Source organism: Psychrobacter sp. H7-1 (assembly GCF_904846585.1).
GTDB lineage: Bacteria > Pseudomonadota > Gammaproteobacteria > Pseudomonadales > Moraxellaceae > Psychrobacter > Psychrobacter raelei.
The window spans coordinates 1-51,317 of the sequence record NZ_CAJHBH010000019.1 but is presented as its reverse complement, the minus strand read 5'-3'; the positions used below and the strand labels follow the sequence as shown (position 1 = coordinate 51,317).

At 42.8% G+C, this 51,317-nt stretch carries 55 protein-coding genes; 46 read left to right on the top strand and 9 right to left on the bottom strand.

Translation table 11 applies throughout. The annotated features are described in order from the left end of the window. Positions 1 to 412: 412 nt before the first annotated feature. The 5 genes from JMX92_RS07455 to JMX92_RS07435 all read right to left on the bottom strand — a co-directional run bounded on the left by JMX92_RS07455 (position 413) and on the right by JMX92_RS07435 (position 4,774). Positions 413 to 1,111 (bottom strand): MAE_28990/MAE_18760 family HEPN-like nuclease, encoded by a 699-nt coding sequence (locus JMX92_RS07455; protein WP_201544887.1) that lies wholly within the window; start codon positions 1,109 to 1,111, stop codon positions 413 to 415. After that, on the bottom strand, positions 1,101 to 2,270 hold the full coding sequence (locus tag JMX92_RS07450; protein ID WP_201544885.1) for a DUF262 domain-containing protein: 1,170 nt from the start codon (positions 2,268 to 2,270) through the stop codon (positions 1,101 to 1,103). The genes JMX92_RS07455 and JMX92_RS07450 overlap by 11 nt, the downstream gene beginning before the upstream one ends. Beyond that, positions 2,267 to 3,559, bottom strand: coding sequence for a DNA methyltransferase (locus JMX92_RS07445; protein WP_201544883.1), 1,293 nt, complete (start codon positions 3,557 to 3,559; stop codon positions 2,267 to 2,269). The genes JMX92_RS07450 and JMX92_RS07445 overlap by 4 nt, the downstream gene beginning before the upstream one ends. Before the next feature lie 300 nt (positions 3,560 to 3,859). Further along, the gene (locus JMX92_RS07440; protein WP_201544881.1) at positions 3,860 to 4,063 is read right to left on the bottom strand and encodes a hypothetical protein; all 204 of its coding nucleotides are present in this window, start codon (positions 4,061 to 4,063) and stop codon (positions 3,860 to 3,862) included. 60 nt (positions 4,064 to 4,123) lie between these two features. Next, positions 4,124 to 4,774, bottom strand: a complete 651-nt coding sequence (locus JMX92_RS07435) for a S24 family peptidase (protein WP_201544879.1) — start codon at positions 4,772 to 4,774, stop codon at positions 4,124 to 4,126. A 140-nt stretch (positions 4,775 to 4,914) separates the two neighbouring features. Between JMX92_RS07435 and JMX92_RS07430 the strand changes: the two genes are divergently transcribed. The 10 genes from JMX92_RS07430 to JMX92_RS07385 all read left to right on the top strand — a co-directional run bounded on the left by JMX92_RS07430 (position 4,915) and on the right by JMX92_RS07385 (position 11,199). Then, positions 4,915 to 5,145, top strand: a complete 231-nt coding sequence (locus JMX92_RS07430) for a hypothetical protein (RefSeq protein WP_201544877.1) — start codon at positions 4,915 to 4,917, stop codon at positions 5,143 to 5,145. A 2-nt stretch (positions 5,146 to 5,147) separates the two neighbouring features. After that, positions 5,148 to 5,507, top strand: a complete 360-nt coding sequence (locus JMX92_RS07425) for a CII family transcriptional regulator (RefSeq protein WP_201544875.1) — start codon at positions 5,148 to 5,150, stop codon at positions 5,505 to 5,507. 157 nt (positions 5,508 to 5,664) lie between these two features. After that, entirely contained in the window at positions 5,665 to 6,339 is a 675-nt protein-coding gene (locus tag JMX92_RS07420; protein ID WP_201544868.1) for a phage antirepressor KilAC domain-containing protein, read from the top strand. Beyond that, positions 6,339 to 7,295, top strand: a complete 957-nt coding sequence (locus JMX92_RS07415; RefSeq protein ID WP_201544866.1) for a hypothetical protein — start codon at positions 6,339 to 6,341, stop codon at positions 7,293 to 7,295. Before JMX92_RS07420 ends, JMX92_RS07415 begins: the two co-directional genes overlap by 1 nt. Positions 7,296 to 7,895: 600 nt before the next feature. Further along, a complete protein-coding gene (locus JMX92_RS07410; protein WP_201544864.1) occupies positions 7,896 to 8,354 on the top strand; it encodes a hypothetical protein in 459 nt (152 codons plus the stop codon). Then, entirely contained in the window at positions 8,345 to 8,608 is a 264-nt protein-coding gene (locus JMX92_RS07405; protein WP_201544862.1) for a hypothetical protein, read from the top strand. The genes JMX92_RS07410 and JMX92_RS07405 overlap by 10 nt, the downstream gene beginning before the upstream one ends. Positions 8,609 to 8,846: 238 nt before the next feature. Beyond that, complete coding sequence (locus JMX92_RS07400; RefSeq protein WP_201544860.1) at positions 8,847 to 9,293, top strand: VRR-NUC domain-containing protein; 447 nt, start codon at positions 8,847 to 8,849, stop codon at positions 9,291 to 9,293. 9 nt (positions 9,294 to 9,302) lie between these two features. After that, the gene (locus JMX92_RS07395) at positions 9,303 to 9,524 is read left to right on the top strand and encodes a hypothetical protein (protein WP_201544858.1); all 222 of its coding nucleotides are present in this window, start codon (positions 9,303 to 9,305) and stop codon (positions 9,522 to 9,524) included. A gap of 119 nt (positions 9,525 to 9,643) precedes the next feature. Next, a complete protein-coding gene (locus JMX92_RS07390; RefSeq protein WP_201544856.1) occupies positions 9,644 to 10,333 on the top strand; it encodes a helix-turn-helix transcriptional regulator in 690 nt (229 codons plus the stop codon). Then, entirely contained in the window at positions 10,333 to 11,199 is an 867-nt protein-coding gene (locus tag JMX92_RS07385; RefSeq protein WP_201544854.1) for a hypothetical protein, read from the top strand. The genes JMX92_RS07390 and JMX92_RS07385 overlap by 1 nt, the downstream gene beginning before the upstream one ends. Positions 11,200 to 11,344: 145 nt before the next feature. Here JMX92_RS07385 and JMX92_RS07380 read toward each other — a convergent pair whose 3' ends face one another. After that, on the bottom strand, positions 11,345 to 11,788 hold the full coding sequence (locus tag JMX92_RS07380) for a PaaI family thioesterase (protein WP_201544852.1): 444 nt from the start codon (positions 11,786 to 11,788) through the stop codon (positions 11,345 to 11,347). A gap of 237 nt (positions 11,789 to 12,025) precedes the next feature. Further along, a complete protein-coding gene (locus JMX92_RS07375) occupies positions 12,026 to 12,907 on the bottom strand; it encodes a LysR family transcriptional regulator (RefSeq protein WP_201544850.1) in 882 nt (293 codons plus the stop codon). Between the two features lie 135 nt (positions 12,908 to 13,042). Between JMX92_RS07375 and JMX92_RS07370 the strand changes: the two genes are divergently transcribed. The 14 genes from JMX92_RS07370 (at position 13,043) to JMX92_RS07295 (ending at position 30,117) form a co-directional block, all read left to right on the top strand. Next, positions 13,043 to 13,534, top strand: a complete 492-nt coding sequence (locus JMX92_RS07370; protein ID WP_201544848.1) for a CidA/LrgA family protein — start codon at positions 13,043 to 13,045, stop codon at positions 13,532 to 13,534. 9 nt (positions 13,535 to 13,543) lie between these two features. Beyond that, positions 13,544 to 14,242, top strand: a complete 699-nt coding sequence (locus JMX92_RS07365) for an LrgB family protein (protein WP_201544846.1) — start codon at positions 13,544 to 13,546, stop codon at positions 14,240 to 14,242. Positions 14,243 to 14,417: 175 nt separating this feature from the next. Further along, positions 14,418 to 17,339, top strand: a complete 2,922-nt coding sequence (locus tag JMX92_RS07360; protein WP_201544844.1) for a phage tail tip lysozyme — start codon at positions 14,418 to 14,420, stop codon at positions 17,337 to 17,339. Positions 17,340 to 17,659: 320 nt separating this feature from the next. Next, the gene (locus JMX92_RS07355) at positions 17,660 to 18,592 is read left to right on the top strand and encodes a hypothetical protein (RefSeq protein ID WP_201544842.1); all 933 of its coding nucleotides are present in this window, start codon (positions 17,660 to 17,662) and stop codon (positions 18,590 to 18,592) included. A gap of 101 nt (positions 18,593 to 18,693) precedes the next feature. Further along, a complete protein-coding gene (locus tag JMX92_RS07350; protein ID WP_227675312.1) occupies positions 18,694 to 19,617 on the top strand; it encodes a hypothetical protein in 924 nt (307 codons plus the stop codon). Continuing rightward, complete coding sequence (locus JMX92_RS07345) at positions 19,610 to 20,134, top strand: hypothetical protein (protein ID WP_201544838.1); 525 nt, start codon at positions 19,610 to 19,612, stop codon at positions 20,132 to 20,134. The genes JMX92_RS07350 and JMX92_RS07345 overlap by 8 nt, the downstream gene beginning before the upstream one ends. Positions 20,135 to 20,156: 22 nt before the next feature. Continuing rightward, positions 20,157 to 22,757, top strand: coding sequence for a Hint domain-containing homing endonuclease (locus JMX92_RS13520; protein WP_227675311.1), 2,601 nt, complete (start codon positions 20,157 to 20,159; stop codon positions 22,755 to 22,757). Positions 22,758 to 22,929: 172 nt separating this feature from the next. Beyond that, positions 22,930 to 24,201: a phage baseplate protein gene (locus JMX92_RS07325; RefSeq protein ID WP_227675310.1), complete on the top strand. Its 1,272-nt coding sequence runs from the start codon at positions 22,930 to 22,932 to the stop codon at positions 24,199 to 24,201. Between the two features lie 2 nt (positions 24,202 to 24,203). Beyond that, positions 24,204 to 24,494 carry a hypothetical protein gene (locus tag JMX92_RS07320; RefSeq protein ID WP_201544836.1) on the top strand — a complete coding sequence of 97 codons (291 nt, stop codon included), beginning with the start codon at positions 24,204 to 24,206 and terminating at the stop codon, positions 24,492 to 24,494. A gap of 90 nt (positions 24,495 to 24,584) precedes the next feature. Further along, positions 24,585 to 25,697, top strand: a complete 1,113-nt coding sequence (locus JMX92_RS07315; RefSeq protein WP_227675309.1) for a hypothetical protein — start codon at positions 24,585 to 24,587, stop codon at positions 25,695 to 25,697. A 107-nt stretch (positions 25,698 to 25,804) separates the two neighbouring features. Beyond that, the gene (locus JMX92_RS07310; protein WP_227675308.1) at positions 25,805 to 26,269 is read left to right on the top strand and encodes a hypothetical protein; all 465 of its coding nucleotides are present in this window, start codon (positions 25,805 to 25,807) and stop codon (positions 26,267 to 26,269) included. A gap of 195 nt (positions 26,270 to 26,464) precedes the next feature. Continuing rightward, on the top strand, positions 26,465 to 28,273 hold the full coding sequence (locus tag JMX92_RS07305) for a hypothetical protein (RefSeq protein ID WP_201544831.1): 1,809 nt from the start codon (positions 26,465 to 26,467) through the stop codon (positions 28,271 to 28,273). 101 nt (positions 28,274 to 28,374) lie between these two features. Then, a complete protein-coding gene (locus tag JMX92_RS07300; RefSeq protein ID WP_201544829.1) occupies positions 28,375 to 28,794 on the top strand; it encodes a hypothetical protein in 420 nt (139 codons plus the stop codon). Positions 28,795 to 28,851: 57 nt separating this feature from the next. Further along, complete coding sequence (locus JMX92_RS07295) at positions 28,852 to 30,117, top strand: hypothetical protein (RefSeq protein WP_201544827.1); 1,266 nt, start codon at positions 28,852 to 28,854, stop codon at positions 30,115 to 30,117. A 68-nt stretch (positions 30,118 to 30,185) separates the two neighbouring features. Here JMX92_RS07295 and JMX92_RS07290 read toward each other — a convergent pair whose 3' ends face one another. Further along, positions 30,186 to 31,304, bottom strand: coding sequence for an RNA-guided endonuclease InsQ/TnpB family protein (locus tag JMX92_RS07290; RefSeq protein WP_201544825.1), 1,119 nt, complete (start codon positions 31,302 to 31,304; stop codon positions 30,186 to 30,188). 105 nt (positions 31,305 to 31,409) lie between these two features. Here JMX92_RS07290 and JMX92_RS07285 point away from each other — a divergent pair, with 105 nt between their 5' ends. From JMX92_RS07285 to JMX92_RS07220, 14 genes are all read left to right on the top strand, one after another. Further along, positions 31,410 to 32,387, top strand: coding sequence for a hypothetical protein (locus JMX92_RS07285; protein ID WP_201544823.1), 978 nt, complete (start codon positions 31,410 to 31,412; stop codon positions 32,385 to 32,387). Then, positions 32,374 to 32,967 carry a hypothetical protein gene (locus JMX92_RS07280; RefSeq protein WP_201544822.1) on the top strand — a complete coding sequence of 198 codons (594 nt, stop codon included), beginning with the start codon at positions 32,374 to 32,376 and terminating at the stop codon, positions 32,965 to 32,967. Before JMX92_RS07285 ends, JMX92_RS07280 begins: the two co-directional genes overlap by 14 nt. 9 nt (positions 32,968 to 32,976) lie before the next feature. After that, positions 32,977 to 33,366: a hypothetical protein gene (locus tag JMX92_RS07275; RefSeq protein ID WP_201544821.1), complete on the top strand. Its 390-nt coding sequence runs from the start codon at positions 32,977 to 32,979 to the stop codon at positions 33,364 to 33,366. Positions 33,367 to 33,379: 13 nt separating this feature from the next. Further along, entirely contained in the window at positions 33,380 to 33,523 is a 144-nt protein-coding gene (locus JMX92_RS07270) for a hypothetical protein (protein ID WP_201544820.1), read from the top strand. 2 nt (positions 33,524 to 33,525) lie between these two features. After that, entirely contained in the window at positions 33,526 to 37,158 is a 3,633-nt protein-coding gene (locus JMX92_RS07265; protein WP_201544819.1) for a hypothetical protein, read from the top strand. Between the two features lie 9 nt (positions 37,159 to 37,167). After that, entirely contained in the window at positions 37,168 to 37,422 is a 255-nt protein-coding gene (locus JMX92_RS07260; RefSeq protein ID WP_201544818.1) for a hypothetical protein, read from the top strand. A gap of 99 nt (positions 37,423 to 37,521) precedes the next feature. Further along, a complete protein-coding gene (locus JMX92_RS07255; RefSeq protein ID WP_201544817.1) occupies positions 37,522 to 38,550 on the top strand; it encodes a BspA family leucine-rich repeat surface protein in 1,029 nt (342 codons plus the stop codon). Positions 38,551 to 38,620: 70 nt separating this feature from the next. Next, the gene (locus JMX92_RS07250; protein ID WP_201544816.1) at positions 38,621 to 39,994 is read left to right on the top strand and encodes a hypothetical protein; all 1,374 of its coding nucleotides are present in this window, start codon (positions 38,621 to 38,623) and stop codon (positions 39,992 to 39,994) included. Between the two features lie 40 nt (positions 39,995 to 40,034). Then, entirely contained in the window at positions 40,035 to 40,931 is an 897-nt protein-coding gene (locus tag JMX92_RS07245; RefSeq protein WP_201544815.1) for a hypothetical protein, read from the top strand. A gap of 83 nt (positions 40,932 to 41,014) precedes the next feature. Then, positions 41,015 to 41,554 carry a hypothetical protein gene (locus tag JMX92_RS07240; RefSeq protein ID WP_201544813.1) on the top strand — a complete coding sequence of 180 codons (540 nt, stop codon included), beginning with the start codon at positions 41,015 to 41,017 and terminating at the stop codon, positions 41,552 to 41,554. 9 nt (positions 41,555 to 41,563) lie between these two features. Continuing rightward, positions 41,564 to 42,004, top strand: a complete 441-nt coding sequence (locus tag JMX92_RS07235) for a hypothetical protein (protein ID WP_201544811.1) — start codon at positions 41,564 to 41,566, stop codon at positions 42,002 to 42,004. After that, entirely contained in the window at positions 42,001 to 42,330 is a 330-nt protein-coding gene (locus JMX92_RS07230) for a hypothetical protein (RefSeq protein ID WP_201544810.1), read from the top strand. The genes JMX92_RS07235 and JMX92_RS07230 overlap by 4 nt, the downstream gene beginning before the upstream one ends. Next, a complete protein-coding gene (locus JMX92_RS07225; RefSeq protein WP_201544809.1) occupies positions 42,314 to 43,786 on the top strand; it encodes a hypothetical protein in 1,473 nt (490 codons plus the stop codon). The genes JMX92_RS07230 and JMX92_RS07225 overlap by 17 nt, the downstream gene beginning before the upstream one ends. A gap of 1 nt (position 43,787) precedes the next feature. Beyond that, positions 43,788 to 44,423, top strand: a complete 636-nt coding sequence (locus tag JMX92_RS07220; RefSeq protein ID WP_201544808.1) for a hypothetical protein — start codon at positions 43,788 to 43,790, stop codon at positions 44,421 to 44,423. An 11-nt stretch (positions 44,424 to 44,434) separates the two neighbouring features. Here JMX92_RS07220 and JMX92_RS07215 read toward each other — a convergent pair whose 3' ends face one another. Next, positions 44,435 to 45,259 carry a sulfite exporter TauE/SafE family protein gene (locus tag JMX92_RS07215; RefSeq protein WP_201544807.1) on the bottom strand — a complete coding sequence of 275 codons (825 nt, stop codon included), beginning with the start codon at positions 45,257 to 45,259 and terminating at the stop codon, positions 44,435 to 44,437. Positions 45,260 to 45,521: 262 nt separating this feature from the next. Between JMX92_RS07215 and JMX92_RS07210 the strand changes: the two genes are divergently transcribed. The 8 genes from JMX92_RS07210 to JMX92_RS07175 all read left to right on the top strand — a co-directional run bounded on the left by JMX92_RS07210 (position 45,522) and on the right by JMX92_RS07175 (position 50,913). Continuing rightward, positions 45,522 to 46,142: a hypothetical protein gene (locus JMX92_RS07210; protein WP_007395053.1), complete on the top strand. Its 621-nt coding sequence runs from the start codon at positions 45,522 to 45,524 to the stop codon at positions 46,140 to 46,142. Positions 46,143 to 46,153: 11 nt separating this feature from the next. Then, positions 46,154 to 46,675 carry a hypothetical protein gene (locus JMX92_RS07205; protein WP_201544806.1) on the top strand — a complete coding sequence of 174 codons (522 nt, stop codon included), beginning with the start codon at positions 46,154 to 46,156 and terminating at the stop codon, positions 46,673 to 46,675. A gap of 77 nt (positions 46,676 to 46,752) precedes the next feature. Then, positions 46,753 to 47,574 (top strand): hypothetical protein, encoded by an 822-nt coding sequence (locus JMX92_RS07200; RefSeq protein WP_227675307.1) that lies wholly within the window; start codon positions 46,753 to 46,755, stop codon positions 47,572 to 47,574. Then, complete coding sequence (locus JMX92_RS07195; protein WP_201544803.1) at positions 47,571 to 48,242, top strand: hypothetical protein; 672 nt, start codon at positions 47,571 to 47,573, stop codon at positions 48,240 to 48,242. The genes JMX92_RS07200 and JMX92_RS07195 overlap by 4 nt, the downstream gene beginning before the upstream one ends. 11 nt (positions 48,243 to 48,253) lie before the next feature. Further along, complete coding sequence (locus JMX92_RS07190) at positions 48,254 to 48,955, top strand: hypothetical protein (RefSeq protein ID WP_227675306.1); 702 nt, start codon at positions 48,254 to 48,256, stop codon at positions 48,953 to 48,955. Beyond that, positions 48,936 to 49,328, top strand: coding sequence for a hypothetical protein (locus JMX92_RS07185; RefSeq protein ID WP_227675305.1), 393 nt, complete (start codon positions 48,936 to 48,938; stop codon positions 49,326 to 49,328). The genes JMX92_RS07190 and JMX92_RS07185 overlap by 20 nt, the downstream gene beginning before the upstream one ends. Next, entirely contained in the window at positions 49,325 to 50,179 is an 855-nt protein-coding gene (locus JMX92_RS07180) for a hypothetical protein (RefSeq protein ID WP_201544801.1), read from the top strand. Before JMX92_RS07185 ends, JMX92_RS07180 begins: the two co-directional genes overlap by 4 nt. Further along, positions 50,176 to 50,913: a hypothetical protein gene (locus JMX92_RS07175; RefSeq protein WP_201544799.1), complete on the top strand. Its 738-nt coding sequence runs from the start codon at positions 50,176 to 50,178 to the stop codon at positions 50,911 to 50,913. Before JMX92_RS07180 ends, JMX92_RS07175 begins: the two co-directional genes overlap by 4 nt. Positions 50,914 to 51,317 lie beyond the last annotated feature (404 nt).

The following is a 51,317-nucleotide window of genomic DNA, read 5'->3' as shown; positions in this document are numbered from 1 at the left end:
TTCATAGTACGATTGGTTATGTGTCGCCTTTTGAGTTTGAGAGACGATACTATGATAGTCTTAATGAGTCAAACAAAGCTGCCTGACTCAAGTAATCCACTCTCCGATATACTCGGGGCGGTTCAGTTTGGTCAGCACTACTTATCTCTATGCTTATGATGGCGCCAATAATGGAAGCAAATGCTCAGAACTATCCTTGCTCTCAAAGCATGGGTGGAGTTTCGCATTGTAAAGACGGTAAGTTTGTCTGCAAAAATGGCAAAATCAGTAAGTCTAAGAAAGTGTGTAAGATGTAAGGCAGTGGTTTAAGAGTGTTTTGATGCCTATCAGCTCGTTTGAGTTGATAGGTGTTTTTTTAGGGTAATAAAAAACCGCCACTTGGGCGGTTGGGTGTGAATGATGAGGCTGCTAACTATTGTTCATGAGGTTTTTTATATTTTTCATTAGAAAGATGCTCAATCACTTGTTGCTTAATTTTTTGTACTAATTGATTTACTTCTTTTTTTATTTCTTGATATTCATCATACGTCCAGCCAGATTTTTTAGAACCATGAGCAATATTATTTCTAAAATTTAATAGCTTTTCTACACATTCAATAGCCTTATCATCAATTATATTTTCGTCAAATCCTAGTCTGTAAATAATTTTATGAACAACTGTTTTGGAAAGATTGGATTCTGTGTCAATAATTTTATCTTGATTTATTTTAACTGGTGTAGTCATTATTTCTTCTAAATTTTCTAAAAACTCTATCCTTCTACCTAACTCGACAAAACCCTTAGGATGTTCTTTTTTGAATATTCGATGTTTTGGCTTATGTGTAGGGCTTTTATACTCTCGAAATTCATTATCAAGACTACACGCTTGGAGTTGATAGATAACATCTTTACAATATAGATTTTCTTGATTTATTGTTTTTACGTAAGTCTGGAAAATCAGTTTTACATGGCCTTCAAAATTAGCATAGAGTAATAGAATTAAAGCTTTAGATATTATCCTCTGCTTTTCTTCATCTTGCTCATTAGCTAGTTGATTCTCAAAAAAGACTAGGTCATTATCTCGCCAAGATTTATCAACTTCAAACTCAGCCAAAATTTCATTAAGATTCATTAAATCCCTCAATTTCTAGAAATTTATTTTTAACAAATTCAATTCTTCCATTGAGCAGATTTTTAGTATTTTTTCCACCACCTGTGGTTATTTCTATAAATTTTTGATCAGACTTGATTTCTTGAAGTTTATTTCTTATTAGCTCAATATGATCAGTGTTATCGGGATCTACTTTTTCTAAAATTGTTAGTAGAGCAATAGGAATTGCCTCATAGTGATATATACGAAAATTTTCAGCAATATATGAACTATTTTTATTTTTTGGTCCAAATGCTTTGCTGCCTAATGCTTTATCTAAAATACGGAACACTTTGTCAAAAATCCTAGATTCTTCATTGTAATCAAAGTCAACATGCTGTTCATATTTTGAATCTAAGGTGACTGCCTCCATATAACTATTTAAGAAAGAATCTATATCTTTTATATAGTGTTCTCTGTAATTTTTATTGGCAAAAAACCGCAATGCAAGTTCCTGAGGGTAGGCACTTTTTGATCTAGTTTCTGAAATATTATTAATTGTATTTTTAAAACAAGGGTTTTCAGCTATCTGTTTTAAAAAGTCAGCAAACTCATCACCTAATAAACGAATGTTACAGTTTCTGATCTCTTGTGGCTCTAACATCTCACCACCTGTATTTAGTCTTTTGAACATATGGTAGCGTAATAATTTATCACTTTCTTTACGGATAACTTGCATACGAATAAAGTTACGTTTTAAACGAATTTGGTAGGCAGTGGGCAAGTCATCATAAGTAAATCCATTAAGCAATGGCGCAATATCACAACCAACTAGCTTCAATGGTTTTTCGTCTTCTGATTCGTTTTCTGATTCGTCTTTAGTAATCTTTTTTAGCATTCCTCTAAAATTTAAGTAGCTTGAAATTCTTTGAAGACCATCAATAAGTTCATAACATCCATCTTCTACTTCGATAACAAAGATAGGTGGCACAGGCATTTCTAGAATAAGGGATTCGATAAAGCGTGATTGCTTTTCTTCAGACCAACGAAAAAGCCGTTGAAAGTCTGGTTTAATATTTAATTCATTATTTTGGTACATATCTGCCAGTTCATTGAACGATATATCAAGTTGACGGGTATGTGTCTTTTGTACTTGTTCTTCAATTTGTGTGATTGTCAGATTAATATTCACATTTGTCATGATAGATTTCCGTTGTATTTAAAGCTGAGATAGAATTCTTGTGGTTTTTTAGACTTTTTATATTTTGCAGATTTTGGATTAATATTATTAAAAGAGTTGCTCTTAAAAGCTATGCTATCTTCTTTGAAGAAATTTAGTTCTGATAACATTTCTTCAAAGAATAAAGGCAGATTATTATGTAACTCTTTATAAAAAGAGTCCTGTACAACAATATCAAATTGAGAGTTCGGCTTGCATACTCGAGCTAACTCTTCGAAAGACTGGTACATATCATTGAAATATTGAAGTAAAGTTGTGTGATAATAAGTAGCAGAGGCAACTGAGCTATGTTCTTTTACTCGAGAAAGAAATGTATTACACGCTCCACCCCATAGGTGATTAGGCATAATTTCGGCTTTCTGAACTGTCGGAGATCCAATCACATGTTGCCGAAACTGTTTGAAGTTACTATTATCTGCCAAACCTAAAACTGCTAATTCTGGACGCATTGCCACTGCATAATCAATACGTGTACAGTAAGGAGGAGATGTTAGGATGTAATCCACAGAGTTTTCTGCTAGAGGTATATTTTTAGAACTTGCTGTAACAAAATCAGTCAATTGATTTGGTAAGTCAAAGTGATCAATAGAAGTTATAACTGCTAGTTGTGACTCGATAATTTTGGTAAATGTGTCGATGATGTATTGTTTACTTACTTCAATTTTTTTTGTTTCAGCTTTTGCAACTTTAATCCATGTTGGATTAGATGAGGAAAAATAAGATTTCACAATAGATTTAACTAATTTGAATAAGGCAATATAAAAGAAACTAGCTAAGCTTGATAAATCAGTATCACTTACCTGCAAACTCTCTCTCTTTACTCCCTGGACCAATAGTTTGTATATTATTAATTCAAATTTTCTTAATAAAGCAACGCTTTTACTTACAAACCATAGGCTTAGTGGATCATTTTCAGTATTTATTTGTTTTTTTTGATACTTAAACTTTCTTATAATATCTTGAGAAAGAGCTTGGATAGATGGTGACATTTCACTGTGAATATTATTTGCTTTGGCAATTATTGTCATTACAGGATTAATATCGATACCTAAAGACTGACAGCCTAACGTTTTTGCAACAGTACAGGTTAATCCCGTACCTGACCATGGATCAAGGATAAAAGAGTCTTGGTTTTTAGCTCGCTGTAGGACCTCTTTTACAAACTCATGAGAATATCCTGCATAGTATGGATACAGTGTAAAATCATTTATTTTGTCTGATTTACTTAATTTAGGTGTAGGTAAACTCATATTTAATGCTTGTCTTGAAAATGATTGAAATATATTAATCTAAATAACACTGCTAGTCATTAAGACTTTCATCTTTTAAGTAGTTGGTCTTTAACTTGATGAGTTACTCAAATAATACCCAACAAACAATTCATCTCATCCTAAGTCCTCACAAATCCCCATACACCCCACAGTTGCGCTCAATAGCATCCATCGTCTCTTCAGTGCTGTGAGAGCCATTACGCCAAGCATTGACAGGGAAGCCCTAATTTAGCGACTTCCCCTCCCAATCCCCGACATCCTGCCAGCCAAGCTCACCTTCTACTCTTCATCCGTATTCTGATCTTTATTGAATTTTTTAATTGGGAAGTTGTCCATACTGTAAACAGGGATTGCAACTAGATTCCCGTAGTGCTTCGCCAACAACTTAACTTGCTCAATTGTCAAATTCATAGGCTCATTGTTATCTGCTGCTGCATTAATCTGAGCCATCAGCTTGTTAATAGGTAATTCGCTATTATCCATAATTTTTATCCTGCTCTATATTTTCGTAGACCTTTTATAGCCCGCTATGGCCTGTCTTTCTTATTTCAGTTTCTTCTTATGCTCAACAGCGACACCGCAAATTGTGAACGGAGTATGCCTGCTATCTATTATTGGAAAGTCCGGATTAAGTGGTACCAGCTCACAGTATTCCACACCGTCATCATCAAACCCACGTGGCCGCCATTTTTTAAAGGTTACGGCATTCTCGCCTGCCTTCTTAGCAACGACATAATTACCGGGTGAAGGCTGGGTGTCTGGATCGACCAAGATTAGATCACCTGGATTGAAGTCAGGCGTCATGCTTAAGCCTTCAATGATTACCCAGTGAACATGGGGTGGATAATCACCTATGATGATTTCAAAAGTATCAGCAATAGCATCATCGAAGTAATGGCAAAACTCGCCAGCTTGTACGTAATTAAGGACAGGTACGCGCCGTACATTATCCATTGGTAAAACTCTGAAGTTATCACCTTGGATTCTAGTGAGGTCTTTAAACCTAAGCTCAGCCTCTTCAATATCAAAATATTCCGCATATTTCTTAACAGTCTTACTGCTGGGGCTTTGGGTATCACCATTTATTATTCTGAAAGTCGTTGACTGTGGAATGCCAGACTTGTCCTGTAATTGGTAGGCGTTAATTCCATGTTTTTTTAATAAAAATTCTAAGTTACTAACTAAGTAAGACATACAACCAACCTATTAATATTAAAGTGCAAGCTTATTTTATGCAAAAACGCATATATATGTAAGTAGCTATGCAAATATGGGTTTACATTATGCAAATGTGCATTATAATAACGATGTTAATAAATTTAAGGATTCTAAAAATGACTCCAAAGCTAATTGAGAAAATCAATGCACTCATTGGTGCCGGAATGACTCAGGCAATGATTGAAGAGCAAACTGATATTCCACAGTATCGAGTCTCGCGACTAGGAAGTGGAGCAACTAAAAATCCAAGATGGACTGATGTTGAGAAAATCAATAGTCTTTACGACCATGTCATTACTCAAGGTCAACACTGGAATGACTTTAAACAACAAACCGAGGAGACTTAACCATGACTCAATTATCACAAGAACAAGTTGCATGGTCACGCAACATGCAAACGCAAGTCTTGCAAGCACTTGCAGGCACTTGCCAGCAAGATATAGCAGAAACAATGGGTATCGATAGTGGCACTATCACGCGCTTAAAAGATGTGCACCTAGTCAAGCTATGCAACCTATTAGCAGCACTTGGGCTAAAAATCGTGCCTATGGAGCTTAAGTGCTATAACCCCGAAATGGTCAAGATGCTTTACGCTCTTGCGCGGGATAACTTAATGAAGTCAGAAGAAGTGGATGATTTTTTTCATGATGATGCGCGAATTCAGATAGCGGAAGGGACCTATAGGCCGCGGGCAAGTGTGGGGGTTTAAATGTCAGGTTTAATAAAGGTCAGCAGACGATTAAAGCGGGCAATAAAAAACCCCAAGGCTGGAGGGCAATGGGGTTTGTAGCTTTCTTAGGAACCTAAACTACAAGAGGTATTAAAACATGAATTTAATGGTGATGCAACATAATCAAGGCCAAACGATGAGCAGCCGAGAAATTGCTCAGCTGTGTGAAAAACAGCATGGCCACGTTTGTAGAGATATCGAAAAACTTAATGAAACCTATGAATCATTAGGCCTATCCAAAGTTGGAGAGGGGTATTACACCCACCCAAACACGGGCAATCAGAAGCATAGAGAGTTTTTATTAAATCAAGAGCAATGCCTGGATCTCATAACTGGTTATCGTGCTGATCTACGCATTCGAGTAAATAGACGCTGGCAAGAACTTGAAAAGCAACTATCTAAGCCAGCCGTTCCTCAATCTTTGCCAGAAGCGCTACGCCTAGCAGCTGACCTGGCAGAAAAATTAGAAGAGCAGCAAGCGCAATTGGCTATAGCAACTCCTAAAGCGGCGGCGCTTGATCTTATTGGCGCAGCAGAGGGAAGTCTTGGTGTGCGTGAGACTGCAAAAATATTAGATATTGCCCAGAATAAATTTATTTCCTGGTGCGTAAATAACGGCTGGATGTATAGAGACTCTAAATACAAGCTACAGCCATACAGCGGTCGCATTCAACAAGGGTATATGGAACAGCGTCCAGTCACATTTAATGGCCGTGACGGGACTACCAGAGCGACAACACAGCCGATGTTCACACCAAAAGGGCTGGCAAGATTGGCACAGATATTCGCAATAGTACATGAGGTGGCGTAATGAGATACACATTGAGCATAAATGCAGTCAAATGCCATGAATGGGGCCTTAACTTAAACCAAGGTGCCTTATTTGATTTACTTAACCAAGCAAGCTCATGGGCCAAGCCCCATGTAATTAATGGCGAGTTTTATTATTGGGTATCTCGCAACATGGTGATTGATGAAATTCCCCTGGCATACAGTAAGCCAGATACTGTTTATCGAGCCCTAAAGCTGTTTGAGGAAAAAGGCCTGGTTGATTACATCAAAGAAGGAAAAAAAGACTTAGTTAAGTTAACTGAAAAGGGCAAGGAATGGAACTCTAAAACCACTTTTACACCTGATTCTAATTCGGATTTAAATCCGAAAAATAATCAAAACTCGGAAATAAATCCGAAAAACACCCAAAATTCGGATTCAAATCCGAGCAAATTCGGAAATGAATCCGAAAAAACCCCTAAAAACTCGGATTTGAATCCGACAAATAAGAATACTAATTATAAGAATACTAATAATCATATTAATAAAAAAAATACCAAAAAAACAAAATCGAAAACTCAGTCAGCGGTGGAGACTTACAAACCACAAAAACCAGATGAGGTATCAGATCAGGTTTGGAGTGATTTACTCAGTCACAGAAAAATTAAAAAAACGTCGAACACCCAAACAGCTTGGAATGTGATTTTCAGTCAACTGGAAAAAGCGAAACAAGCAACCGGTCATTCACTGGATCAGATAATCACTGAGTGGATAACACGGGATTGGAAAGGTTTTAAATCAGACTGGTACATCAACATTCAGAACAAGGCTCAGATCACGGGGAACAACCATGCAATCAATCAACCAGCTAACAACCCAGCTTCAGGCAACAACCAAGCCATCAGCCACTTTGACCAACTCCGAGCTGAAATCAGAGCCAAGTATGGCTCCAGCCAGCAGTCAAACGATATCAGAACCGTCAGTACGCTTACTTGAGTTGATCACTGACATGTTTGAAGACTGGAAGCGAGTATTTGGAGCCAAGCTACAAGAACGCCAGGTGTTGGACGTAAGAACTACTGAACTATGGGCAATTGCATTACAGGGATTAAGAATTACCCCAGCGGAATTCAACACAGCTTTAGCCAAGTCCTTAACCCTAAAATGGCCACCAACAGCCCCAGCTGATTTTTTAGAGTTAGCGAGAGCTGGCAAGCAAAGTGAATACCTAGACACACAAACTGCATTTGAGACAGCCTGTAGATGCGCAGGAATGCGCGGAGACGTCGAAAGAGACTGGAGGCACCCAACTGTACTAGAAACGGCAAATCGCATCGGGTGGGGCAAATTAGCGAGTGCTGGTAACGGATTTATTTAATACTTTGCCACGGTCTATGAGCGGGTTGTCAGCGAGCATCAAGCCGGTAATGATTTTGTTATCCCGCCAGCAAGAAGAATTGAGCATAAAAACATACCGGCATCGCCTGAATTTGTGGATGAGCTATTGCGTAAATATGGGTTCAAGAAAGGTGTGAAAGCCAAACAGTCAGAGCCTTGCAAACAGGTAACAGCTGAAATTTAAAACAAAGGGAATCCATGGCCAAGAATAAATCCAACAAAGATCAACGCCGTGCTAAGGCGTTAAGAGCAAAAAAAGCCAACAAGATACAACAAGCGCAGTCTAAGCCGCGCCAGTATCAAGGCTATATGAAAATGTTTTTGGACGGTGACAAGGTGGAGGACCTAATCAAGCGAGTGGTGCGTACTGAAGATTTCTTAACCCGGCCACATGATATTTTCAGACACGACCGGACTTACACTTTCACCATGAATGCAGTTAGCAAAGATGGTCAACGTGCACACGCTAAGGCTGAAGTTGAAGGCGAGCATGACCAAGCCGCACTAGTTGCTGCTATTGGTCAAGCGTTTAGGGACTTTTGCGATGAGCTCATGGAGCACGCGCCAGAGGTTGAGCTTGATTATCGTGAATGTCATGTGGTCATAAGGGCGCTTAAAACAAAGGTTAAGGCACAAGGTGGTTATCGGTGGGTGTAAGAGCTACCAAGCTTAAAACAAGTAAGGGCTATACGCTCACACGCTTAAGCAGAGCATATGATCCGGTCGCCAATCATTGGAATCAGTATAGCGCCAGGGTAAGAGTGGTTGAAGGTAATCCTTTTTTTGATCAAATAGTTCGATGGGATTTGAACGGCAATGCGATTAATCATGAGCTGGGCGATATTGTTTGGGGTGCAGATGGTACTGGGGATTATCAACTAAGACAAGGCGAGAATATTTTTAGATTTTAGTAAGGGCTTTTTATGTTAAACGAATTAATTTTGATGATGTTGTGGTGCTATCTTTTTCTTTCCCTGTTTAGCACGTATTTAATTGCTCGTGTTGTTTTTGGTGATGGCAGGCGGGTGTATAGGTTTCAGGTCCAGTGGTATCACAAGTGTGTTTTAGGGTATCTGATAGCCGTTCCAGTTATTTTTTTTACAGTGGCGTTCATCAGTTTGTTATGGGGCAAGTAAGGGTTAAAAGGGTATGGAGGGTAAACGAATAGGATTATCAGAAGATGAGGTACAAACAGTAGTAATGAATTGGTCAAAGCGCCAGAAGTTTAAAGGCCGGCCATTGTTTGATTATATTCATCATTCACCAAACGGTGGCAAGAGAGCGGCCAAGATAGGGTCTAGCGGTAAGAGGTATTCACCAGAGGCGGCTAAATTCAAGCGTATGGGTGTGAAAGCGGGCTACCCAGACTTGATTATTGATATTGCTAGAGGCGCTTATCACGGCCTGCGCATTGAGATTAAAAAAGATGGTAACAGCTATGCCACGCCAGCCCAAAAAGAACGAATCGAAATGTTGGTTAAAGAGGGATATTGCGCTGTTGTCGCTAAAGGGATTGATGAAGTTATAGAGACAATTAAGCAGTACATAGCATTAGGTGATTTTAACGGTTTAAGCCAATTAAGAAATCAAAAATAGAGGTGATATATGGCATTAGAACTAGATGGCTTTGACGTAGTGGTAACTATGTGTGACCGAACACAAGATGGGTATATTTCTGGAGAAGTGTATTACCTGGGGGAGTACATCACGATACCCGTGGTGCCTTGTGATAGAAATACCAATTCAGACGATGCCATGCTTGAGCAGCTATCGTATGTGTTAAACGAGCGTCAGCTTGAAAAAGAAATGGCCAGCCAGCCACTATAGTAGGCAAAAAAAGCGCTCATGCGGTTACATGAGCGCCAAAGGATGATAATTCCAGCCGTTATTCCATTAGGCAACATGATTATATCAATGACAGAAAAAACTGCAATGAGGGTATTCGCGTGGCAAAAAAACGGCTTGGGTTTACGGATAAACAGTTAAGGCAAATTAGAGTAACAATAGGCCGAAATTTGGCGGCGGCCAGAAAGAATGCCGGCATGACTCAAGCTGAGGTCATGCGTATTGTGTGGAATGTGGATAACAATAGAAACCGTATTAGTGAAATTGAGAACGGTAATAAGGATTTGACGCTGACGGATTTGCTGATATTTCAAAATCTTTATAACCAGTCGCTTGATTATATTTGCGGCCTATCGGTTGAGCCAGAGCTGGATATGCTGGCAAGCACGGTCAATCATGTGGTGACTCAATCGCGTGCAATGGTAGAGCATTTAACAGAACAGTTTGCCGAAACAATTACTGAACATATGAAGTCGATTTGCATTAATGATCAAGAAGCGCTACTCGCTGAGGCGAAACAGTTATGCAGACTGCTAAAAGAGCAAGAGGTTCAAAAAGACTCTCAAATTACTCAAAGCGCTAAAAGTCTTATATCAACAATACGCAAGATTGAATCTAAGCAAGCTCGCCAAATTATGGCCGTTGAGACACAAATGATGCAGATTAAGCAGCGACTAGACAAAGAAGATAAGCACATCCTGCTATCTGATCTTGATTGTGACTATCAGTACAGTCTACCCTTGCCGGAGCCTGCATATAACAATGAAGAAATGGTTAAAGGGGTTAGCTGATGGCAGTACCAAAGGAAGTGTGGGCGGCAGCTAAAGCCCTTTGGGAAAGCACCCCCAATATTACTTATCAAGAAGTTGTGGACCACTTACAAGAAGTGTATGGGGATAAGGCGCCGGCTTCTAAATCCGCCGTATATAACCGTGCCAAAAAATATGACTGGCAAAAGCTATCCATGCTTGAACTGAAAGAACGAGCGGAAAATGCGGAAAAAAAACAGAACAAAAGTGAACAGAACGGGGTTGAGAAAAAATTAGAGAACAAAGAAAACAATAAAGTCAAAAATGAGCATGAAACCCAAATTTACAGAACAATAATCGATAGCACAGACAGAACAAAACAGAAAATCGTTCTCTCAACTGAACAGCGTGCCAGCGTCATTATTAAACACAGAAATAGGCTGCATAATCTGGGTGCATTAGAAGATGCTATCACCATGCTATCACTTGACGTCGCAGAAAACGTACTAAATCCAACACCTATTGAGGTGGACCATGTTAGCACTGGTGACGACGATGATTATAAGTTCTATGATGAGGAAGAGGACCCTATTGCTAAAAAGTTAGGAGTAATAAAAAGTCTAAGTTTTGTATTGGGTAATTTAACCCAGGCGCAAAAGGTGATTGCTGAACAAGAAATGCCCATGTGTGGTATTAGTGCCGAGGACTTTAAGCAATCAGAACAAGAACGCCGTTTAGGGGCGCTTGAAGCGCTGGCAGGTATTGATGAAGAAGAGCGTGCGGCTCGTGAAAAGCTGCATAGAGAATTACAAGAGCGGATGCAGTCGCTTACCCAGCTTGAGCATGACCCTGATTTTTTTGGTAATGGTGATGCTGAAGATGTTGAGTTTGATGATTTGGAGGAGTGATATTTTAACTGGCTGTGCTGTTGAGATTGATTGTTAACGTAAACGAGGTTAAATCTTGCCTGGTATGTTAAGTAAAAGTCAGGGCATGGGGAACTAGACCAGGAAAGACGCCTGATCTAGCTCATTAGGATTTGAGCAAAGGACCTTAAGTTGATATCTTTTGCAGATTTTCAGACTTGTTCTTAGTTGGTGGTACCGAGTAGGTTCCCACAACATGGGCAACTAATTCGTCAGATCCATCTGAGTATAAAGAAACCTCACCTACGACTAGACTTCTTCCAACTTTTAGCAGTTTGCACTCGGCAATAATGCGTGATTTTGCAGTTGGTTTACGTAAAAAGTTGATAGTTAGACTCGTGGTTACTGCTAATGGTACTATGCCAATTCTACCTAAGATAGCCACATAAAGAGCCACATCAGCAATTCCCATCATTACAGGTCCCGATACAGTACCTCCAGGTCTCAAATCATCTAAACCAATATCATGGGATAAAATTGACCCACTGCTATTTACTGCCTCAATCTTGTATTTTGCTTGAGGGAACTCAGACTTCATAAACTCAGCTATCTCTTCCTTGGTTGCTGACATAGGGCTTCCTTTAATCTAACTGTTATTGGTACTTCTATTCTATCCTAACTTTCCACCTTACTACGATAAAAAGTTATAAATCCGTTTTAGTGCTTGACGGTTTGATGGGAAGTATAAGCTGTAAATACCCCATTCTTAACACAACATCATCGTAGAATAATTAAGCCACCTGTCTGTACTCAGCAGGTGTCAAATTATGACATGCTAGCGCAATCAATTGACTTGTGACCTAATTTCCTACCGAATAAGTTCATCTAGCCATGCTCGCATACTCGGTGTAAGCAAACGATGACGACGCCAAGCCATGACAAGCTCCCATTTTAACTGAGGCTGGGTGAGGGGCAAACAGACTAACTCTGTTAAATCCAGTTTTTGAGTATAATATTGAGGTAAAAGAGTTATGCCCATATCCTGTTTTACCATGTCAATAAGTAAGTGCCACTGATTAGTTTGGCAAATAATATTAGGTTCAAAGCCTAATGCTTGACAGTTTTCGATAATCATCGGGGTAAATGATGAATTAGAGGTAAATAAGATTAGAGGTGCATTTGATAGCGATTTAAGTGTTACCTTGGTTTTTTGTTTCCCCATACGTTTTTTATTTGCTACGACCATCACTGGATAGCTACATATCGACAAGTAGTCAAAATCATCGTCAATCGGCTTCATCAATGTTGCCACATCCAGCTGCCCCTCTAGAAGGGCCTTCTTAAGTGATTCAGCTCCATCTTCGATAAGTGAAATTTCTATACTAGGATGCATTTGGTAGAAGTTAAAAATAGCTTCACCTAATATTTCACTGCCTAACGGTGAAATCCCCAGACGCAACTTACCGCCTTTTAATTGTTGGTAATCTACTACTGTTTGTTCGAGATTATCTGCCTTTTGTAAGATATCAACTGCTTGAATATAAAGGTGCTCGCCAATTTCCGTTAAATTAACTAGCCGCTTTCTATGAGTTAACGGCTTATCAAATAGAGCTACACCTAAATATTCTTCAAGACTACTGATAGATTTGGTAACGGTGGGTTGGGTTAGATTGAGTTGAATACTCGCTTGAAGAAACCCACCTGTTTTTACAACTGTCACAAAGCAGAGTAATTGCTTCAAAGTTATCATAAATAATAGACCACATTTAGGAGAAAGAACGAAGTTTATTATATAAATTAGGAATAAAAATAAAAATATAATTCATAATTTATGGCTATAGTATTTTTATAATAAGTAGTCTTTAATCAACAAACAACAATTATTATGCGTACTCCTAATATTGGTTTATACCTATCTTTTTTAGCTGAAAAAAAACTTACACTTCAAAGGTTCTATGGTCAATCCTGGCTTTATGTGCTTATACAATGCGCTATTATCGCAGCTGTCTGGTGTTGTGCTGAGATATTGGTTGAATTATTGCATCTACCTTTATCCTCAGGCGTATTGGGAATGTTTTTAATGCTGATATTATTAATGAGCGGTGCTATTAAGGTTAGCTGGGTCAGACTGGGGGCAAAATTTGTTTTGGGGGAATTAGTATTAATGTTTATCCCGCTTATGATGTCAATACTTCAATATAAGGGGCTGTTTGTCAGTAAAGGATGGCAATTAATGCTGACCATTATCTTGAGTACCGCGATGGTGATGTTAAGCTCAGCATTAACTTTTATCATGGTGCGCCGTTTGCAGCGGAGATTGTATCGTTATCATATTCATAAAGCCCATTTAAACCTAAAAAATAATGATAATGTGTGAGGATTTGCGATGAATACTTGGTCAATCCTTTGTCTAATTTGGACATTAGCTGCTTATTATATAGCTAAAGTAATTTATGTACGCCATCGAAAATCTTGGCTAAACCCTGCTATCACGGTTTCATTAGTAACGATTTCATTAATGATTATTTTTAATATCTCTTATGATACATATTGGAAGGATACAGCTTGGATTGTACAGTTACTTATCCCCGCAACGGTTGCTTTTGCTATACCTATTTATGAGTATCGTCATTTAATACGTCAAAATGCTTTGGCTCTGGCCGCTTCTGTAACTGTTGGGATGGTGGTAGGAGTCTTAAGCATATATATATTTGCCGGCTTATTCAATTTTGATGAGACCTTGACCTATAGTTTGATGGCCCGTTCAATATCGACACCATTCGCGTTAGACTTATCTGAAAAAATACACGGATCTTCCTCTTTAGTTTCATTATTTACTTTGATTACAGGGATGGTGGGAATGATTTTAGGGGATATGATTTTGGCTTTTTTCCGTATTCGCTCCCATTTTGCAAATGGAATCGCATTTGGTAATGCATCACACGGTTTTGGTACAGCCCGTGCAAGTCAGCGCAATGAGGATGAAGGCGTTATAGCAAGCTTAACAATGATTTTAGCAGGATTGTTTATGGTGCTCTTAGGGCCTTCATTAATACATGGCGTAATGTTACTTGGGCAAGTTTAAGTCCAAGTCCGGAGTATGAGAGAAAAAAATATCAATAACTCTTATTTGGTTTAGTAGTTCAAAAGCCCCAGTCTTTAAGATTGGGGCTTTTTCAAGCCCTTAGGAACACTCAAAGCCATAACCCGCCAGCAGTGCCATAATTTAAGCCACACGTACAGTATTATAAGGCTTTATCATGGCAACTTATCTTAACTATGATGATCAGGGCTTCATTATTGGCACAAAGCGGCTAGAAAGCGGTATTAAGTCAATCGGTGAAAATACCCAAGAGATCATACAGATACTCAAATCACAAAATCAAATTAACCAAACGGTATTAAACCGTATAGCTAAATCCAATGAGCGTATAGCTAACAAGAAGTCTATGCGTATTCAGGGCGTGGTGCCAACTTACGATCCCAATGATTCAAGATTGACTGGTACAAGCCAGCCAACTACGCAGAGCCAGGCACAATCAAAGCAGCAACCCAGACAGAGATTAAGCAGTACGAGTCAGCCAGAAAAAAGCGAGGTAATGTCAGCCGGCGGGAAGGGCGGCGACACTCTTAGTAATGTCACTGCAAATGCTACCGTAAAATCAGGCTCAGCAGCAAATAGAGCTGATAGCCAGCGCGATAGCGGCTCAAGCGGCGTTAATAGTTCAACAGGTGGTAAAGGTAAGGCCGAGGGGCGGCTAGACGCCACTAACAACGCAGCTGGTGGCATACCTGGTGCAGCTCGCAAGGCGAACAACCCTACCGGTAAGAATGGGCGCGAGAAAAGCAAAAAAGATAGCGATAAAAATAGAGACGAGAAGGGTCGCTTTACAGCCAAGGAGAAATCGCTATTTGATTCGCTGGCCAAGGTGGCTAATAGCGGCCGTAGTAGCTATGGCGGTTATGGCGGCGCTCAAGATATTGACCCGCTAATTGCATCAATGAATGAGATCAAGGATGTAGCAACACCCATGGTCGGTATGGCCATGCAAGCTGGCAAGATTGGCAGAATGACTGGCAAGGCAGCGTTAAGGGCAGGCAGGTTCTCGTTCTCAAAGTACAAGAGTTTGAAGCGCAAAGAGCCGTTGCCGAAGGAGCAGGAAAGACATAACAAGCAGAACGAGGAAACGCTAGGCGAGATTCTGAAAAGGATGCCAAGTGGTGACGGTTCGTTACTGGGTAAATTAGGGCGTGGCTTAGGCATTCTGGGCGGCGGCGGTGGCGGAAAGGGCAAAGGTAAAGGCGTTAAGGCTATATTATCTGGAGCTGGAGCTGCTTTATTAGGTGCTGGCAAGAATGGCAGCAAGCATATTGGCAATGCAGCTAAAGCGCTTGGCAAGGCTAGAGTGCTGACACCACTGGCAACAGCTATTGGCGTGGGGAGTCTGGCGAGTCGTTGGGATGATCTCGATGATGAAGAGAGAACAGCGGGCATTGGTAGTGTAGCTGGCGGCGGTGTTGGTGCTATGGCTGGCGGCGCTGTAGGCTCAGTGCTAATACCAGTGCCAGTAGTGGGTACAGCTATTGGAGCGGCCGTGGGTGGGTGGATAGGTAGCGAGGGCGGCGAGGTTTTAGGTCGTACAGCGTCACCTCATATCAAGTCATGGACTGATAGCGTTAAGGCTTACAACTTACCTCAAAAAATGCAATCTAAGTGGGAGACCGGATTAGCACCGGTCCTTTCTAAACTAAGTGAAGCAGCCGGCGGCATGAAGTCATGGGTGTCAAACATGGCTAGTGGTTTGGGCAGCATGCTGGGTTTTGGTGGTGATGGTGGCATGGGTGACTGGAAGGTTGATTTTGGTTCGGGCCTAACATCAGCCAAAGATGGTGTCACTTATAAAATGGGCGCTAAAAACTTCAGCGGCGGTGTTATTGATTGTTCAGGCTGGGTTGATCAATTAAACAAAGATACCGTAAGACAGATTGAAGAGCAGCTAGGGCCAGAGGCGGCTAAACGTGCTCGTATTGACGCAAGCGGTGGAGCAGCTGGCATTATCCAGTCAGAAGAAAAGAAAGGGCGCCTCATGACCACGGCGAACAGTTGGGCTCAACTAGATATCAACAAGTTGCAGGCTGGCATGGTTATTGGTGAGTCACGAGGGGAGCATGCAAGAAAAGAAGGCAGATACAAAAACATCGGCCATATCGTGCAGATTGTTGAGGAAAACGGCGTTAAATACGTGTCTGAATCTACATCATCCAAAGGCTCAGACGGTAAGACAGGGGTTAGAAAAACAGAGCTTAGCGAGTACGTTAAAAACCTTAACGGCCGACAATTTGGGGTGACAGTTGTTGATCCTTACAAAGAGCTTAGGGGGCAGTTGAAAGGCGGCGGTAACAATGCTGATGTTAGCTCAAGCAGATTAACAACACAGGAGCAAAAAGCCAAGCGTGACGAGGCTATGCAATACTTCATGTCTCAAGGTTGGAGTAAGCAGCAAGCCGCAGGCATTGTAGGCAACATTCAAAAAGAAAGTATGTTTAACTACAAAGCGCTTGGTGATAGCGGCAAGGCGTTTGGTTTAGCTCAATGGCACCCAGACAGACAGGCTGACTTTAAAAAAGCTTTTGGTAAGGACATTAGGCAGGCAAGCTACAAAGAGCAGCTGGCTTTCATTAACTACGAGCTAACTAAAGGCGATGAAAAGGCCGCTGGCAATAAGCTGAAGCAAGCTAAAACAGCAGGCCAGGCCGGCGCTATCGTATCAGAGTATTACGAGCGACCAAAAGCGGTTGAGGCTGAAAAGAGAGAGCGTGCGAAAATCGCAGAGGGGATCTATAACAACACAGCGGTTCAATCGATTCAGCAGAAAACTAAAACAACTAACAGTGCGCTAGGTGTTAATGTTGGTGGCTTGGCCAATAACTTTGTTGCAGGTAACACGCCAGCCTACTTACCAGCCAGACAGGTTAATGGGCTTGATTTGGGTGCGTCAATACTAAAAAATGTACTTAATATCCCTGAAATGCCTTCGTTTAAATTGCCGCTGGCAGGTGGGGGCCTAGACAAGCCTATCGTTGTTCAGTCTAACAATGAGAGCATAGGTCAAAATGTATCAGACAGGGATTTGGCACATGCAATTACCGGTGGTATCGGTATGAGCAGAGCTTGGGGTTAACTTTACGCGCAACGCCTTAAAAGTGTTGAAGTTTTTAGGTTAACCGATATAATAACCCCATCATCAAGGTGATAACTCCCTACTTTGATTCTTGATGTGTTTGCAGTGAAGGCAGTGGGGGTTTTAGCGGTATGCCATTGACCATGAAGCCCCCAGTTTTTACGATGACGTGTTACTTCTGTTGATCCTGTATTTTTGGCCGCCCCGTTCCCTGGCGGCCTTTTTTTTGCCTAAAGGAACACCCCAAAGGCAAAACAGCTTAACCCCTTAAACTAAGGCATATATTAAATATTCTATGCCTTTTTTGAGGGGTTTTTTTCATGGCTAAGAAAACTAAAGTTATTACATACAACCTGGGGGACCGTGGTCGTAAATACAATGGCCAGGATAGATCAGACTTAGATATCAGCTCAATGGTTAAAAAGATTAATTCACCAGAGGTTCAAGAGCTTGTCAGTAGTGGTGATTTATTTGGCTTTAACGGCCATGTGATACGAGCACGTTTTGGCATGTACCCACCCGACCAATGGGTAGACGAAAAGACGGGCCGTATTATTAAAATCCAGCCAGCCTTACGCACAATTCGACTTGAAGCTGACGATGACGGCAACGTCGTAACCCAGCATGAGTTTTTAGATACAGATGACGGCCAATTTGCCGCACGCTTATACGCGAATAAAGCTGGCGGGTTTAGCAGCGCTATTAATCGCAGACGCAAGCCAGACGGTTATTATGAAGTTACTGGCTTTCATGGCTTTGACTATGTGAGAACACCAAACTATGCCACAAATAAAGGCGACGGCATGTTTGACAGTATCTTGAATGGCGCTTATACCGAAGGTGAGGCGTGCTTTGATAGCCTGGTAGAACTACCACAAGATCAGCTTGTTTTAAAAGAGGCCTTAGAGCGCATCATCATTGCTCAATACGACTCAATGCAAACGGCCCTACATTCAGAGTCATTAGTAAGTCATTATCAACGTGAAGCACTGGCGGCCCAGGACGCTTTAATTAGTGCAGAAATGCGCCGTCAAAAAGTATTAGAACGCAAGAAGCAGCGAGAATTAGAGCTTTTTGATAGCCTAATTTGCCCTTCTAAGCCGTTTAACGAGATTAAGGCCCAATGGGATAGCTTTCATATTGGTAGCACGTCAGACGCAGATTTACGCATAAGTGAGCTAGAAAAGGTGGCTGGAAAGTCAGAAGGTAAACAGGAACGTATTAGCATTGTCGATAGATTTCGCGGCCTTTAATTAAGGATTGAGCAATGAGCAAAACTAAACGACTACTATCACCGCTTGAGTGTTTGCAGATAGCTTGGGCCATGAAGTTAAGGGATTTTAGGCAATGGTGCATGCCAACAACTCAAGGCGTTTACGACTGGAAGCGACGCAGGCTAGAAGCGGCTATTGTTGTGGCCAGGACTTCTATGGTTGATGATGTAGAAGGCATGCTAAAAGCAATACAAGAGACTGATAACGCAAAGAACGCAGGTTATAAAAAAGAGTCTGGTTCGTCCGTTTATTTGCCAGTGCTTATGACGGCCATTAGCCCGATTGAAACGCCGCCTGAGTATGATCAGGTTGGCGGCCTACCGTATTGGGTAAACGTGGTTCTACCTCAAGACCCACTAAAGCGAGTCGTACAAATGCGATCGGTGCCCGTAGCTTATCGTTGTCAGATAGCTTTTTTTAGCCCAGATCCCCATAGCGCGTCGGATATTGCCAGGCAGTTTGCAAACTTTTGGAAGCATGAGGAAAAAAGAACATTCCCAGTGTCTTATGATGTTGGGGTTCTTGAGGGTAAGCCAATTAAAGATGATTGGAATTTTAGGGTATTAGAAAATAGTCTTTACCCTGATAGTGCAACAACTGACCTTAAAAACCTATTTATTGCCACTGTTGATTGTACGATTGTTGGTGCTATCCCTGAGTTTGTTGGCTTGGGCGGCGAGTGGGATGATGTAACCGATATGGGTGAGCCATACGAGAGCTTGCCAACACGGCCTAACCCTGAATATGACCCAGAGAAGCCAACCATACCGCTTGACCCTGAAAATCCGGATGGACCAGCCACTAACAGTCCAAGAGTGCCAAACCCGGGTGTCAAACCAATCGAAGGTAGCCGAGATAGCTATGAGAAGCTTAATAGCCTGGTTGTTGAAGCCAATGTTGATGATGAGGATATAGACCATGAAATCAGAGTTGCTATTGACCCTGATACGGGTGTAATAACTGAAACCAAAGTGGCTAAAAATGAGGCTACCGACGATGAATGATCAGGTTAAACCAGTCGTTATTGACGCAAGGGCAGCTGCTTATGCTGGCGAGGCTGTACGAGTGCTTGGCGTAGTATTGCCCACGTCAGGTAGGGTAGTTATTAAGAAACAAGCCAGCTGGAAAGAGCAGCCAGTACCGAGCGATAGTACCGTTGTAGTTACTGACACCCCAATGATCTTTGATTATTGGGATATGAGCTTTAACGAGTCAGAGCAGATGAAGGAGGTTATGGCCGTTTATAACGAGGCTCAGCGATCAGGCCTAGTTGGCATTGAGGACGCATTAAGACGATACGAGCCAAAAGATGTTATTCAGTTGCGAAAAATGGACGAGCGAGGGCAAGTACTGGATTTTGACTCTATGGGTATTACTAATGGCCATATGGCTGTTTTATTGGCTATCTGGGCTGCAAGAAAGGTGCATGGCGGCTATCTTATGGCAACAGCACCGATAACGCTTGATGATAGCTCAAATGACAAGGAAAGCGACTATGGTTTAATGCCGTTTAGTATTTAGTATTTAGTATTAAGGGCTAAAAATGTTAGATGATTTAATGCTACTGCCTGAGTGGCGTGAGGTATGTGACAGGTATCGCTATGATATCACGCGCTTTGCCGTCGAAGCATTAGACATGACTGTACAAGCCGGGCAAGCGGTAACATGGCAACAAGAATTATTGTTCAAGTCTATAGTCGTGCCTGGCAGCCGCACAAGTGTTGCCTCTGGTCATGGTTGCTTTGGGATTGATACACCGATAATGCTATCCACAGGTGAGGTGAAGAAGGTACAAGATATACAGGTTGGCGATAAGCTCATGGGCGATGATGGCAACAGCGTTAGGAATGTACTTGAGTTAAAGCGCGGTCAAGAAAATCTGTATAGGTTTAACTACTCAGACGGGTCTAGCCATGTATTTAACGAGAGTCATATCTTGTGTTTGGTTGCTACTAACTCTAAAGGTAGGCGTAAGACTGGTGACAAGATTACTGTCACGGTTAGAGAGTGGCTTGAATGGGGTGAAGATAAGAAAAGATGCCACGCAGTATATCGCAGCAAAGTAGAAAGTTATGAGAGAGGCCATACCAGCCTGCCTATTGATCCTTACATTCTTGGAACTTGGCTAGGCGATGGTCATAGCAACGGACCAACTATCACATCAATGGATAGTGAGATCATAAAGTCATGGCGTGATTATGCTCCGCTAATTGGCTGCAAGTTTACAAAGCATAAGTTTAACGAGGATAGCAAAGCACAGAATTATGGCATTGCCAAGCTTAGCGCCTCTAATAAGCATATTAATCATTTTTATCACGCACTCAAAAAATTAAACCTAATAAAGAACAAACACATACCAGATTGCTATCTTTATGCAGATATTGATAGCCGGCGTGAGCTATTGGCCGGATTAATAGATACAGACGGCAGTTTAGATGGTTGTGGGTATGACTTTGCGCAAAAAGATGAAAATCTATCTTATCAGGTTTATAGGCTGGCTCGTTCAATTGGGTGCCATGCAACCATTAAAAAAGTTAAGAAAAAATGTGGCAATAATGGGGTTGTTGGTGATTATTTTAGAGTCACTATTGGTCGCAACATAGATGCCATACCAGTTAGAGTTGAAAGAAAGAAAAGACCTAACAGGCCGCATCAAAGACGCAATCTAAATTTTGGCATCAAATCGGTAGAGCCTCTAGGACTAGGTGATTACTACGGCTTTGTGCTAGATGGTAATAGCCAGTTCCTAGGTGGGGATTTTACGGTACTTCATAATACAGGCAAATCGCGCTCAGCCGGCATTATCGCCTTATGGCACCTTTTATTTTACCCTGAATCGGTGATGCTGTTCACCGCACCTCAAATCGGGCAACTTAGAACCGTTGTATGGAAGGAAATCAATATTTGTTTGCAGCGCCTACGCAATAACAAGGCGCTAGGCTGGCTGGCCGACTATGTTGTCGTACTAGCAGAAAAAATCTATATCAAGGGCTTTAAAGACACCTGGTTTGTGTTTGCTAAGACAGCCCCAAAACATCAACCAACTAACATAGCAGGTCAACACGGCGATCACTACATGGTGTGGGCCGATGAAGCTTGTGGTATCGATGATGCGGTTATGGAAGTTGCTATTGGTGCATTAACCCATGAAAACAACCGCGCTGTATTGACTAGCCAGCCAGCTAAAAATACCGGCTTCTTCTACGATACGCACCATAAGTTAAGCCACCATAATGGCGGTAAATGGATTGCCCTTGAGTTCAACGGTGAAATGTCACCGATCGTTAGTAAGGACAAGCTAGTAGAAGCCCTATATCAATATGGCAGTAGAGATAGTGCAGGCTATCTAATCCGTATTAGGGGTAAGTTCCCAGAGTTGAAAGGCGAATATCTGCTAACAAGGACTGACTACTCAAACATGAAGCAGCAGCCTTGTGTGATTGAAGAAGGCGATAAATGGGGCATTATCGTAACGGTTGACGTTGGGGGCGACGTAGGCCGAGATAGTAGCGTTATATCGGTTTTACAAGTTGTAGATAAGATGGTTAAAGGCCGTATTGAGAGGCACGTACATTTACTTGATATACCGCTGTTTAGTAATAGAGCTAATATCAATACGCTTAAAGCCAAAATTAATGATGTAATGAGTGATTACCCAGGCGCGACATTGGTTATTGACCCGCTAGGCGCTGGTATGGGCTTAACGCAGTCGGTAAAAGCTGACGGGGTATATTTTGATGAAGTGCATTGGGGTTCAGCTTGTTTCAATAACACGCTTAAACGCTACTACATGAATAAACGCAGTCATGCTTATGTGACTATGGCTAAAGCGGTAGAGAAAGGACGCTTTAGCATTAGCGAGAAAGTCAAAAAAATGTACCAGGTAATGACCAACCTAGAAGAGCAAATAACACGCCTGCCATACTATTTTGATGAGAAGGCCCGTTGGTGCATGATGAGCAAAAAAGACATGCTCAAAAAAGGCATTAAGTCGCCCGATATCGCAGATACCTTGGCGTTTGGCTTTATGGAAAACATCAACTATGCCCCAGTTGAAAGTTATGAAGATATCAGCACCGGTAGTACAGAGGATAGCGAGTGGGATTTGCTCAATGAGGCGGCTGACTCTTTGCTTGATATTTAAGCTTGCAAATGGAACACATGGCACACCTGCCAGCCCAGGTAGTTAAACTTATGCAATACCAAAACTTTAAGGATTGCGTAAACCATGGCGAATAAACCAAACCCAATTATATTTAAGATAACCGATGAAGGGCGTTTAGCGGTGGTTAGACGCTCAAAAGCAAGGTATAAGCTTGTCTTTAAAGACGTTTGTTGCTGGCACGTCAAAATACGTACCAAACGGCAGAGAGACGCGTATCAAGGCAGAAGCTATGCGATCCGATATCGTAACAAGCGGTATTGAGAAGGAGAGCAAGTCTTTACGATTCAGTGTGACCTTGAATAGCGTCATGTCAAGGGATATCTACGAAGTGGGATTGCTAACCAGCGATAATAAGCTTTTTGCAATTGCAGCCAGTACCGAGCCATTATTTACCGTTTATGCAAACGTTACATTTGTCGGTAGTTTTGGCATGTCTTTAAGTGACCTGGATGTTAGTAATATCACAGTCACTACCGATCCTGATAGCGCTATTGTTATTAAGATGATTGAAGATCACTTAGCAGCACCAGACCCCCACCCTCAATACGTTAAGGCTGATAAGCTGGCCCAGCTTGATAAAAAGGTGGACAAGCTTGGCGAGAATATCAATAGTGCATCTAACAACCTGGCAGAACATCTAAAGGCGCCAAATCCACACCCGCAGTACACGCTTAAAACAGAGCACGATGCACACGTTAAGCAGTACGATGCACTCAAAAAGCTAGTGGACACAAATACTGGCACAATCGCTCAGCATGGCAAGGATATCAACAAAGTATCTACTGATCTTGATAGCCATGTGAAAGCAGCTGATCCGCATGCGCAGTATGCCAAGAAAACAGACTTATCAGCTCATACAAGTGCAGCTGATCCGCACCCTCAATACGCTAAGAAAACAGACTTATCTACCCATGCCGACTCAACCGACCCGCATCCTCAGTATTTGCAAGATAAAGACCTGGCTGGCATGAAGAAACAGATTGAGGAATTGCAGAAGCAGCTAACAGCAGCTCAAGGCAAGGTTACTGAAATGCCAATTGGTTCTGTGTATGTGACGACCAATGATTACAAGAGCAGCGCAGAAGTTAATACAGCTTTGGGTTATGGCACATGGGCTAGGTTCGCAGAAGGTAAGACGCTTGTTGGTATGTCAACCAAGGCGGCCGATCCTGCATGGACTAAGAAGCTAAAAACAGAGTTTGGTGAGTATGACCACAAGCTGACCGTTGAAGAAATGCCAAACCACAAACACAATATACAGGCAGTTGATAACGACTCAAGGGGTAATACGGCTATCGATGGTGCAAGCGGAGGCAGATTAGGTTTTGTCAGTGACCAGTTTTTGGGCGCTGTTGGTGGTGATAAGCCGCACAATAACGTACAGCCTTCTGTTGTTGTTGCCTACTGGTTGAGAACAGCTTAGTTATGATTGAGAACATATTAAATATTTATCACAATGCGATACGCGACCACGTTGATTTGCTTTATCGACGTGGCCGCACCGATAGGTTAATAGCTTGGCAAGTGGGTAATGATGAAATTCACGACCCCACGCTAATTGCTTTTAGGGCGTATAAAAATCGTAGTTATGCAGATGTGGTAATGGTGTGCGCTGGCACTAATCGGATTGGCGAGCCACTACCAAGAGAGATCATCTTTTTGCCAACCGCTAGGGATTTAATTGCAATTAAGCGCAAGTATTTAAAAGAGGCGTAAATGGATAGCCTAGATACGGACTGGTTTAATGATAACAGTCCCCAAAACCAGGACAACCCGGTAAGCAGGCAAGATAGGCTCGTAAATAATATGAGCCTTGAAGAGCTTAGGCGCTGGCGCATTGATACAGCTAGGCAAGCCAGCGAGCAGGGCAAGTTTGCCAGCCGTCATAATCAGTATTTAAAAGATACGATAAGAGACATTAAAGGCGGTGAAAGGTTAACTAGCCAGCAATTAGAAGGCTTGGTAGCAAGCGCTAAAAGCTTAGCTGGCATATCAGCTAGTGAGTTGTTGGAGTTTACGCTAGGCAATACTAGGCGCAACCAAAGCTTGATGCAGGTGCTAGATGCAAGCGTATTAGACGCATACTTAGCAAACGTCAAGAAGGCGGCTAAAAAGTTTGCTGGTGGTATCACGCCTCAAGATGTGATCAATAACTCAAGGCCCGTGGATATACAGCGCGCTAACAAGCAAATATACATGGCTATGGTTTACAAGCGGCAAGGCAATACCTTGTTTTTCTTAACCAATTCAGGGCCAGAAAGCAAGGTTGCCAATCACAAGGTGACAGTGCAGTTGCTAAACTACCCCGAGTTGCTGCTAAGGACTAAGCCGCCTAGTTTGACCGAGGTAAGAAACAGCATATTACACGGCAAGGTAAGATTTGATTGTGATTGTGGCCGTCATCAATACTGGTATCGCTATATAGCTACAGTTGGCAAGTACAACTATGGTATTGATGAAAACAGATATCCATCAACACGCAACCCTAATTTAACTGGGGTGGCTTGCAAACACGCTTTGCGAGTAATGAAGCACTTAACCAGCGGTATGATGCTAAGCCAGGTAAGAGACTATGCCAGGGCTGATATAGCTATGGCTGAAAACCAGGTCAAGCCGCATAGACGCACAAGCCAGCAGGTCAAACGAGAGGCTGGCAAGCAAACCGAGGCTCTTAATAACTGGAATGGTCGCTTACATTGGTCGAAGGTGATTAAGCAAGCCGTCAAACAGGCTGAGCAGAAAGTACGCACTGAGCAAAAACGGCAAGCCAAGGCACGTCCACATGAGCCAACAAAGGCGGAGTTAAGCAGTTATAAGTACGCACAAAGCCAATTAAAGCAAAAAGGCATACCGGACAGATATAAGCAGCTATACCAAGCAGATATTCAAGACTTTGAGAAGAAATGGGGCAAGCGATGACGCTTAAAATTGAAAATAAGCTAGTTACAGACGGCCAGGCACTAAGTACGCGTATCATAACTTTACGCAATCAATCAACGATTCCGACGTTTGTATTTAGGCGTAAAGTGCTAACAGTGAGTGATGATGATTATTATGAGCGTTCAGACTTGTCATGGGCTGGCCTTGGTGCAGTAAGTGACAGCGACAGCGATCAACACTCAATAGACTATGAGCCATTAGGGCACGCTATGGTAGTGCTACTAGACAGCTTAGGCGGCCCTATGCACGATAGCGGCATGTTTATCACCCCAGAGCAGTTTAGCTCAATGGTATTGATTGAGCCTTACGACATTGACTTAGAGGGTGATGACCGTATTCGCATGAAACCAGACTGGACCCCCAAAAAAGGCGATTTGTTTTGCTTCTTACTTAACAACCATAAAGAGTACCATGAATGTGTTGGCGTGGTCGGTAATTCGCTATTGGTGAGCCATGGCCATAGATACCTGCTAAACCAAAGATTTGACCTGGAATATTTAGATGCGTTCAATGAAAGTGAAATTGAGGATATTGAAATACCATACAAGTAAGGTTTTAGACGCAATCAATCTTGCACTGGTGTTTTTTTTGACTTTCTTGATGTAAGCCTGCCAGCAACACCAATTAACCGCCTGAAATGGCGGTTTTTTGCGATTGGAACAACCCTAAAAAGGGGGTGTATAGCAGTCTTAATATAAGCCTATCGGATATGTTCAATTTTTTTCAATGACGATAGGAAGTGCCTTATGAATAAAGAACAAGCCAAACAACATTTATCCGTTGTTTCTAATGAGCTTACCAAAACACGCCAGTTTATGCGTGAGTTTGCTAAGTTCGACACCAAACAATCTGACGTTGCACAATTTGACTCAATGATCGCTGCTAACTCGCATGATCGTGAAATGGGATTACAGGCAATTCCTGAGTCATTGCAAAAACTGTTAGAAGCTCAAAACATTGCAGCTACTACAGCTGGCAAGCAAGCGGTATTTGACGGCTTACGTGATGGTATTGCAGAGTATCAGCGTCGCAATGGCGGCGACATGCCACCAGTAGAAGTTGTACAGTCGGCTTTATCAGCTGCTACCGCATTTACCGAAAATGCACATCGCGGCGATGATAACGACCCATCATTTGACAGCCTATCATTTAGTCATCACGAGGCTTTATCAGTAGTACCAGCAGCCGTTCAGGTTGTTATTACCATGGGTATTGCAAACAGCTTGCCGTTAATCTCAATGCTACCAAACCCAACTGGCTCAAACGAAGTGCCAATCGTTGCTGGTGAAGGCACAGCTGGCATGGATATGGGCGTTATGCGTCGTGGTGAGCTTATCGACGGTGATAAAGCCGGCCTACCATACTTCGATAATCGTCACCTATTGGTTATGGAAGATGCAGGCGAGGGTAAATTCACCCTTGAATCACACGTAGCCTACACTAAAGAGATCCGCGACAACAAAACAACTAAGTTTGTTGTAGATAAAGACTCTATCAAAGCCCCATTTGTAGGCGGGCGTGTAAGCATTAAAGTTCGCGGCGTTGAAGTTGCTAACGACAATCATCGCAGTCACCCAACTTTTGGCGGCAAGAGCACGTTACAGCCACTTGATCCTATTACTTTAGGTGCAGATACCTTTATCGTTAAGTCGGCAGTTGCAGATCTTGATAGCCACACAGTTGAAGTTGCTTTTGATACTACCGACGGCGCTGCTCCAGGTGCAGACGAAGTAGAAGTTGAATTAATCTTTGACTATGAGCGTAAAGACGAGAAAGGCGACTATATCTTACGCGCACCAAGTCATGACATGGCGTTTAACTACTATGGCGTTTACGCTTACCCAAGCCGCGCTCGCTCTACCGCTACCATCGACGCGATCACCCAGCTACAAAATGAGCTAGGTATTAACTGGTATGCAGCAGCTCAAATGATCTTTATCAACAAGTACAACTTTGAGCAAAACGGCCGCTTATTACGTGGTGCAGTTAACCAGTGTCTAGCCAACCAAGAGCAGCACGTTAAAGTGTTTGACGCTGATATTGCTGGCGTGACTCACACCACATTGACTGATCTTTACTCAAACGTCCGTGTCGTTTTAGGCAAGGCTCGTACCGCGCTATCAACAATCACCAATACAGCTATTGGTCAGTATGACTTATACGTATCTGATCGTGGTGCAGCGTTCTTTGAAGCTATGAGTCGTGACGAATACACCCCAACCGGCGAACAGTACGGCGATCAATACTCAATCTACCGTATTGGCCAGTTAAACACCGGTGCAAACGTTTATTACGTGCCAGCCTCTATGGGCGTGTTTAACGAAGATGAATTAACACAAGGCGGCTATGCGTTAATGGTGCCACGTGCAACCACACCAGCCAAAGCACCATTCGTAGGTACTGTGGCAGTTCCAACTATGGTTCTAGCATCATCAGCCAATGCGTTTGAAAAAGACGTAGCGGTTTATAACCGTATGGCAGCAGAAGCTAACCCAATCCCACGTTATCGCAATCAGTGCATGTTAATTGAATTACGCAATTTACCATCACTTTAACTCGATGACTTAGCCATGTAACCGCCACGTTGTATGGCTAAAAATGGCCTTGTTGTCTGTGGCAGCAAGGCCTTTATTTTGACAAAAACATGAGGCTGATTATGACAGAACCAAAACAAGTACCAGGCAATTTAGCAGATCTTGTTATCAACCCTGAATATGCAGAAGTTGATGAAACCTATACGGTTAAAGAACTGCAAGCAGAGCTCAAAGGCCTGGGCGTTGCTTATCACTCAAGCGATAGTAAAGACGCTTTAGTATGGCGATTTCTTGACGCTCAACAGGGCGACCTTGAGCCAGTAGAAGCAGAAGTTGAAGCAGAAGTTGAGGCAAAAGAGTTTGAACAAATCACTGTTTACAACAGTGGTGCATACAATCTATATGACCCGCATAGCCGCACCTTGTTTTACGCTCGTAAAGAAGCGGTTATCGAACTCAAGCCAAGCATTACCAAAGAGCGTGTGTTGCGCAATATCGAACAGATCAACGCAACGCGCGGCAAAGTTTTAGTAATTCTTTAAACCCTATAGGCTGTGGTGCTTTGCATCGCAGCCGTCTTTTGGCTAAGGGCGGCTTAAATGTTAAATAGCAATACTTTAGGACGTGCAGTAGGTATAAGCCAGGACGAGGTTTCTGGAAATGCAAGCCCAAACGTGCCGTCAATCAACCAAAATGGCGTTATTGTTGGCCGCTTCAAGCGTGGCCGTTCAGACAAGCCATTCAAGGTCAATCCCCAAAACTACAAGGCCTTACTGGGTGAGGATCGGGCCAACCCAAGTTATTTAATTGTTCAAGATGCCTTCATTGCTGGAGCCACTGAGTTGTGGATCTTGCGTATAGGCGATCCAATTCTAAAGCTTAGCAATGGAACCGAAGTTACAGATGGAAAGACGTTTGAGCAAATAGCATTTGAAAGTAATTTATACCCAGTGCCAATGGTTAGGGATGATATTTACGTGCCATTGCTTGAGCCGCTTGACGCTCAATTAAGGTCGCTAATCAAAAAGGCTGGCGATATCGTTGATTCATACTTACCTGGCGTTACTCACTTTGATATTAAGAAAATGACATTTGGCAAGGCGTTTGATATTGCAGAGGGTTACAAGCCAACACTTGAGTTGCTGCAATCCCATCTAGGAACAGTGCTTAAACAGCCAGCACCAATTACAGATAGCCACAAGGCTGGCATTGAGGTGCTGCCAGCATCATTGCGTTATGGCTTTAAATCATTTGATTATGAGTATGGTTATAGCGTATCAGCCAGCCAGCTAAACATTGAGCGCATATCGAAAACCAAAGAAAAAGACATTCACTCAAAATACACACCTAAAGCTGAAATTCTAGACGTTCAGCTATCACAGGCATTGCAGACTCAGAGCGCAAATGCAGGAACAGGCTTTTATACACAAAGTTATACCTTGCTAGACTTAATTATGTCGAATGGGCTGGTTGAGACGACTGCTAATGACGAGAGTTACCAGCCGCAAGTTGAGCAGTTATCACTGGTATTACACCAAGCTTTAAGTGTTGTCGATATCAAGGTTGATAGCGGTTACTTGCCAGCAGTTAAACCGTTGAGCGTCCACATAACAGACAAGGGTTACTACACGACGATAAGCGATGGTTATTCAGCCGACTTAGAGCTTATGGATATCGAGCATATTAATTACCTTGCTGGCAATTATGATGCAAATAGCGGCTATTTAGTTGGAGTTGAAGCCTTGGATGCAACCAAGATTGATTTTGAACAAGTGGATATAGAGGTTTCCCAGGACGGCTACACCCCAATTATTAAACCACTAAATATCTTTACAACACAGAGGTTGACTTCCTCCCCTCCCTAAAGTGAGGGGATTCCCGATATTGCTACCGAGAACTTCCTAATTCAGCGAGAACAGCTCATGCAGACTAACTACACAAGACTGACATTCTCTCCAAAGGCTAACCCCGCAAGCCCTGCGGTTAAAATGTTTCTGGCAGCATTGATATCACGGTCATGGGTGGTTTTGCACTCAGGGCAATCCCAGTGGCGTGTATCAAGCGCCAAGAAATTCAAGGTATATCCACAGTTGGAACAGCGTTTAGAGCTTGGGAAAAATTGGTCTATCTTAGAGATAGTCCGACCAGCCCAGTCCGCTTTGTATTCCAACTGGTTAACAAAGTTACCCCAACCGGTGTCAGCGATATGCTTGGCCAGCTTAGGATTTTTAATCATGTTTTTTATTCGAAGCGATTCAACACAAATAACTTGGTTTTCGTTTATTAATTTGCGGGACAACTTGTGCAAGTTATCCAATCGACAATCGGAGATTTTGGCGTGAATACGAGCAACTCTCATCTTAGCCTTAGCGCGATTAGCCGAGCCGAGTTTTTTTCGACTCAAGGCGCGCTGGGCTTTGGTGAGTTTAGTGGCGTATTTAGCAGTCAGGCGAGGATTATCGATTTTAATACCGCTATCGGTAACAAACAGGTGTTTAATGCCAACGTCAATACCGATATTGCTATCAGACTTTGGCAAGACCTGATTTTTAAACTCGCACAGGCACGATACAAAGTAACGTCCTGCACAATCTTTGGAAATGGTAATGGTGCTTGGTGCGCTTGGCAGTTGCCTAGACCAACGTATATCAAGCGGCTCTTTGCTTTTGGCGATGTAGATTTTACCGTCCCTGTATTTAAAGGTGTTTTTGGTAAATTCAGCCGATTGTTTATGGGTTTTCTTTTTGAATGTTGGATATTTGGCACGGCCCTCAAAGAAGTTCTTAAAAGCCGTTTGTTGGTGTCTAAGAGCTTGTTGTGTGGGAACACAAGAAACATCATTCAAAAAAGCAAATTCAGGTTGTTTTTTCAATTCAGTAAGTTTAGCACTTGCTTGAATATAGCCTATTTTTGCCTTGCTTTGGTAATACTCATCAGTACGCCAGCGCAATATCGTGTTATAGACAAACCGCACGCAGCCGAACGTTTGAGCAAGCAGTTTAGCTTGTTCATCAGTTGGGTAAAAGCGGAATTTATAAGCACGATGCTTCATATTTCACATTTTATTATTAAAAATGTGAAAAATCAACATTTTAGCTATTATGGCGTTTCCTCCATGCCCTTAAGCGCATGGTTTCCACGCCATTAGGAGAAAAAGATGAAAACAGGTTTTGCAGGCGAGCTGCGTTGCATTGTTAAAAAGAAGGACGGTACAACTGTTCAAGATACCGGCTACCAAAAGAACATGTTTCTTAACACAGGCTTGGACTTTTTTGGCGGTGGCCACGGTGATGATATTTTTGCTCACTGTGTGATTGGCGCCGGCGAGGATGCACCAGAAGCCACACAAGACAAGTTGGTCAGCTTTGTGGCTAAAAACAACTCTATTGAAGCTGATGATAGAGGTTCAGAGCCGTATTTAAGTGGTGATCAAGAGTTCAAGGTATGGCGTTCTAGCACATATCGCTTTGAGGATATTAGCGGCGAGTCTATTTCAGAGGTTGGTTTGGCTAGTGAGTTTGTCAGTGAAGATGAATACCATCTTTGCACCAGGGCATTAATCAAAAGCGCAGAAGGTGAACCAATCACAATCACGCTTAAAGAAGATGAAGTGCTGGAGATCACCTACCGCATCTGGCAGGTTTTTGACCTATCGGATAAAGATTTTTCCATCAAGATTACCGATGATATTGGGGGCGAAAAGCTATATAACGCTAGATGCCGTTTGTCTGGTATTGGTGATGAAGGTGCTTACTATGAATACAAGGCAGGCATGGCGTTTGCAGAAGATACCGAATATTCATCAGAAACCTATAACGGTTTCTATTCGTATGCTGGCGATATTGGCGAGGTTACAGGTGTGCCAAGCATCAATATGGGTGAGGCCGCCAGTGTAACGCTTAGTGACTACGAGGAAGGCTCATACACACGCGACATGAGTATTTTCTTCGGTCTTGATGATGCACGTTTTCCGGTTAGAAGTGTGTTGGTACCAACAACTATGGGTAACTATCAGATTCAGTACGGATCACAGCAGAGTGACGACCCAATACCTAAGTCGAAAAACGATACCTTGACGGTGCCAATTCGCTTTACTTGGTCACGTTACGAAGGCGATTTAAATGTTACCGAATAACAAAATTAAGCGTGCAAGAAAATGGCTTGGTGATCTGCATGAGCCAAGGGATAGAAAGCACCCCAATACACGCTCGTTTTGTTTAGGTGGTGTTGATATAGGCGACACCACTCAAGGTATAACCAATTATGTCTGGCAGGCTTGGACGGATGGGGCGGCCATTTATTTGCAGCGTACTGATTCTACTAGGCCTGATAGGGTGCTAACCGATAAGAGCATAACATCGGTTTCGGTTGCCTTTACTCGCGATATGAACCTAGTAATTGCCTATCAATCTGGTATTGATTCAAAGTTATGGGTTGGTCGCAATGGTTCGCTTGTTGGGAGTATTGTTGCCTCAATTCGAGGCGGCAAAGACCCCATGGTGGCACTTGATGACAATAGATATGCAACTGATATCACGTCTGACGTGATCTTTGCGTACATCAAGGACTCAATGCTTTGTTGTCGATACCAGCGTGAAGAGTATAGAACCGAGCATAAGTTGCAGATGTTGGATAGCGATACAAACCTGTATCGCATGGGTATGGGTAGGGATAATCGCTTTTTATTCCTACTTCAAAAAGAAGTTAAAAACTAAGGCGGATTTATGATCACAACTAAGATTTTAAAAGCCGCTGTTGGCGTGCAGCGTGGTGATGTTATTGATAACACAGAGTCTACGAAACTTCAAAACGTCACGAACGGTATCATCATTGGTAAGTTCAAACGTGGCGTTATCGGGATCCCGTTTAAGGTCAATGAAGGCAACTTTTCTGCCATTCTAGGCCGTGATGTGGCAAACCCCAGTTTCCTGGCTATTGAGGACGCTTTAAACAGTGGATTGAGTGAAGTTTGGGTTATGCGAGTGGGCAGCAGCTACAAGCGAGCCGACTTGAGTGGCTTAACTGATTGCTTTAACAAAACTATTAAAGAAGGCGATATGCAAGTCGGTGACGGCCAATATATCCCTGATTATCAACAAGGCCAAAATCAGTAATAGGAGTTTATTTATGGCGTATGTTCTGGTGGAAGAGGGCAAAATTGAGGAACTTGAAGAGGCCTGCCAGCGGTCTGTGAAAGTTGACGATATTAAATTAAGTAGCGGCTATATTTCAGTATATGAGCAATCAGGCGAAGAAAAAGAGGAAGAGTGATCATGAGTATTAAAGGCGTTATCCTTACTAAGGACGCAGATGTAAGAGAACTCGCTGCCCGTATCGGTAAAGATATTGGCGGCGTTGACAAGCTTACAACTGGCGATAAAAAGAGCGTTGTTGCTGCCATTAACGAGGTTAAAAAAGCAACTGTTGAGGCTGGCGAAATTTACGCCACTAAAGAAGAGGCTGCCAAGCTTGCCAGCAAGGTAGAGCTACAACAAGCTATCACTGATCTTATCAACGGTGCTGATGAAGATGATGATACTTTAAAAGAGCTTGCAGATAAGATCGCTGACTTGTTTGAAGCTGATGAAAACTTTGCTCAACAAGTTAATGTTATCGATAGCGACAAGGCATCACGTACTGAACTTAACCAGGTTGAAACAGAATTATCTAGCTCAATCCAGGAAGCCAAAACCCAACTACAAACGGCTATTAGTGCAGAGGAGACTTCTCGTAAAGCCGAAGATAAAGCCATTCGCGGTGAGTTTGCCAAAGCTGATCAAGACTTAAAGAAAGCGGTTGACGCAGCGGACGCAGCAATTCGCAGTGAGTTTGCAGCTGCCGATAAGTCACTTAAAAACACATTTGAAGCAGCAGACACGGCCATTCGTGGTGAACTTGCGCAAGCTGACCAAGCACTAAAGCAAGAAGTTAAGCAAGAATCAGAAGCACGTAAAGCCGAAGATACTGCTATTCGTGGTGAACTTGCTGAATCTAGCCAGCAGGCCCAAAAAGCACTTGAAGATGAAGCAGCTGAACGCTTAGCAGAAGATACCGCTATCCGTAATGACTTTACCCTGGCCGACCAAGAGCTACAAAAAGCGATTGATTCAGAAGCGGCAACCCGTAAAGCGCAAGATACTGATATCCGTAACAAGTACGCGACTAAAGCCGAGTTAACCCAGGCGATCACCGATTTAATCAATGGTGCAGATGCAGATTCAGACTCTTTAAAAGAACTTGCAGACAAAATTACTGCCCTAGCTCAAGCTGATAAGGGATTGGTAAGTGCTACCGAAACCCAATCATTCAAGGCGGCTAATAAAGAGATTGCTCGTAATAATATTGACGCAGTAGCTAAAGCAACGTTTGAAACAGCGGTAGCTAACATCGAACAAGTTAAAGCAACCCGTGAAGAGCTTAGCTTAGCCAAGACAGAGTTAAGGGACTCTATTAACACTAAGAGCGCCCAGCTTAGATCATCTATTGATGATGAAGTAGCTAATCGCAAAGCAGACAGCGCAGCAATTCGCACAGCATTTGCTCATGCAGACGACATGAACAAAGAAGCTTTAACAGCGATGATCAACACCAAAGAAATCTCTTTACGCAGTGAAGTTACCAATTATATCGAGGTGCTACAAAGCGGTATTGATGCAGAATCGGTGGTTCGTAAGGTTGAAGATACCGCTATTCGCAGCGAGTTTGCCCAAGCTGATAAAAAGCTAAAAGACAGCCTGATTGAGACTATCAACGCAAGAGACTCTTCTATTCGTAACGACTTCAACAAAGCTGATAGCCTGGTGCAAGCAGCTGTTTTAGCAGAAGAAGGTGCTCGTAAAGCGGAAGATGAAGCGATCCGTGGTGAATTGTCGCTTATCGACCAAAGCCTAAAGGCAAAGGTTGCTTCAGAAGAGAACGCACGTAAAGCAGAAGATACGGCTATTCGTGGCGAGCTGGCAGGCATTAATCAGTTAATACAAAGCACTATTGATGCAGAAAGCGCAGCCCGTAAGTCAGAAGATGCAGCTATTCGCAGTGAGTTTGCTACTAAAAATGAGCTAACCAAAGCGATCACTGACTTAATCAATGGCGCTGATGTTGATTCTGATACGTTAAAAGAGTTGGCCGATAAGATCACAGCCCTAGCCCAAGCCGATAAGGGCCTAGTTAGTGCTACCAGTGCTCAAGAGTTTGAAGAAACCAACAAGGAAATTGCTCGTAAAAATATCGACGCAGTAGCTAAGGCGGTTTTTGATGAATCAGTAGCGACAATCAATAGCACTAAGGCTGATCGCACTGAACTTGAGCAAGCCAAAACTGAACTGAATCAATCTATTCAGGATAAAGGCGTTGATCTACAAGTAGCTATTGATAAAGAGCAGGCCGAGCGTAAGTCTGAAAACACGGCTATTCGCAGCGAACTTGCTTTAGCAGACCAAAGCTTAAAAGACGACGTTGAAGCGAAAGACGCAGCGATTCGCAGCGAGCTTACCCAGTCTAGCCAGCAACTTCAAGAAGCCATTAGCGCAGAAGAAGAAGCCAGAAAGGTTGAGGGTACTGTTATTCGCAGTGAGTTTGCCCAGGCTGATCAAAAGCTAAAAGAAGCTGTTGATGCAGAAGATGCAGCTATTCGAGGCGAACTAACTAAAGCTGGCGAGCAGCTGCAAGAAGCTATTGAAGCTGAAAAAACGGCCCGTGAAGCCGCTGAAACCGCTATCAATGAGCAGATTGCTACTAAGGCTGATAAGGCTCCAGAAGGCGAGGAATACGCTTTAGTTTCAGCGCTTCCTGATTTGGCCTCATACGCCACTAAGGACGAGCTAACACAGGCCATTGTGGACCTGATTAATGGCGCTGATGCCGATTCTGATACGCTAAAAGAGCTCGCGGACAAGATCACAGCTTTAGCCCAGGCTGATAAAGGCTTAGTAAGTGCAGCTAACAAGCAAAGCTTTAAAGTAGCTGAAAAAGAAACGGCCCGTAAGAACATTGATGCAGTGTCAACGGCAGAGCTTAGCAGCGCAGTAGAAAAACTTAGCAACACTCATTCTACACGCAGCGAACTTACGCAAGCTAAAACTGAATTGACTGATTCTATTGAAGCTAATGCAAGCCAGCTGTTAGAAGCTATTGGTGCAGAAGAGCAAACCCGTAAAGCAGAAGATGAAGCGATCCGTGGTGAACTTGCTAAGACTGGCGAGAAAATCCAAGAAGCTATCGACGCTATCCCAGAGATCGACTTAACCCCATTTGCTACTAAGGTTGAGTTAACAAAAGCTGTAACGGACCTTATCAATGGTGCTGATGCTGATTCAGATACACTAAAAGAATTAGCAGATAAGATTACCGCTTTAGCTCAAACAGATAAGGGCCTGGTTAACGTAACAGTTGAACAGAAATTTACCCTAGAGGAAAAAGCCCAAGGACGCAGCAATATCGGTGCAGCCTCAATTGATGACCTTGAAGCACAAAAAGAGGGCATATTAGGTGGGATCGCAACTGCTATTGAGCCGCTGGCAACTAAAGAAGAATTGAAAGCTAAGGCTGACAAGGCACCAGAAGGCGAAGAATACGCCCTTGTTTCATCGTTACCTGGGTTAGTAGCACCTTATGCTACCAAGGACGAATTAACGCAAGCTGTTACCGACTTGATCAACGGTGCCGATGCTGATTCAGATACTTTGAAAGAATTGGCGGATAAGATTACCGCATTGGCCCAGGCTGATAACGGTATTGTTAGTGCAGCAAAAGCTCAATCTTTTGATACAGAGCAGCAGAAGCAGGCACGCACCAACATTGCCGCTTTAGCAGAAGAGGATTTAGAGTTTGGCGAAGGCTATGCAGAGCGATTTGCAGAGGCTTTAGAGCAAGCAATTAGCGATGGTACTACAGAAGGCCAAGCATAGGTGGATAATATGAAAAAATTAGTACCACATGAAAAGTTAAATGAATTTATCGACACGCTTGGTGCGTCGGTAGGGTCAATGATTGCTGATATTAAGCGAGGGGTTGAAAAGCTAGATGGTCGCATTGGCGAGAGCGAAGCAACTATCACCACTTTATCTCAAAAAATTGATCCGTTGCATGACCTGGAAGCACGAATTACTAAGCTAGAGTCGTATCATCAAGTAGATGAGCAAGACTTGGGCGAAGATACTCAAGCGGTATAGGAACACGTGCAACCAAAACCATTGTCTGACTTTATACTATGCCCATATCTAAGAATATGGGCATTTTTTTTAGCCACATCAATCAACATAGGTGAGTAGATGAAAAAGTTAGTATCACATGATGAATTTATTAAGTTTATAGACGAAGTTAGCGTGTCGTTAGTTTCAAAAATCAAAGGCCTTACAGGGCCATTAGAGGAATTGCTGGATCGCTCATTAGTGATTGGTAGCGACTTAACCAAGCTGTCTGAAAAAACAGAGGGTATTCCAAATATTGCAGAAGCAGAATCACGAGTAGCTAGACTTGAAAAGATACATAGAGAGTCTGGCCTAGCCAAAGACTATCCTGGCCATGGTTGGTATAAAACCACTGATACTGGCGTTGTTTATAACAAAGGTGTACCAGAGGGTGAGACTTATATCTTTGAGGGTGATCCAACTGAGTATTTAAGTATTCATAAAATACCTTATTCCAGGGGTAGTTCAACCTATCTGAGTGACATGGCTGAACACCATGCCAATCTTGAACGGTATGCAACTAGCAACATGACAGATATGGAAATGATGTTTCATTTCTACAACAGTTCATTAATGGGTGGTAATGGCGAACCTAAGATAGTGGATGTTTCTCACTATGATGTATCTAACGTGACTAACATGGCAGGTGTATTTCAGCAGTCAGAAAATACTACCTTTAAAGGTGTAGAGGGTTGGGATGTGTCAAATGTAACTAATCTTGACGCTGCATTCTCTACATCCACATTCAACCAAGACATTGGTGGGTGGGATGTTTCTAATGTTGTAAGTATGGAATCAGCGTTTAACGGTGCAAGAGAGTTCAACCAAGACATTAGCAAATGGGATGTTTCAAATGTTACCAATATGAGAGCTATGTTTAACAGTGCAAAAAACTTTAATCAAGATATTAACAATTGGAACACTTCAAATGTTACTGACATGAGTAATATGTTTAATGGAGCAAGTGTATTTAACCAAGATCTATCCCAATGGTGCGTATCTAAAATAACATCCGAACCACGAAGCTTCTATGCTAATGCTTCGGCATGGATCCTACCCAAACCAGCCTGGGGAACCTGCCCGCCGCGCGGTGAGGCGAAATATTACTAGGAACACCCCTAAACAATACTGTTAGCCCAACTCTATACTATGCCTATATTCACCAATATAGGCATTTTTTATGGCAACTCAACTGTTTATTAATATCCTGCCTACTTCCGTTACTATCACCAATAGCAAGGAAAGTAAGGCATTAGCAACTATCGAGCTTGTTACTGAATACGGCTTTGACAACAACGTCGTAGCCAAGATACAAGTAGTTGATGACAAGACACCAACTAACGCAAATGACCCGTTAAACAATCTGTTATTTGACATCACATTTGCAGATAAGGTTGATGATAGCAAGATCACTTCTTTGCAGGGCCGCCTATATACTGGCGGTGGCGCAGACGAGCTTGAAAACAACTATCCAAACGACTTTTCATATATCACGCAAAAGCTTGATTTTCATGGCGCGCTAGATAGCAGCAACGATTTCTTTGAGCAAGTTGAAACCACCTATTCTAAGACTAATGCAACCCAGGTTGTAGATGCGTTAAAAGCTGTTAAAGCCCTAAAAGACCACGGTACATACCGCAAGGCTGAAATTGTGGTTGACGTGCCAGCCAGCAAGGTTGTTGAGTCAACGCCAGAACAGATTACACGTAGCCTGCTTGATATGCGTGAACGCCCACGCTATATCGTTGTTTGCTCAACTGACGATATGCCAATTATTGAAGCTACAACCAAAGTTATGGACAAGCTAAACTGTCACGTACTGCTAGATTTAGGCAATATTAATGACTGGGTGGCAGCCGCGGCACTTGCTGACTCAATCAACATTAAAGACCATCGTTTCTGGATCTTCTGGAACCCGAACGTATCACGCCCTTCAAACAGCGCAAGCGTACTATCACGTAAAAAATGGCGCCCTTGTGTCGGTGATTATCTAGGCCAATTGCTTGTTCGTAACGCCCTTACCAACGCATCTGGCATCCCACCTGTTAACCGCCCTGTTGCTGGTTACGACTTTCCTGTTAGCTTCCGTGATATGGAAGTGCTGCCAAACGTCAGCCTTGATGAAGAGGCTCAAAACGCCCTGGCTGCTGCTGGCGTGAACGTGGTGCTGAATGAGCGCTTCGATGCTGGTGATCGCTGGATTTATGGTGATGCTCTAACTCAATACGATAGCAAAACAAGTGCCTTGCGCTTAATCAACGCATCTGAAATTACAACTTACGTTGATAACGCAGTAGTAAGCATTGCTAAGAAGCACTTGCTTAAAGGTATGGCGAGCTATGTGAACGACGCAGATGCAGAAATCCGTCGCTTCCTAAACGCTTGTAGCTCAGCTGGATTGTTGCAACCAGTAGCAGAGCTATCCGGCAAACTTTATGGTTTAGAAGTTGCGCCAAGATCGGACAACCCATTTGAGAAGGTTGATATCAGACTTGTTAAACGCCCCGAAGGTTGTGCTCGACAAGTTTACTTTGAAACCACAATCACCAAGTAATAATGCCACTTTGTTAGTGTAAAAAAAGGAAAAACAATTAATGTTAGTATCTAGTCATATTATCGAGCGTAACCAGGATCGCATGTTAGAACGTCAAGAAGCACAATTTGACGCTACTAATAGCGCCAAACAGGCCGCAGAATCCATTGAATTTGATCCGATTGACGAGCGCATCGCCACACATGCCACAACTCAAATGCGTTTAGCTGCATTGCAAGTGGCATTTATGCTGGCAGGCATCATGTCAGAAGTTGACTTTGAGGATCAGGAATTGCTACCAAGCGAACTCCTTGATAGCCTGATCCTTGAGGTGTTTGTTGAGGACCCAGAAGATGACGACGACGAGATTGACCCAACTGTCAAAACCGTCTTGTCAGCTCATATTGCAGACGCCATGAGCACTTTGGGCGTTGATGAGGACCTGATTAACGATGTTTTTGATAGCGATATTGATATTGCAGATGCGGCAATCGAAACAGCCTCAGAAGTTATCTTAGAGAATATGCCGGCGGACGACGAGCTAGATGACTTCATTTCTATGTTTGCGTACGGTGACGAAGCCACTTATGATGCAATGATGAAAGAAGATGATGAAGATATGTACGACGCAGCCAAAAAGCCTTTAACAGTTGGCCGAAAAACCAAGCGCAAAGTAGGCAATAAAACTGTTACCTATAAAGCAGTTAAAGCGGTGCGCGATGGTAAAGTAACGGTTGTTAACAAGCGTATTGGCGGCAATATGCGTTTAAGTGCAGCCCAAAAAGCAGCCCTTAAAAAAGCTCGAAAAAAATCTGTAACCGGCACTGCTGTTAAAAAGCGCATGATGTCATTTGCCAAAGGCTTACAGCGAAATATCTATAACATCGACCCTCAAAAAGCGCGCAATATCCGTCGTGGATTAAAAGCGAGCCACTACCGTCGCAGTGTCGGCATGTAATTTGTTGGAACACCCCAACCAGTCACAGCTAACCTCAAGTGATAATAACCCCAATCATTTAATTTGTTTGGGGTTATTTTTTCATGAAACTATCAGAGATTACAGAAAAAACGTCGCTTGTCAGCGACTTTGTTAAGCGTTTAGCCAAAACAGCCAGACAGCAAGTTGTTGTTACTGATGTTTTAAGAGTATCAAGGGTGTCTGGTGCCAGTGCCAGGCCTGTTCATATCGCTTTAGACGGCGGCCAGGTTGTAAAGCTTTATATTCGTGAGGCCCCTGAATCAGATCAGCCCGACGGCCTAGATATTTTCCGTATTGATATCAATAGTAAGACCCAGCCGACCACTGGTGACTTTGATAACTCTTACAAGCCGTCATTTAACGCATCAGTTGACGAGATTGCAAAGCTTGTTTCGCAAGGCCAAAAGGCATTTAGCGCAAGACGAGCTAGAGCTCAGGTAACTAAAACCAAGCGTAACAGAGCGCCGGCTAATAAGGCTCAAACACTAAAGGTACTGCTAGAAGAGGCCGCAGAGCTGGACAAGGTGATTGAAGTTAAGACCAAAGAAAAACAATACCTTGAGACTCAACTAGAGAAAGTAAAAGAACAGAACGCAGCATAAGGTAATGGTATGCAAAACGCCTATTTAGTGGACTTTTTTTTAAGCAGCATGCTACTAATTATGCTGTTTTACTTATACATTGATATCTTGAGCAGGTTAAAAGTCCTTAACAGAGTCATTGATAGTAATACGCTGGCAGTAGCAATTGGGCATACCTTGCGCCAATCGCTATTGTTGAGCATGCCGCTTTTAGGGCTGCTTATATTCTTATTGTGGCGTTTTTATGCGGTCATGGTGATATCGAAGTCCTGGGGTGTTGGGGGTGCTGGATTGCTTGTCATCATGGCTATTTTAGGCTCATTTTTTGTATGGCTTGATATGCTTTTGGTTTGTGTTAAAAACTCACGATTCGTTGATGCTTCAAAGCTTGTGACAATGGCTAAAAAAACAATAAATAAGGCTAACTTGCCAGCCCCTAACACCCCGTTATCAGAGGTGCGCATTAGATGATTACCGCTGAACACATTAGGCAAATGGTTATTCATTGGCTAGATACGCCGCCAAATGGTTACTTTGCTCAAAGCTATGGCGCAGATGCCAAGGCCATGTTATTAAAAGAGTTGTCAGCTGATACGGCGGATGATTTTTTGAGAAAACTAAGGCGCGATATACCGATAATAGATACGTTGGATGAAGAACAATTGAGCATATCTGTTGAGACAGTAGGCTTTGATAGGATTAATGTTGTCTTATCTATTGGCAATATTGATATTCAATTAAACGATAACCCAATAACCGATATCGACCAGGATTACTACAATGTCAGTGCCCAGTAACCAGCTAAGAAAAAAGATACTATCAAGTATAGATAGCCATTTAAACGACTATCCCGAGGTTGCAGATCGCTGGCGAGCTGGCGACCCCACGGTAAGGGCCATGATGACCTCTATCGTGGAAACCGTATTGTGGTTATCACGTGACAACGCAGTTAACATCACAGAGCCGTTTATCAAGTCTAAGCAAAGTACCATCATTGCAGACGCAATTAACAAGGGTATATTGCCAGTTGCTACACCTTGCCAGCACATGATCACCATTGAAAACAACGGTGATGAAAAGGTAAGCCTAAGTCAAGGTCGTCTGATTGAAGATGGTACTGGCAGACAATGGCGGCTTATGACCTCAATCACATTGCAGCCTGGCGATACAAAAAAAGTTTTGGCAGAGCAAAGCACTATCAACTACATTGAAACAACTATACCTGTCAGTGAGTCGTTTTATCGCTTGGATATATCCACGACCGATGGGGCTTATTTTTCTGGCTTATCGGTTGTCAATGCAACTTTAGGTGTTACCTATCAGTACACACCAAAATTTATGAACGCTGGTGTTGGCCAGTCTGTTTACACCTTGCAGAGTCATAATCTTGAAGATATAACCATTGTATTTGGTGATTCTGAACGTGCAGGGGCAACGGTTCAAGCTGGCGATACTTATGAGATCGCAATCACCCAAAGCTATGGATATGTTGATCAAACAAGCCTAAGCAGTGCAGCCTTGAGCGAGATATATGCCACAGAAGAAAGTAAGCTCAATATGTACTTTAAGGCTGGCGAGCTTGTACGAGCTGGTGCAGATCCGTTAAGTGTGGCTCAAATGCGACTACTTGCCAGCTACCCATCAATGTATGATCACAACGCTGTTTTTATGGGCAACTTTGACTTTTTGGTTAGAAAGCATTTCATGCAGCGGTTTGATTACATGGCTATATGGAATGAGACAATCAATGAGAAGCACTATGGGGCTTCATTGGATGCAATCAACCATCTGTTCTTAACCGTGGTGGCCAAGAACAAGGCTGAACAAAATGCACTGGTAGATGATATTAAAAAGCTGGTGGCTAATGCCGACTCATTGCTGACCGATAAGGTTAACGTCAAGGCAGTCACAGAAAGGCCTTACAAGATAACTATTTCTGGTCGCCTAGCTTCGGTGCATGATATGGATTCAGTAAAGACCCAAATCAAAGAATTGCTACTTGAAAACTTTGGTAAAGGCTCGCTGTCATCAAGTTACCACAACCCAGACGGCTTTAACAAACAAGAGATTGCTATTAAGATCCGAAGTGATATTACGGCTTTCCAGGATCGTATCAGTGACTTTTCTGTATTAACAGAAGATACCGCTAAGAACCCCATTAAGCCGCATGAGTGGGCCTATATCACAGAAGAGAGCATTACGATTGATATGACGAGAACGGCCGATACTGGCACAGCTATTTGGACTTTGTAAAATGAGTAGTGTTAGCAAGTTACAAGCATCTGATTTTACTAGAACGGTGCAAGAGAGCCATAAGGCAAATGAGCTTGATATGGCAATTGCTGGTATCTTCACCAAGCTAATCGAAGAATATGAGCTTGAAAATTTGGTGGATATGAATAGCTACGGCACCCCATGGCTAGAAAGCAGCCCAGTTGTTATTGAGCGATTCAATAAGCTTAACGGCCTAGTGATCTTGAGACAAGACGCAGATGGGTTATCAACTGATATCATGTCTACAATTCTATCTAGCTGGCAGGCTATGGCCAGTGGCCGTGGCTTGGCTTTTTTGCAGTTTGTCTTAGACATGTTGTTCCCAGGTAATAACAGGGTGCTCAGGCTTTGGCATTCAAAAGAGCTGGCAAGCTCTTATCCAATAGCGGTAAGTGAAAAACAAATGCCAGGTTCTTTTTTGACTAGCCGTGTGCGTATTGCGTTAACCCTTGATGATGAAAATAGCGATATTTCAGATATTGCCCCTGTCTTAGAAAAGCTGGTTCCCTGGAATATCGTACCTGAAATTGCTGTATCTGTTAATTTCAGCCAGGTTGATGTTGCTGTCGCGGTTGGTGGTTATCGCTATCATGTGGCCTACCTGTCGCCATATTGACACACGTTCAATTACTGATGGTTAGCATGTGAGTGATCATGGTTTTGATGCTCTTCAGTATTAGAACCGTGCATATCTTGAGAGTGGTCGTGCGTAGTAGAAATCATCGCTGAATCATCATGCATTTGATGTGCGCCATGCGAGCCGTGATCGCCGTGTCCACCCATGCTATGCATGGCTATAGGCAGGGCAATTACTGCCAGTCCTGACAAAATCATTACGACGCCATTTAATTGACGTAATTTATAGCGGCCAATTTGTTTGTGTAGCCAGCCCACAGTCTCTTGGGTAGCGACCAACATGGGAACCGTGCCTAAGCCAAAGACAAACATTAATAAAGCCCCAGTTGCGATGTTATTGCCGACAACGGCCATCAGTAGAGCGCCATAGACCAAGCCACAAGGTAAAAAGCCCCATAATAAACCCGCTGCTAAAGCCCTTGGGAAGGTAGTTATTGGGAAAACTTTTTGACGTAAAGGGGAGAGTTTTTTCCAAACGCCCATGCCCACTTTTTCAAGCTTATTTAAAAAAGGCATGCCCAGCATAGATAGGCCAATGAATACCAATACCAGACCCAGTAAAATACGCGGGGTTGAGTTGCCCATTAATAGTGGGGCTAAGACCGTGGTGCCCACAATACCTGCAATAACCCCTAGAATTGAGTAACTAACCAGGCGACCAAAGTGATAAGTAGCAATAAGCCCTCTTTTCTTTAGCGGGCCTACTTCCTGCATAGATAGACCAAAAGCGGTAACTAAGCCACCACACATACCCAAACAATGTGGTGAACCAAAAAAGCCCATAGCAAATGCTGCTAATAATAAAGGAGTTGTCATTTTTAATCCTTGTACTGTTTCATCCATGCAGTTCAAGGTAAGGCACAAAGGAAACAGAGTAGTAGTTGAAAGTCAATCACTCACAGTATTAGTATCGATATCGTATTCTAAAGTGAGAAGGACGAAATCAAGGATTATATCATTGAATTGTTTTGATTCTTGAACCAAAGGCACTAAAAAATTTTCAGGAACACCCCTAAAAGCTCAATCCCTTTATACCCCAAAATATCCCTACCACTTATTATTGATTAGGGTTATTTCTATGAAAAGTTCTTCACCTACCTTGCAAGCCTATTCTCAAATGCACGAGCTGGCCAAGTCTTTGGGCTCAGCTATGCTTGCTTGTAACGCAATTTGTAAGCCAGAAGGTTACGAAAACCTTTATATCCTTATTCAAAACTTCCAGCGCCCAATGATAACCAACCACGAGCCAGCCGACGCAGATTATGCCTATGGTTTCCAGGCCCACGTTACAGCGCCGCCTAAAACAAACTTTGAAGGCCAGTGGACCATGATTGAGACTGAATCAGGCACCATTGCCAAGTTTGCAGAAGATATCGTTATTAAACACAATGGCGAGATCCCACTGGTGCGTGTTTATGATGGGTTCGCTACCGATGGTAATGAGATTAAAGGTAAGACTGAATACTTGCTTAAAGACTGTGCTATCACCTTCCCTGATGGTGGTGGTGAGATTGATTCAGCAAGCCGCAGTCAGATCCTGCAAGTTCAAGTAACTTGCCGTTATAACTACTTTGGCCAAACTGGTGATATTGGCGCCGGTACTGCTAACAAGCTGGCTGGCTTGTTAACCAACGCGCTAAACGCTTTTGGTGGCTATAAACCAGTTTCTACCATTGGTGGTACAACTATCTTTGGTTAAGGTAAGCCTGTATGTTTACTAGCAGACAAGATAGCTACATCGAGGGCGATATTAAGAGTGTCGCCACTCGATTTTATGAAGAGCTATATACGACCGGTTATTCACTTCTTGAAAGTGATGTAGAGCGTATTATTACTGATGTTTGCCGCGATTACCTGGCATGGGGCGGTGCGTTACGTGCGTATGATCTTGATGATAAAGATGATACCTATACGTTACTTCTTGATAGCACAACAAATATCTACAACGACGAATGGAGCATTATTAGGCCTGTTGTTGTGGCTAGATGCGACCTTATGCAAGCTAAACGCATGGAAGGCGCTCAAAACTTGGGAGTGCAGCCGGTTGGCATGAGCTCAAGTGAGGCCTACCAAAACCACAGAGAAGCTATGCTTGAAATGAAGAGGGAGGCGTTTAATACACACCCCTTTAGCGTTGATAGTACGGCCGATCTTGAGGGTAAAAACCAAACTAACAATACGATTGATCTTTTTCAAAGCATTCAGATTAATTACAACGGTTGGTGGAAATGAGGATAGTTCTATCTGACGGCTCAACTATTGGCGGCGGTGACCTTATTAGTGCGATATATCGTACTGACTTGGTGCCAGTGCCAGTATCTCTTGAAATGGTAGTTAAAGCTACCGACGAGCTAAAAGAACTATTAAAGATTGGCGATAAGCTGATAGTTGGCGACGGCATCAGCTTAACAATTGTCAAATCACAGCATATAAATATGCAGGCGGTTAAGGCTGGAAAGCGTGTGGGTGGATTAATTATTATTGCTGTGTTGTCGGGTTGCGAGCCGCTGCTAAGCGTAGCTAGTAGGGCCACGTCACTAAACGATACAAGCTTTAACGAGGTTTATCGGGTCCTGGGTGCAAAGATACGATTAAAAAGCGATATCAAGTTAAATCAGTTTATATGCTTAAAGGGACAGCTGCCAACAAAAAGGATAGCAATCGCATTGCAAAAAGAAGCAGCTGTGCCGGTATATAGAGACGGTGGTGTGTCTGTTGTGAGGATTAACGACTTATTCAAAGGTGAGTCGCTTATATACGATCGCAGCGCTTTACAGTGGATAGACAACCCCCATGTTTTATCACATGGCAATACTAACTTCTTATCAATTGATGATAACGATTCAGATATCTTAGGCTCACCACTTAACAACAAGCAAGTAGGTTATTACCCAAGAGCAGATGCAAGAGAGTTGCAAAACTTGCGTCGCATCTTGGTAACTAAAGCCAAAATGGTAAGGCAGCTTGATGATCAGATAACAGCTGGCAGGCTAATCACTATTGATGATGGGTTTAGCCAGGATAGCTTGGTAGTTCTAACATCAGCCCATCGTTATGACACCGGGGCTTTGGGAGGCAGGCCAATAATGGCTACTCAGGCTTGGCTTTCACAACTAGAGGGCGAAAAATGAGCGTAATATCACCATATTTTCACCCAGCCAAGCTGGTGTCTTATGACAAGGCCAATAGAACGGCCAATGTAGCAATAGCTGGGTTAACCGATGGGGTGCCGGAGGGTATTACCGCTATGTTAGCTTATCCAATCGGTGATGATGATCTTGATACAGAGCGTGAATTGCTACCAGGTGCCGACGTATGGGTGTTTTTTGAGCAAGGCGATACATCAATGCCAGTTATCGCTTTTTACCGTCGTCATGGTGGTGGCCAGGCAGTAGTCGATGTTCGCCGCATAAGGCAGCAAAATATAGAGCTATTAGCCAGGGCTCGCATTACATTGACAGCAAAAGACCTGATACAAATGCAGGCCCAAAGCGTGACCATTGACGCAAGTACAGTAACCATAACGGCCGATAACATGAATGTTAAGGCTCAAATTAACCATACTGGCAACCAAAGCACATCGGGCACCATGTCTGTTAAGGGTAACGTATCTACCAGTAGCAATATATCAGCCAATGGCGGCATTACAGCCGACGGAACCATGGTGGCTAGGGGTAATATTTCAACTCAAGGCAGTATGACAGCTTCTAGTGATGTAGTTGGTGGAGGGATATCGCTTAAAGGTCACGTACACGGTGGCGTTAGAGGCGGTGATAGCTCAACTTCTGGGCCAAGATAAGGGCGTGAACAATGAATTTTAGAAAACGTCTAGCAAGCTTTTTAATTGATGACAGACAGGCTCGAATATCAGAGCAAATGCCTACTATTGACGATGTAGATCGCAGCTATGAATCCACCAATCCATTTGAGCTTGGGACCTTTCATCACAAGGCAAAACAGCCGCGTACTCGCAGACAGATTTATACGATGTGGGAGATTATGCAAGCTGACCCTCAAGTCTCAGAGGCGTTAAGCTTGCACGTTACCGCGGCTTTAGGTGGCCATGAGTCAACCGGTGATATGATTTTTATTACACCAAGCGATCATATCAGAGAAGGGGGCCGCAGAGCCTTAGAGCTTAGAAAAAAGGTTGAGCGTGAAGCTAAACATATCGCACCTATCATTAATCGACACGTATTTTCATTGGCACGCCAAGCTATTGCTTATGGTGATAGCTACGCTCGTATTTATACAGATGAGCGCAAGGGCGTGCTTGATTTGATGAACAACCGCTTTACGCAGCCTTCACTAATCATGCCATTTGAGCAGGCAGGGCGCACCATTGGTTTTCACGCTTTAGAAGATGAAGATAAGCAGCGTACTATTGCCAAGTTGTCATTAGAACAAATGCTTAGAATTAAAATGCCTCGTATTGAGAATATACCGCAAATGGCCTTAGACGTATGGCAGGATAGAACAACGCTTGGATTCAATGACACTAACACCGCTTGAAAAACTTAAAAAGATTAAAGAGCTTAAATCAGCCGTATCAGACGCCAAAACATTAGGCAATTTGCAAAAGCTACAAGCGCTTAAAAAGATTATGCAGTTGCGTAAGGATTTAGGCCTAGTAAGCAATAAAGAAAACGAAACTGATTACCTTGGCGAAGAGGTTAAAAGCCTTAGCGACAAAGTATCAGAAAGCAGCTTTGACCCACTGGGATTTGATAGTGACTTTGCAAAAGAGCTGGCTGGCAAGATTGAAGAGGCAGATAGGCCTGATCTTGTGCAGACTTTTAAAGACACGCTTGAGCGTTACCGTGACTTACTGGTGTCTTTAGCTATTGAGAGTTTGCAGAAAACTAAAGCGGTAGAGGAAAGATGAAAAAAAATACAAACAAGCCGGCGGATAATGCAAGCAAGCCCAAGACAAGCATAGTAGTAGGATCTGGCGTGCCTTGGATGCACAAAGGTTTAAATGAGCGACTGATCGCTAAGATACGGCCAGTATCTGAAGATAACGTGGAAGGCGGCCAGGGCAAACAGACCTATAACCCCATTGAAGGTAATACCATTATTGCTGCGCTATTTGAAGATGGTGAGTTTACAGTTGAGTCTCAGTACTCAACACCCTTTGAAACATCGAACCCCGAAGGGCGGATGCCTACTATGATGGGGATGCTTCAATCGGGCGAACTACCCGCATCAATGTATAGTTATTTTAACTTAGATCCAGAAACAGCGGATGACAGCGCGGTTAAGAGTGTTGCGGGCGACGCTGCCGACAAGCTACTGGGGTTAAAAGATAAATCCACGTTTACTAAGATTAATAGCCGTCAAGTCTATACCTCTTCAAGCTCGGTGCGCATTAGTGGGACGCTTGTTTTTCAGGCGTGGGTTGATGCAGCTTCCGAAGTTGAGCGTGCATTAAACGTATTACAGCAATACGCATCACCTAGAAAGCTGTCAGATACGTCTTTAGTGGTGGGTACGCTTAGTGAAGGTGTTGACGGTATGTTTTCATCGACCATACCTTCGCTCGTGCAGTTTCAATACGCTGGGAAAACATATAAGCCTATGTTTATTGAAAGCTTATCAGCACCTATTACGGCGCCGATGAACAAAAACGGTGACAGAATCGCGATCAAGGTTCAAATAACATTGCTGTCCCTAACCGCCTGGGATAAATACGATATAGCAAATCTAAGAGCATCATCTAACGGAGGCAAGAAATGACAGACGTTGCAGTAATGCAGTTACAGTTGCTTGAACACATAGTGCCAATGCCAGATCTTACTATTGGTCAAGCCATGGAGGTCGCCAAAATACCAGAGCGCTTTAACGAAAAGCGTATTAGCGCGTTAATTACTCTAGTTACAGGCTATCCGGAGTTGGCTGACAAGTTAACAGTACAAGAACGTTATTATTTTTTATTAAACCAACAAGCCTTATCTCAAAACAAGTATTCAGCTAAAAGCAATTTAAGCGAATACCTGGTTGATACAGTCGAATCACTGGTGCCAAAAGAGCATTTAGACGAAGAGACTCAAATAGGCGTACAACACATTAGAGGTGCTCATGTCTGCTTGCTTGAAACGATATGTGAAAATTTGTTTGATTGGACTTGCGGCCTTATGGCTTGTCAGCTTTTCGGTAATATCAGCAGCATTGTGGGTGGTGATATGGTTTGGGACAAGCTAGACGATAGCTTAACCCAAAATGAGTTGAACAAACAGGTTTTAGAACGGGCCAAAACTATCAGTGATCTTAGTGAGTTTAACTTTAATAACTTGGCTGAGTTGTTTGATAGCCTCATATCCAACTTATCGCATTACGTTGATACCAGCATTGATAACAAGGGCATTACAGTCATTGGGGAGGTTGCTGGCGAATACACGCCAGCACGATTTCAAGCCCTTTTTGAGTTACGAGGGCATGCAAGACAGCTTGCACGATATATTGTTGAGTGACATTGTTTTACTAATGGAACATGGCCAAATGAGCATGTTTGAAGCGCTTAAAATGAGTCTAAACTTTGTGGATCTTTATGATAGGTCGCAGGCGTTTGACTATCGCTCAAAGATAATGGAGAGAGACACAACAGCCCAATTGGGACTGTACAAAAGGCTAGACGCTATCATTAAGATTTTAACAGCACGTCGGTAATAGACGTGCTTGGGTTTTTGAAAAGGGGTGAAGGGTGCAACATAATATTGATACTGCAAAGCTTACTATCGGGCTAATTGCTATAGTAGAGCCTTTATAAAAGTGGTACAGTAGTTTTAAAATAAATGAAAAGTAAAAAGATTATGACTTATTCAGCAGACTTTCGAGCTCAAGTGATTAAAAGTGTCGAACAACAAGGCATGAGTAT

Excerpts from the sequence above, each read along its gene's own strand:
- JMX92_RS07445 (WP_201544883.1), bottom strand. The coding sequence starts at position 3,559 with ATGAGTTTACCTACACCTAAATTAAGTAAATCAGACAAAATAAATGAT.
- JMX92_RS07430 (WP_201544877.1), top strand. The coding sequence starts at position 4,915 with ATGACTCCAAAGCTAATTGAGAAAATCAATGCACTCATTGGTGCCGGA.
- JMX92_RS07250 (WP_201544816.1), top strand. The coding sequence starts at position 38,621 with ATGGCAACTCAACTGTTTATTAATATCCTGCCTACTTCCGTTACTATC.
- JMX92_RS07210 (WP_007395053.1), top strand. The coding sequence starts at position 45,522 with ATGAAAAGTTCTTCACCTACCTTGCAAGCCTATTCTCAAATGCACGAG.
- JMX92_RS07240 (WP_201544813.1), top strand. The coding sequence starts at position 41,015 with ATGAAACTATCAGAGATTACAGAAAAAACGTCGCTTGTCAGCGACTTT.
- JMX92_RS07360 (WP_201544844.1), top strand. The coding sequence starts at position 14,418 with ATGGCAACTTATCTTAACTATGATGATCAGGGCTTCATTATTGGCACA.
- JMX92_RS07285 (WP_201544823.1), top strand. The coding sequence starts at position 31,410 with ATGAAAACAGGTTTTGCAGGCGAGCTGCGTTGCATTGTTAAAAAGAAG.
- JMX92_RS07265 (WP_201544819.1), top strand. The coding sequence starts at position 33,526 with ATGAGTATTAAAGGCGTTATCCTTACTAAGGACGCAGATGTAAGAGAA.
- JMX92_RS07245 (WP_201544815.1), top strand. The coding sequence starts at position 40,035 with ATGTTAGTATCTAGTCATATTATCGAGCGTAACCAGGATCGCATGTTA.
- JMX92_RS07385 (WP_201544854.1), top strand. The coding sequence starts at position 10,333 with ATGGCAGTACCAAAGGAAGTGTGGGCGGCAGCTAAAGCCCTTTGGGAA.
- JMX92_RS07410 (WP_201544864.1), top strand. The coding sequence starts at position 7,896 with ATGGCCAAGAATAAATCCAACAAAGATCAACGCCGTGCTAAGGCGTTA.
- JMX92_RS07295 (WP_201544827.1), top strand. The coding sequence starts at position 28,852 with ATGTTAAATAGCAATACTTTAGGACGTGCAGTAGGTATAAGCCAGGAC.
- JMX92_RS07180 (WP_201544801.1), top strand. The coding sequence starts at position 49,325 with ATGAAAAAAAATACAAACAAGCCGGCGGATAATGCAAGCAAGCCCAAG.
- JMX92_RS07185 (WP_227675305.1), top strand. The coding sequence starts at position 48,936 with ATGACACTAACACCGCTTGAAAAACTTAAAAAGATTAAAGAGCTTAAA.
- JMX92_RS07415 (WP_201544866.1), top strand. The coding sequence starts at position 6,339 with ATGAGATACACATTGAGCATAAATGCAGTCAAATGCCATGAATGGGGC.
- JMX92_RS07275 (WP_201544821.1), top strand. The coding sequence starts at position 32,977 with ATGATCACAACTAAGATTTTAAAAGCCGCTGTTGGCGTGCAGCGTGGT.
- JMX92_RS07440 (WP_201544881.1), bottom strand. The coding sequence starts at position 4,063 with ATGGATAATAGCGAATTACCTATTAACAAGCTGATGGCTCAGATTAAT.
- JMX92_RS07175 (WP_201544799.1), top strand. The coding sequence starts at position 50,176 with ATGACAGACGTTGCAGTAATGCAGTTACAGTTGCTTGAACACATAGTG.
- JMX92_RS07435 (WP_201544879.1), bottom strand. The coding sequence starts at position 4,774 with ATGTCTTACTTAGTTAGTAACTTAGAATTTTTATTAAAAAAACATGGA.
- JMX92_RS07455 (WP_201544887.1), bottom strand. The coding sequence starts at position 1,111 with ATGAATCTTAATGAAATTTTGGCTGAGTTTGAAGTTGATAAATCTTGG.
- JMX92_RS07260 (WP_201544818.1), top strand. The coding sequence starts at position 37,168 with ATGAAAAAATTAGTACCACATGAAAAGTTAAATGAATTTATCGACACG.
- JMX92_RS07370 (WP_201544848.1), top strand. The coding sequence starts at position 13,043 with ATGCGTACTCCTAATATTGGTTTATACCTATCTTTTTTAGCTGAAAAA.
- JMX92_RS07375 (WP_201544850.1), bottom strand. The coding sequence starts at position 12,907 with ATGATAACTTTGAAGCAATTACTCTGCTTTGTGACAGTTGTAAAAACA.
- JMX92_RS07350 (WP_227675312.1), top strand. The coding sequence starts at position 18,694 with ATGCCAACAACTCAAGGCGTTTACGACTGGAAGCGACGCAGGCTAGAA.
- JMX92_RS07425 (WP_201544875.1), top strand. The coding sequence starts at position 5,148 with ATGACTCAATTATCACAAGAACAAGTTGCATGGTCACGCAACATGCAA.
- JMX92_RS07220 (WP_201544808.1), top strand. The coding sequence starts at position 43,788 with ATGAGTAGTGTTAGCAAGTTACAAGCATCTGATTTTACTAGAACGGTG.
- JMX92_RS13520 (WP_227675311.1), top strand. The coding sequence starts at position 20,157 with ATGTTAGATGATTTAATGCTACTGCCTGAGTGGCGTGAGGTATGTGAC.
- JMX92_RS07215 (WP_201544807.1), bottom strand. The coding sequence starts at position 45,259 with ATGACAACTCCTTTATTATTAGCAGCATTTGCTATGGGCTTTTTTGGT.
- JMX92_RS07355 (WP_201544842.1), top strand. The coding sequence starts at position 17,660 with ATGGCTAAGAAAACTAAAGTTATTACATACAACCTGGGGGACCGTGGT.
- JMX92_RS07235 (WP_201544811.1), top strand. The coding sequence starts at position 41,564 with ATGCAAAACGCCTATTTAGTGGACTTTTTTTTAAGCAGCATGCTACTA.
- JMX92_RS07315 (WP_227675309.1), top strand. The coding sequence starts at position 24,585 with ATGAGCCTTGAAGAGCTTAGGCGCTGGCGCATTGATACAGCTAGGCAA.
- JMX92_RS07225 (WP_201544809.1), top strand. The coding sequence starts at position 42,314 with ATGTCAGTGCCCAGTAACCAGCTAAGAAAAAAGATACTATCAAGTATA.
- JMX92_RS07400 (WP_201544860.1), top strand. The coding sequence starts at position 8,847 with ATGGAGGGTAAACGAATAGGATTATCAGAAGATGAGGTACAAACAGTA.
- JMX92_RS07365 (WP_201544846.1), top strand. The coding sequence starts at position 13,544 with ATGAATACTTGGTCAATCCTTTGTCTAATTTGGACATTAGCTGCTTAT.
- JMX92_RS07230 (WP_201544810.1), top strand. The coding sequence starts at position 42,001 with ATGATTACCGCTGAACACATTAGGCAAATGGTTATTCATTGGCTAGAT.
- JMX92_RS07190 (WP_227675306.1), top strand. The coding sequence starts at position 48,254 with ATGAATTTTAGAAAACGTCTAGCAAGCTTTTTAATTGATGACAGACAG.
- JMX92_RS07345 (WP_201544838.1), top strand. The coding sequence starts at position 19,610 with ATGAATGATCAGGTTAAACCAGTCGTTATTGACGCAAGGGCAGCTGCT.
- JMX92_RS07255 (WP_201544817.1), top strand. The coding sequence starts at position 37,522 with ATGAAAAAGTTAGTATCACATGATGAATTTATTAAGTTTATAGACGAA.
- JMX92_RS07450 (WP_201544885.1), bottom strand. The coding sequence starts at position 2,270 with ATGACAAATGTGAATATTAATCTGACAATCACACAAATTGAAGAACAA.
- JMX92_RS07305 (WP_201544831.1), top strand. The coding sequence starts at position 26,465 with ATGAATAAAGAACAAGCCAAACAACATTTATCCGTTGTTTCTAATGAG.
- JMX92_RS07270 (WP_201544820.1), top strand. The coding sequence starts at position 33,380 with ATGGCGTATGTTCTGGTGGAAGAGGGCAAAATTGAGGAACTTGAAGAG.
- JMX92_RS07195 (WP_201544803.1), top strand. The coding sequence starts at position 47,571 with ATGAGCGTAATATCACCATATTTTCACCCAGCCAAGCTGGTGTCTTAT.
- JMX92_RS07205 (WP_201544806.1), top strand. The coding sequence starts at position 46,154 with ATGTTTACTAGCAGACAAGATAGCTACATCGAGGGCGATATTAAGAGT.
- JMX92_RS07300 (WP_201544829.1), top strand. The coding sequence starts at position 28,375 with ATGACAGAACCAAAACAAGTACCAGGCAATTTAGCAGATCTTGTTATC.
- JMX92_RS07380 (WP_201544852.1), bottom strand. The coding sequence starts at position 11,788 with ATGTCAGCAACCAAGGAAGAGATAGCTGAGTTTATGAAGTCTGAGTTC.
- JMX92_RS07280 (WP_201544822.1), top strand. The coding sequence starts at position 32,374 with ATGTTACCGAATAACAAAATTAAGCGTGCAAGAAAATGGCTTGGTGAT.
- JMX92_RS07320 (WP_201544836.1), top strand. The coding sequence starts at position 24,204 with ATGATTGAGAACATATTAAATATTTATCACAATGCGATACGCGACCAC.
- JMX92_RS07290 (WP_201544825.1), bottom strand. The coding sequence starts at position 31,304 with ATGAAGCATCGTGCTTATAAATTCCGCTTTTACCCAACTGATGAACAA.
- JMX92_RS07420 (WP_201544868.1), top strand. The coding sequence starts at position 5,665 with ATGAGCAGCCGAGAAATTGCTCAGCTGTGTGAAAAACAGCATGGCCAC.
- JMX92_RS07395 (WP_201544858.1), top strand. The coding sequence starts at position 9,303 with ATGGCATTAGAACTAGATGGCTTTGACGTAGTGGTAACTATGTGTGAC.